Genomic DNA, 53,531 nt, shown 5'->3' on the forward strand with positions numbered 1-53,531 from the left:
GTCCGTACCGAAGGGGTGCGTGGCGCTCGGCGGCTGCAGGCGGTCGAGGAGGGTTCCGTTGACGGCGTCGTACGGCGTGAAGACGGACGGGATGATCGCCCAGGCGATGACCGTGGCGAGCACGACGAGCGCGAGGATGAGGGACGGGAGGCGCAGGAGGCCGCTGAAGCGTGCGAACGACGACGGCTTGACCGGCTCCGGCACCGGCTGCGGCGTCCGCTCGGCGGTCCCGTGCCCTCGCCCTTCCGGGTTGTCGCGGATATCCGGGTTGTCGAGGCCGCTGGGTGCGACGTAGCGTTCCGTGCGGCTGAGCGGGGTGACGCCCGGCACGGTCTCGAGAAGAGCCTGGCTCATGCTGGGACCCCCTTCTTGCTTGCCTCGGCTGGCTCGCTCGGGCCGAGCCCGGGTGTCAGCGTCGGCGTCGTGCGGCGCCTCGATGAGGGACGCTGCTGTCTGGTGGAATGCGTCAGGCGCGGGTCGATGAGCGGGTAGAGCGCGTCGACGATGAGGTTGGTCACGACGAACACGACCGCGGCGAAGACGACGGCGATCATGACGAGCGGGATATCGCGGTTCGCGACGGCGGTCACGATCATGCGGCCGACGCCGTCGCGGGAGAAGACGGTCTCGGTGACGACGGTGCCGGCGAGGAGCTGGCCCACGAGCACACCGCCGATCGTGAGGGTCGGAAGGGCCGCGTTGCGAAGAGCGTGGCGGACGAGGATGCGCGTGTCGCCCGCGCCCTTCGCCTTGGCCTGCTCGACGAACGGACGCGCGAGCGTCTCGTGGAGGCTGCGCGTCAGCACCTGCGCGAGGTAGGCCCCCGTCGGGATGGACAGCGTGAGCGCGGGCAGGATGAGCCCCACGAATCCGGTGCTCCCGAAGGCGGGCACCCAGCCGAGCTGGAAGGAGAAGACCTGCAGGAGGAGCAGGCCCAGCCAGAACGTCGGGACGGCGATGGCGAGCGACGGCAGCGATTGGAGGATGCCGCGCAGCCAGGTTGATCGGACGAGGTTGCTGACGAGGGCGAGGCCGACACCGCCGACGACGGAGAGGACAAGCGCCGCCCCGGCGAGCGTCGCCGTGGACGGGAGGGCACGGGCAAGCACCTCGGTCGCGGGGATGCCGTTCTGCACGGAGCTTCCGAAGTCGAGGACAAGCGCGCCGCCGAGGGCCGCGAGGTACTGCTCGTGGAACGGGGCGTCGAGCCCGAGCTCCGCTCGCAGCGCCTCGACGGCCGCAGGATCGGCCGCGCCCTCACCTCCGCCGGCCGCGGCCACTGCGGCCGCGTCACCGGGAAGCAGGTAGAGCAGGAGGAACGACAGCGTGAAGGCCGCCCAGAGGACCAGGATCCCCAGGGCGAGCCTGGCGGCGAAGTAGCGGACCATGAACTACTCCGCGGCCTTCCAGGCTGCCGAGAAGTCGAGTCGGCTGGAGGCTTCGAACTGCGTGCCCTGGACTCCGGGTGCCTGGACGAGGTTCGTCGAGAGCTGGATGACGGGAACCGCGTAGCCCTCCTCGAGCAGCTGCGTGACGGCGGCGTCGACCGAGGTCTGGCGCGCATCCGCGTCGATGACGGCTGCCTGCGAGTTGAGGACCTCGTCGATCGGGCCCACCTCGCGGTAGTTGTACTTGTTGCCGCCCTCGGCTGAGAAGAAGATGCGGAGCGCGTCTGGGTCGGCTCGCGTGATGTTGGCCCAGGTGAACGGCTGCGTGCCGTCGTTGATGGCGGTGACGTCGGCGATGGGCGCCTCGCGGAGCTGCAGGTCGATGCCGACGGCCGCCAGCTGCACCTGCACCTGCTCGAGCACGTTCGTCGTCGGCTGCCAGTAGGCGAGCTCGAAGCTCAGCTTCTGCCCGTCCTTCTCGCGCACGCCGTCTGCTCCTTCGGTCCAGCCCGCCTCGTCGAGCAGCTTGGCGGCTTCCTCGGTGTTGAACTCGAGGATGTCGCTCTTGTCGCTGTAGTACGGGGTCGACGTTGCGAGCACGCTGGTCGCGGGGCTGTCCTCCGGCGTCAGGAGCGCGAGGAGCTCCTCGCGGTTGATGCTCTTCTGCACGGCGAGACGCACCTTCTCGTCCGACAGGATCGGGTGAGATGCGTTCGGGATGAGGTTGTACACGACACCGGGGTTCGCGCGGTTCTCGACGCTTGCTCCTGCGCTCTTGAGCGGGTCGAGGTCGACGAAGGACACGTCGGTCGACACGTCGAGCTGGCCGGACTGGAGCGAGCCGGTGAGCGTCGATGCCTCGGGGATGACGGAGTACGTGATGGTGTCGAGGTACGGGCGCCCGGTGTTGCCCGTCGTGGATGCTCCCCAGGCGTAATCCTCACGCGCTGAGAGCACCGTCTCGGCGTTCGGCGTGTAGGACTCGACGGAGAAGGGGCCGGAGCCGACGAGGTCGCCGGCGCAGCGATCCTCCTGGCTGAACTTGCTGCTCTCCGTGGAGACGAGCCCGAGCGTGAAGGTCGAGGTCGCCTGCAGGAACTGCGCGGAGGGCTCGGCGAACGTGTAGGTGACGGTCTGCGGGTCGACGACCGTCACCGATTCGAGGCCGGCCAGGTAGAGATTGCCCAGCGGCGACTTCGCGCCGAGCGCCTGGATCCCCTCCGCGTTCGCCTTGACGGCCTCCGCGTCGATGGGGGTTCCGTCGGCGAAGGTCGGGCCTTCGGCGAGGGTGAAGGTGAACTCCTTGGCGTCGTCGGATATCTCCCACGACTCGGCGAGCCACGGAAGCACCTCACCGGTCTCGACGTCCTGCGTCGTGAGCGACGCGACGGTCTGGCGGGCGATGTTGACGTTGTTGTTGTTGCCGACCTGCGCCGGGTCGATGCATCCGATGTCGCTGAGGATGCCGACGCGGAGGTTGCCGCCCTGCACGGGGTCCGCATCCGGCGCCGGAGTCGCCCCAGACTGCCCGGCGCACGACGCCAGGGCCATCATGCCGACTGCAGCGAGGGCGGCAGCGGAGAGGGATCTGGTCGAGCGGGTCATCTGGACTCCTTCGTGGTGGGGATGTCCAGAGACTAGGAAGACGGCCGCCCGCGGAAGCGGGCGGCCGAAATCTCGAGTACCAGGGGGACACGCGGGGTCACATTCCGCGCGGCGGCCTTCAGGCGAGGAAGGCCGCGAGGTCCTGGAGTTCCTGCGGCGAGATGCCGTGCGCGAGCCCCGGGTAGACCTTCTCCGTCGGGGTGGCGTGGTCCGCGAGCCAGCCCGTGGTGCGCTCGAACGTCTCGTCGCTGATGATCTGGTCCCGGTCTCCGCGACCGAAGAACACCGGCGGGCGGAGGCGTGCGAGCTCAGCGTCACCGGGTTGCTCGCCCTGGAGGGAGAAGCCGGAGAGCACGGCGCCGCGCGCGAAGCGCTGCGGGTCGCGTCGAAGGAGTTGCGTCACCATGAGCCCGCCCTGGGAGAACCCGATGGGGATGATGCTCGCGGTGGGCGCGGTGTGCTCGTCGAGCCAGGCCGTCACCGCGTCGGTCGCGGCCGCGGCCTGCACCGGGTCCGGCAGTCCAGGACGATCGATGGGGACCCACGCGTAGGAGCCGACCTCGGCGGGCGTCTGCTGGCGGAGGACGAGCGGCGCGCGAAGCGAGGCCCAGGCGAAACGGTCGCCGAGCGACGGGAGCAGGCTGGTGAGGTCGTCCTCGTGTGAGCCGTAGCCGTGCATGAGCAGCAGGATCGGACGGTCGGCCGCATCGTCCTGGAGGCTTCCCCCGGCGGAGGTGAGGGCCGTCGTGATGGCGAGGTGGCTCACGCGGCGACCGCCTGGTCGCGTGTTCGGAGCACCACTTCGGAGCGCCACGGGTCCAGCACGGTGATGGAGGCGCCGTCGTCGGCGAACTGCAGGCCTGCGCCGCGCAGCCGCTCGGCGACCGCGTCGAGCTCATCCCGCGCTGGCACCTCGATGGTGAGCTGGCCGAGTCCGAGGGTTGCCGCGCGGGGGCTGGCCCCTGCGCTGTTCCACACGTTGAGAGCGACGTGGTGGTGGTAGCCGCCCGCGCTCACGAAGAGGGCGCCCGGATAGGTTGTGGTCGTCTCGAAGCCGAGGGTGTCGACGTAGAACCCCTTGGCGGTGTCGACGTCGCCGACCTGCAGGTGCACGTGGCCCACGTCGGCAGCCGCCGTGTGCGGCGCATCCGCGGTCGCCTCGACGAGGTTGGCGCGCAGGTAGGCGTTGGGGTCCAGGAACTCGGTCGACATGGCGATGCGGCCGGAGGCGTCGAGCCACGTGTCGCGGGGCCGGTCGGTGTAGAGCTCGATGCCGTTGCCCTCTGGATCGGTGAAGTAGAACGCTTCGCTCACGTGGTGGTCGGAGGAGCCGACGAACTGCGAGCGCTGGTGCTGCGCGGCTCGGTAGACGGTCGCGGCGAGGTCGCTCGGCGTCTCGAAGAGGAGCGCGGTGTGGAAGAGTCCCGCGGCACGGCGCGAAGGAATGGGGAGGCCTGGGGTGTGGCGCAGGCGCACGAGCGGCACTCGCCCACGGCCGAGCGTGATCTCGCCGTCGGCCTCGGCCATGGGCTCGAGCGCGAGGGCCGTTCGGTAGTACTCGGATTGCGCGGCGAGGTCGCCGACGTGGAGGGAGACGAGGCCCATGCCGGTGCCTGCGTCGAGCTTGTCGCCGTCTGTTGTCGTCATGCCTGGAACCGTAGCACTCAAAAACTTGCATCTACAAGTAAAAGTCGGGAGAATGGGGCCATGAGCGAACCGAGATGGCTGACCGCAGACGAGCAGCACTCGTGGCTGCACTTCATCGGGGTCGTCGAGCTCCTCCCAGGGGCACTCGACACTCAGCTCGGCAACGACGCCGGCGTCACGCACTACGAGTATCTCGTGATGGCCGTCCTCTCAGAGTCGCCCGGGCGCAGCCTGCGGATGACCGACCTCGCCACACGCACCAACGCGACGCTCCCCCGCCTGTCCAGGGTCGTCCTCGGCCTTGAGCAGCGAGGCTACGTCGAGCGCACGAGCCACCCAGACGATCGACGGGCGAAGATCGCCAAGCTCAGCGACGAGGGGATGTCGTTCCTCGAGGAGACCGCGCCAGGGCACGTCGCCAAGGTGCGCGAGCTCATCGTCGACGCGCTCACCCCGGAGGAGTTCAGCACGCTCGGCCGTCTCTCCCAGAAGCTGCTCGGCCGGATCGACCCAGAGGACCGTTTCGGCGTGCACCGGGTCCCGGCCGAGCCGTCGGCCGCCGACACGGAGCCGCTCGCGCGCCTCGGGATCGGCGCACCGGCAGCGCGCGCGCTGGCCGAGGCGGGTCAGACGATGCTCGGAGATGTCGCTGGCGCGAGCCGCGAGCACCTCCTGTCGCTGCACGGCGTGGGACCGAGGGCCGTCGGTCTCCTGGAGACCGCGCTCGACGCGCGAGGCCTCGCGCCGCTGCGGCGCTGACCTCCGGCTGCTCATCGCCGCACCCTGACCTTCAAGCCCCGACGGCTCCTCCAGCGCCGAGCAGCTGGCCGCTCGGGGCCTCTGCCGATGGCGGCTCGGATGGCAGGCCGAGGGTTTCCCGCAGGGTCGCACCCGGCGTGTACTCCTCGCGATAGACGCCGCGCTCCTGCAGCTCGGGAATGACCTCGTCCACGAACCGGTCGAGCCCGTTCGGGATGAGCGAGGGGACGATCACGAAGCCGTCGGCGGCACCACCCTGCACGTAGCGGGAGATCTCTTCGGCAATGTGCGCGCCGGTTCCGACGAACGTGTGGCGCGTGTTGAGCTTCAGCATGAGCTCTCGGACACTGAGCGACTCGCGCTCCGCGATCTCCCGGAACTTCGAGATCTGGGCGCGCTGCTTGGAGAGGTCGTTGGCCTGGCCTGCACGGATGAGCTCGTCACCCGGCTCGAGGTCGGGAAGCGGGCCGTCCGGGTCGACGCCTGACAGGTCCCTCCCCCAGACCTGCTCGAGCATCGCGATCGCCGTCTGCGGGCTGATCTGGGCGAGCGCTTCCGCGCGGGACCGCTCGCGTGCATCCGCCTCGGAGTCACCCACGACGAACGTGGCGGCGGGCATGATGAGGAGCGAGTCCTTCGACCGCCCGACGGCGGGGAGGCGAGACTTGACGTCGTCGAAGAAGCGCTTGCCGTCCTCGAAGGCCGCGTGCAGCGAGAAGATGATCTCGGCGTTCGCGGAGGCGAAGTCGCGCCCGGCCGGTGAGTCGCCGGCCTGCACGATGACCGGGTACCGCTGCGGGCTTCGCGGCACGTTCGAGATGGTCTCGATGTCGAAGTGCTTGCCGACGTGGTTGACGCGGTGCACGCCGTCCTGGCGCAGGTACTCCCCTCGGCCGGGGTTCGCGGAAATCGCGTCGGACTCCCAGGAGTCCCAGAGTCGCTTCGAGAGCCGCACGAACTCCTCGGCCCGCTCGTAGCGTTCCGCGTACTCGAGGAAGCCTCCGCGGCGGAAGTTCTGGCCGTGGAAGGCGTCGCTCGAGGTGACGACGTTCCAGCCCGCCCTCCCACCGGAGAGGTGGTCGAGCGTCGCGAGCTGCCGTGCGAGGTCCGCCGGCTCGTTGAAGGTGGAGGAGAGCGTGCCGACGAGGCCGATGTGCGTGGTGAGGCTCGCGAGGGCGGCGAGGATCACGAGCGTGTTGGGGCGACCGACGACGTCGAGCTCGTGGATGCGCCCCTTGTGCTCACGGAGTCGCAGCCCTTCCGCGAGGAAGAGGTAGTCGAATCGGCCGCGCTCCGCTGTCTCCGCGAACGCGCGGAAGGAGGCGAGGTCGATCTGGCTTCCGGCGTCCGGGTCGGTCCAGATGGTCGTGTTGTTGACGCCGGGGAAATGCGCGGCGAGGTGGACCTGCTTGAGCGCTGGGCTGGTCATGCGCGGTGTGCCTTTCGTGCGGATGCCGGCTGTGCGGAGCTCCTGGCATCGCGGGTCGATGCAGGGCCAGCGGTTCCGGGCCGCTCCGCGTGGGAGGCCGCGAACCGGTTGGCCGGGCGCGGGACGAGGCCGAACGTCTTGCGCAGACTCGGCGACTTCTCGCGCGGATTAGGAGGTGCGACGATGCCCCTCGCCTCGAGCATCGGCCGAACGCGGTCGACGAACTCGGCGACGTCGCCGTGGGTGAGCGGGCGGACGCGGACGCCGTCGAGGCCGGCATCCGCGTACTTGGCGATGAGCTCTGCCGTGATGACGTTCGAGCGCACGACGACCCTCGTGTCGCTGCGATACCCGGAGTCCGCGCGGACGCGCTCGTCGAGGGCGCGGAAGTGCTCTTCGGTGGAGCCGTCCTCGTCGCCGAGGAAGATCTCGAGGTCGGCGACGATGCGCAGCGGCTCCCCTGTGCGGCCCACACGCAGCTCGGCGTCCCGGATCGCCGCCACCAGCTCGGCGACCGTCGAGCGACCCGGGGTGATGAACACGACGTCTGCCTGCCGAGCCGCGAAGTCGAACGACTCCTCGGCCTGCGCGAGCGCGAAGACGGGAGGCTGGCCCTGCGGCGAGCGGGGCACGATCGACGGCCCCTTGACGCTGAAGTGCTCCCCCTCGAAGTCGGCGTAGTGCAGGCGATCGGCGTCGATGAAGCGGCCGGTGCTCGCGTCGCGGATGACGGCGTCGTCTTCCCAGCTGTCCCAGAGCCGGCGGATGGCCTCGATGGCATCGGTGCCCTCGGCGAAGATCGCGTCGAGACCGAGCGAGCTCTTGCGGCCGAAGCTCGCGGCCTCGGCCCCGCTCGCGCTCAGTTTCGCGCGCAGGCCGGCACGGCCGAGGGAGACGAAGTCGAGGGTCTGGATGCTCGTGGACGCGTGGAAGGGCTCCGCGTGCGTCAGACCGATGGTCGGGACCAGCCCGATGCGCTTCGTGAGCGGCGCGAGCGACGCTGCCAGGAGGGTCGCGTCGAGCGACACCTCGGCGAGGTCGCGGGGGGCCTCCCAGTCCGGTGCGCTCCCCTCGATCTGGTAGGCGTCCTCGAAGGTGACGTAGTCGATGCCGGCTCGCTCGGCGTGCTGCACGAGGTCGCGCCAGTAGCCGAGCTCGGTGAGCCTGGTGCCGTCGCCGCGCGGCAGGACCGTCCAGGCGGCGGGGTGCCAGCCCGCTCCCTGGAGGGCGAGTCCGACCGTGAATCGTCCGGGTCCTTGACGTCTCGACATGGTGCCTCTCTCACGGGATCGGGGTCCCACGCACGCCGGAGCAGCAGCGCTGACGGTGCGGGGAGTTGCCCGATCGTAGGTCCGCGCGCGGAGCCTGGGCGTCGGGTCGCGTCACCGACCGAAATGGAGTGCAACATTCCGACGCGCGTACCGGAGCGGCCCATCTCCCCCAGCCGATTAGTCTGCTGTTCCATGGAGCTCGAACTCGCAGTCTTCGGCGTCGCCGCGATCCTCATCATCGTCGCGGTCGCCGCGGTCGCCCCGAAGCTCGGGGTTGCCGCGCCCATCCTGCTGGTCATCGTGGGCATCGGCGTCGGCTATCTCCCCGGGGTCCCCGACTTCGAGTTCCCGCCGGAGATCATCCTCACGATCGTGCTGCCGCCGATCCTCTACTCGGCCGCCGTCAACGTTCCGCTGACCGACTTCCGCCGCAATCTGCGATCCATCACCGGCCTCTCGGTGCTGCTCGTCATCATCTCGGCGTTCGGCAGCGGCCTCCTCCTCTTCGCGCTGCTGCCCGACCTCAACTTCGCCGCAGCTGTCGCCCTCGGCGCTGTCATCAGTCCCCCGGATGCGGTGGCCGCGACCTCCATCGGCAAGCGCCTCGGGCTGCCGCCGCGCCTCGTCACGGTGCTCGAGGGCGAGGGGCTCGTCAACGACGCGACGGCGCTCGTCATGCTGCGCAGCGCAATCGCCGCGACGGCCGGTGCGCTCTCGTTCTGGGGTGCCGTCGGCGACTTCGTGCTCGCCGTGACGCTCGCCGTGGTGCTCGGGGCCCTCGTCGGGGCGGTCACGGTCTTCGTGCGCTCGAGGTTGGGCAGCCCCGTCCTGACGACCGCGATCTCGTTCACGGTTCCGTTCCTGGCGTATGTGCCCACCGAGGAGATCGGAGGCTCCGGCGTCCTGGCCGTCGTCGTCGCCGGCCTCGTCACGGGGCACGCGAGTGCCAGCCGCTTCAGTCCGCAGGACCGCATCAGCGAGCGTACGAACTGGCGCACGGCGCAGCTGCTCCTCGAGAACGGCGTCTTCCTCCTCATGGGATTCGAGCTCTCGGCGCTCATCGAGTCGGTCGACGGCGACGAGGACGGCATCGGCCTCCTGCACGCGGTCGGGATCGGGCTCCTCGCGACGGCCGTGCTCGTCCTCGTCAGGGTCGCGTTCGTGATTCCCCTAGTGCTGATGCTCCGAAGCGAACAGCGAAGGGCCACGCTCGTCGCTCCTCGCCTCGACCAGTTCCTGGAGCGGGTCGCCGGCAAGGACAACGTGCGGCCACGCCTGCTCGACCGGGCGAAGCGGGCCAGCGCGGACATGGCCTTCTACCGGGACGAGGGACTGGGCTGGCGCGGCGGAGCCGTGCTCGCCTGGTCGGGGATGCGGGGTGTCGTGACGCTCGCCGCCGCACAGTCGCTGCCCTCGGACTTCCCGTACCGCCCGCAGCTCGTCCTCATCGCGTTCACGGTCGCGATCGTCACGCTCGTGGTCCAGGGCGGCTCGCTCCCCTGGCTCATCAAGCGGCTCGGCGTGAACGGGACCGACGCGCAGGCAGACGCGCGGGAGCTCTCGAGCCTCGCCGACGAGGTCTTCGACGTCGCGCAGGAATCACTCGCGAACCCCGAGCTGCGGCGCGCGGACGGGCAGTCATACGACCCAGAGGTCCTCGAGCAGGTGCGCACGCTGGCGGCTCGCATGGGTGGTCTGCTCGCCAACCGCGCTGAGCTCGACGAGGATCTCGACGACGCGCACCTGCAGCGCCGCGAGCTCACGCGCATCCTGCTCGACAACGCCCAGCTCGCGCTGCTCGACGCAAGGTCATCCGGCACCTACTCGTCGCGGACGATCGAGCAGGCGCAGAACCGCCTCGACACCGAGGCACTCCGGTTCGGCGGCGCTTGAGGGGGCACACGGGAAAGGGTGGGGCGCCGACTCGGTCCGAGTCAGCGCCCCACCCCGTCGGGTCGCGGGTCTACGCCGTGGAGTCCAGCGGGTACCGCAGCGTCGCGGCCACTTCCGCGCCGTCGACCAGGTCGCCCCTGCGCACGGCCCTCACCTTCGCACCGTGCTTGAGGGCGCGCGCCGCGATCTCGTCGACGATCGCATAGGTGTGCGGGCCGGGCGTCTCGGCGCGCGTCAGCTTGCCGTGCTCGTCGAGCTCCCCCTCGAGCGTGGAGTCCATGTCGAAGTAGAGCTCAGCAACCGCGCCCTGCGACGCGGCCCTCGCCACCTCGTTGATCGAGGTCGTCGCGTGGCCATTGCTGCGCTTCGTCCCGAACTCCTCGCGCCAGGCGTTGATCTCGCTGCGGTAGTGGTCGTCGAGGATGCCGCGCGCCTTCGCGTCGAGCTCACCGGCCGCCAGCGACCCCGGATGCGCTCCGATGCGCTGCTCGAGGAGCCCTGGGTACTCGTTCACTGCTCGGTAGGCGGTGTCGAAGTCTCCCGTCGCCGCGAGGATGAGCGGTGCGCCCGACTCCCGGAGGATCGGGATGACCTGCTCCTGGACGATCCTCGCGAAACGCTCATGGCCGATGCGATCGCCCGTCGTGCCCTGCGCTCGCTGTCGGTCGAAGCGTCCGCCCGTCGTCGTGTGCTCGAGGACCAGGGGAAGGTCGTCTGGGAGCCCCTCGATGGGCAGCTGGCGCGGCTTCGCGTCGGCGAGCACCTCGAAGAGCGTCACCTCTCCTCGGGACAGCCCGAGCACGAACCCGCAGTTGGGGAAGGTGGTGGCACGCAGAAGCGCGCCCACGTCGAAGCGGTCGCCGACGGCCACGTGCTGGCCGAGGCGGTTGGCGAGGCGGAAGGTGCGGAAGCGATCGGGGGCCGCCAGGATGACGAGCGACCGGGACTGTGCCCGCCAGAACTCCGGATCGGACTCCAACTGCTTCGCGGGATCGAGGGTCTTCGCGATTCGCGCCCGGTCCAGGCCGAGCGCCTCGAGCTCCTTCGCCGCCTGGCTCACCGCCGCGCGCAGCTCGAGTCGCAGAGCCTCCGACTCGCTCGGCGCGCTCGATGCCGGGATGGCGATGCTCACGCTGCCCTCGCCCCGGTACTCGGTCAGTTCAAGCAGATCTTCATGGGTGGGAATATCACTTGGCAACATCTCTGCACGCTATTGATTCGGCCTGAGAGTTCGGTCACCGTCGAACACCTAGACTGACGTGGTTACGCCCCTCCACACCCCTCGTACGGCTCAGGACGCAAATCACATCTATGACAGGTAACGCGACTACTCGCTTCCACAACGTCTCGCTGCTGTCGGTCGCGAGCCGCCTTCCGTCGAAGGCCACCGCCTCCTCGGACATCGAAGGCCAGCTCGCCGCGGGCTTGAAGCGGTTGAAACTGCCCGGCAACCTCCTCGAGCGCGTCGCCGGGGTCACGGAACGGCGCAACTGGGCCGACGGCGAGTCCTTCACCGACGCGACCGTAGCCGCGGGACAGGAGGCACTGCGACGTGCCGGTGTCGACGCCAGCGACGTGGGCCTCCTCATCAACACCTCCGTCACCCGCACGCACCTCGAGCCCTCGGTCGCCGTCCGCATGCACCACGGGCTTGGGATGCCGAGCTCGGCCGTCAACTTCGACATCGCCAATGCGTGCCTGGGCTTCGTGAACGGCATGACGCTCGCCGCCCAGATGATCGAGGCCGGACAGATCCGCTACGCCATCATCGTCAACGGCGAGGACGCCGACGAGATCCAGGTCAACACCATCAACCGCCTGCTGCGCGACGACATCGGCCGCGAGGACTTCATGAGCGAGTTCGCGAGTCTCACGCTCGGCTCTGGGGCCGCCGCGGCCGTCCTCGGCCGCACCGACGAGCATCCGGAGGGCCACCAGATCCTCGGCGGCGTGACTCGAGCGGCGACCCAGTTCCACGAGCTCTGCGTCGGCAGCGTGCAGGGCATGTTCACCGACGCGAAGGCGCTCCTCAAGGGAGGACTCGACCTCGTCGTCTCCGCCTGGAAGGAAGCCCAGGCCGACTGGAACTGGTCGTCGATGGATCACTACATCACCCACCAGGTCTCCCGCGTGCACACGAACGCGATCGTCAAGGCCGTGGGGCTCGACAAGAAGCGAGTGCCAACGACGTACCCGACGCTCGGGAACGTCGGCCCCGCCTCCATCCCGATCACGCTCGACCTGCAGTCGAGCACGCTGAAGCGCGACGACCGAGTGCTGCTCATGGGCGTCGGCTCCGGACTCAACACGGCCATGATGGAGCTCAAGTGGTGAGGTCGGCCACACGCCCACCCGCCGGCCTGCCAGGCCTCCAAGACCGGTTCAGCCGCATCGTCGATACGCCGGGTGTCGGCGCGGACGCGGGCACCAGGCGGGGCTGGCACCTCCTCGACACCGGGCCAGCCCTCGCGCAGCTCGGCATCGAGCCGGCAGGCACGGTCCTCGCTGTGCACGGCAACCCGACGTGGTCCTACCTGTGGCGTGCGCTTGCCAACGAGTCGCTCGCAGCCGCCGAGTCCGGGGGCACCGCCTGGCGGGTCGTCGCGGTGGACCAGCTCGACATGGGCTTCTCGGAGCGAACCGACGTGCGACGCACGCTCGAGCAGCGCATCCTCGACCTCGGCGCCCTCACCGACGAACTCGCGCTCGACGGCCGCGTCGTCTCGCTCGGCCACGACTGGGGCGGCGTCGTCGCCCTCGGCTGGGCGGTCCGCCACCCCGAGCTGCTCACCGCCGTCGCCTCACTCAACACCGCCGTCGACCAGCCGAGCGACCTGGCCATCCCGGCGGCCCTCCGGCTCGCGCGCTTCGGGCCGGTGCTGCGCGCCTCCACGTCGACCAGCCCGGCGTTCCTGCAGACGACCCTCGCCCTTGCGAACCCCCCGCTGTCGGCCGAGGTGAAGGGCGCATACGCCGCGCCGTACACGGACCGCGCGTCGCGTCTCGGCATCGAGCAGTTCGTCGCCGACATCCCCGTCGACGAAGACACCGAGAGCCACGACGCGCTGCTGGGAGTCTCCTCCGGCGTCGCGAAGCTCGAGGTGCCCGCCCTGCTGCTCTGGGGCCCCCGCGACCCGATCTTCACCGACCTCTACCTCGGCGACCTCATGCGACGCCTCCCCCACGCCGAGGTGCACCGCTTCGAAGGCGCCGGCCACCTCATCGCCGAGGACGCCCCGTACGCGACGCATCTCCTCACCTGGCTCGACGACGTCGCCGCAGGTCGTGCGCGCCGGCGCGAGCAGCCGGCGAGCTCGCCCGCCGCAGGCAGCTCCCCCAGCTCCGCACCCATGTGGGCGGCCCTCGACCAGCACCGTGACGACCCGTCCGTCGCCGCGCTCGAGATGGGCCGCGGAACCGACGGGGCGCCGCTCGCCGTGTCCTGGCGCCAGCTCGCCGCCCGCGTCGACGAGCTGGCCGCGGGGCTGAGCGCCGTCGGCGTCCGCCGCGGCGACCGCGTCTCGCTGCTCGTGCAGCCTGGCGTGACCCTCACGGCCGTCGTCTACGCCTGCCTGCGCATCGGCGCAGTCGTCGTGGTCGCGGATGCTGGCCTCGGCGTCAAGGGCCTCTCGCGTGCCGTCCGAGGCGCATGGCCGGACGTCGTCATCGGACAGGTCCCCGGACTGACCGCGGCGAAGGTGCTCGGATGGCCCGGCCTGCGCATCAGCGCCACGAGCATCCCCGCCAGCAGCCGCGCGGCCCTCGGCGTCGCCCACTCGCTCGCCGAGGTCGCCGAGCTCGGGCGCGGCGCGGCCCTTCCCGAGGCCCCCGGCCCCGACGACCTCGCAGCGGTGCTCTTCACCTCAGGCTCCACGGGGCCCGCCAAGGGCGTCGTGTACACGCATCAGCAGCTGCAGGCCGTGCGAGACACGCTTCGAGAGACCTACGGCGTCACCGCCGACTCCGGCCTCGTCACCGGGTTCGCACCGTTCGCGCTGCTCGGCCCGGCCCTCGGGACACGGTCCGTGACCCCAGACATGGATGTCACCTCGCCCCGCACGCTGACCGCGACGGCTGTTGCCGATGCGGTCATCGCGGCGGACGCCCGCATCGTGTTCCTGTCGCCGGCGGCGATCCTCAACGTCGTCGCGACCCGCGACGGGTTGGACGCGGCGCAGCGTGCAGCGCTCGAACGCGTCCAGACGTTCCTGTCCACGGGTGCGCCCATCGGCGCCAGACTGCTCGACGATGCGTGCGCCCTCATGCCGAACGCCGAGGCGCACACGCCGTACGGCATGACGGAGTGCCTGCTCGTGACCGACATCGACCGTGACGGCATCTCGGCCGCGGCGCTCGCCCCCGACGACGGGGTCTGCGTGGGCGCGCCCATCGGCAGCAACGTGGTGCGCATCAGCGCCCTCGACTCCTCGGGAGCCGCGCGGGGCGAGCCCTCGGCCGAGCCCGGCGTGCTCGGTGAGATCGTCATCAGCGCCCCGCACCTCAAGGAGCGCTACGACCGGCTCGCGATGACGGACCGCGCCGCCGCTCGCGAGCTGCCCTCCGAAGGGCGCTGGCATCGCACGGGCGACGTCGGACACCTCGACGACGAAGGCCGCCTCTGGGTGGAGGGCCGACTCCCCCACGTGTTCGTGACGGCAGACGGGCCCCTCGCGCCCGTCGGAACCGAACAGGACCTCGAGACGCTGCCCTGGGTGCGGCGCGCAGCGGTCGTCGGCGTTGGCCCAGCCGGCACGGCGCAGGCGGTTGCCGTGCTCGAGACGCGGGAGCCGACCCGTCGGGTGCGTGTCGCCGAAGCGGAACTCGCCGACGCCCTGCGCGCATCCACGACGCATCCCATCGCGGCCGCGTTCATCGTTCCTGAGCTCCCCACCGACATCAGGCACAACTCGAAGATCGACCGGAGCGCGCTGGCCGCCTGGGCTGAGCGCGCGCTCTCCGGGGAACGGGTCTCGGCACCGTGAGAGTCCTCGTCACGGGCGCGAGCGGCATGCTGGGGCGTGCCGTCGCGACCGAGCTGCGCGACGGCGGCCACGAGGTCACGACGATGCAGCGAGGTCCGAGTGGCATCGCCGGGGTGACGGATGCGCTCGGATCGATCACGGACGAGGCGGCAGTCGAACGGGCCGTCGCCGGCGCCGAAGGCATCGTGCACCTCGCCGCCAAGGTGTCGCTGAGCGGCGCAGAGCACGAGTTCGAGGCCGTCAACGTCACGGGCACGAAGCATCTGCTCGCACACTCGAAGGCTGCGGGTGCCACCCGCTTCGTCATGGTGTCCTCCCCGTCGGTGGCGCATTTCGGCCCCGCCATCCACGGGGCGAGCGCCGACGAGGCGAGGCCCGATCTCGCGCACGGCAGCTACGCGCGCACGAAGGCGACGGCAGAGCTGCTCGCCCTCGCGGCAGACGCTCCCGAGTTCGCGGTGGTCGCCGTTCGCCCGCACCTCGTCTGGGGGCCGGGCGACACGCAGCTCATCGGGCGCATCCTCGAGCGTGCGACGAGAGGGATCCTCCCGCTCCTCGGACGCGGAGCGGCGCTCATCGACTCCTGCTACGTCGACAACGCCGCCACCGGGATCGCGGCGGCGCTCCGTCGAGCGCCCGCCGCGCACGGGAACAGCTACGTGATCACGAACGGCGAGCCGCGTACGGTCGCCGAGCTCATGGAGGGCATCTGCCTGGCCGGCGGTGCGCCGCCGCCGCGGCTGCGCGTCCCCGCCGGGGTGGCCCGTGCAGCGGGGTCGATCATCGAAGGCGTGTGGCGTATCCGACCTGGTGAGGATGAGCCGCCCATGACGCGCTTCCTCGCCGAGCAGCTCTCGACCGCGCATTGGTTCGACCAGCGCCGCACCCGCGCCGATCTCGACTGGTCGCCTGCGGTCTCCCTCGAAGAGGGACTGCAGCGTCTCGCCGATCACACCGCGGCGACGCGCAGCACGGTGCAGGCCCAGCCAAGCTAGTCGAGCAGCCCCCGCCGTTCCGCTGCCGCCACGGCCGAACGGCGATCGCTCGCGCCCAGCTTGCGGAACACGCTGCGCAACTGAGCGCGTACCGTGTGCACGGAGACGAAGCGCTGGGCCGCGATCTGCGCGTTGGTCCAGTTCCTCCCCACGAGGCGGAGCACTTCTATCTCGGCGCTCGAGAGCTCCTCGCCGACGGTGGAGTCGGAGAGCGGCCGCGAGTCGAGCGCGGAGACGACAAGCAGGTCGGCGATGCGCTTCGGCAGCTTGTCGCTGATGGAGGTCATGAGCGCGGCGTCGCTTGTTGTCGCGAAGCGCAACGCGAACCTCGCGTTTCGATCGTCGAGGCACTGCGTGGCCATCGTCGCGATGCGGTTGGCGGCCGCATCCAGGTTCCCGAGCCGCAGCATGCAGAGCGCCGCGAGCGTGCGCGCGATCGAGGCGAAGCGCGGGGCGATCTTGTCATCGGCGAGGGCGGCCTCGGCGTGCGCGAGCGCCTCCCCGGGGCGGCCGTTCGCGAGCTCGACGAGGGCGCGCGAAAGGCTCACGTAGCAGTCGCCTTCCGCACCGGAGTAGTCCGCCGCCTTCTGTGCGCGCACACTCTGCCCGCGCGTGAGGTAGAAGGTCGTCGCCGACAAGGTGAGCAGCGTGGATGGGAGCCCGTCGCGCCAGGACGCCGCGCTCAGCTCGAGGAGCTCATCGACCTCGGCGATCGGGTCCTCATCGCCCACGAGCGCCTCGAGGAGGATGCGCACGCTCGCCCCGGTGTCGTGTGGGAGGACGGAGCGCGGAAGGTCGCGGAGCTGACGCGCCAGGTCGCGGGCCTTTGCTTCCTCACCGTTGTCGAGTAGGTCGAAGCAGTCCGCGAACCCCGGCAGGGAGCGACCGGTGAGCTTGGCTGCGTCGGCCTGACGCACGCCGGAGATGACCCCGATGATCTCGATGTGCCGCAGCGCGTCGATGTCGGTGCGGTTGAAGCTCTGGCCGTGCTCGGCAGCGATGGTCGACAGTTCCAGAGCAAGCGGCATGTCCTCGAGGAGCGTTGCCGCCCAGACCAGCACGAGGCAGTCGGCCGCGAAGCGCCCTCGAGCGATGGCCGACGCGTAGAGGGCGGCGTGCAGTTTCCCGTCAGCATCACGGATGAGGGCCTTCGCGTCTCGAAGGCAGCGTTCGGCCGCGGCACGATCTCCCCCGAAGGAGGTGGCCAGGGAGTGCCTGGTGACCTGCGAGAACAAGCCGATCGGGTCGCTGGCGGCGATGCGAGTCGTGGCGATGCTGGACTCGCGCAGGCTGTGCAGCACGCTCCGCGTCGCGCCGAATCTGCGCCAGCGGAAGAGGGCGATGAGCAGGTTCGTGCTCACGAGGCGCGGGAGCACGCTTGCCGGGGCCTGGAGCATCTCCTCGACGGTCTCGCGCGGGGCGTACTCGTAGATGGTCCGGAAGTGGCGTTGCGCGATCGACTCGACCTCACCCCAGGCGCGGGCCCGGAGGGAGAGGAAGAGCCGCTGCATGACGTTGCCCTCGCCTGGGAAGGCCGCCACGGCGCGCGCGGCGAGCGCGCGGACCTCGTGGGGTGAGCGCTCAGCGCTGAGGCGGGCGAAGGTGTCGGCGTGCCAGACGAACTCGACGTCGAGGGAGACCGGGTTGATCTCCGTGACGCCGTACGGGGAGGACGCGAGCTGGTCGAACCAGTAGTCGCCGATGAGGTCCGGTGCGAGCAGGTGGAGGTCTTCTCTTGAGAGGCGCCGGAGGACGCTGGTGGCGCGCATCATCCGTATGGCGTCGACGCGCTCGAGCTCAGCGGGGTCGAATCGACGCAGCTCTTGCAGGGTCATGGCGGCACTCGAGCTGCCGCTGACGACGGACCAGCCCTCAGCGTGGGCGTTGGCGCGGAATCGCTCCAACGCGACGCGAGTCGTGACCGGATGACCCGAGAACGAGTCGAGGAGCTGCATCCGCAGTTCCTGAGGCGCGCCCGGCGCGTTGGCTGCGAGGACCGCATTCAGCTCCGACGCGTCGAAGGCGAGGTCACGAGGCCGGAGGACCACTCCGGCAGCTCCGTGCGCGGAGGCCCAATCCGGCATCGACAGCGACGCGATGAGGAATCGCGGGGCGCTCCCCTGGTCCGCAGCCCCATCGTCGTCTCCGGGCATGACCAGCCGTCTGATGCGGTCCCAGAGCTGGTCGTCCTGCGCGACGATGACGTCGTCGAGGAGCACCGCGAGACGCCCCGAGCGCTTGCCGGCTGCGAGGTCGTCCAGAACACGTTGCAATTCAGAACGTGACGAGCACCAGACGTGCGCCTCGCCGACGGTCTCGAGCTTCGCCTGCATCTGCCGGAGCAGCGTGGTGCGTCCGCTTCCCGGCATGCCGACGAGGAAGGTCAGGGTATGACCCTCGAGCGCAACGCCGGAGAGCCGGTCGCGTTCCGCGATCTGCCACGGCTCTCCCCCGCGTTGATCGCCGTTGAGCGTGGTGCTGGACATTCGTTTCTCTCCTGCTGATTCTCAGCGCCAGGCGCTGTGGACTCCCCCCAGAGTCCGGCACGGTCGCGGAATACTATCTCCGCTCCCACGCCTCGCTCCCACGATACGGTTTTGGGGACACGCGCGTTGTATACGTTCACTCGGCGCCCCGGGCCGCTTCGCCGGATTCGGAGATCAAGCGGGGGTTTTGCTGCCCCATTTCTCCTATTTGCGACGCGAAAGCGCGCGAACGACCATGAATTCACCGGGTCTCGGGCTGACGGAGCGCATTCTTGGATTGCGTTCGCTCGGGCGTGTCTCGGCTCAGATGCCCAGAACCGACTTGGCGATCGAGAAGTACACGATGAGTCCCGTCGCGTCGCAGAACGTGGAGATGAATGGCGTCGAGAACACGGCGGGGTCGACCCGGATGGACTTCGCGACGAGCGGCATGACGCCGCCGACGGTCGCCGAGATCGTGCAGACCGACAGCAGGGTGAGCCCGATGACCGTGCCGATGCCGGCACCGTAGAAGGTCGTCGCCACGGCGAAGGCGACTGCCCCGAGGGTGACACCGAGGACGACGCCGGTCCTCAGCTCCTTGAGGGCGACCGGCCAGGCGTTCCTGGGGCGCACCTCCCCCATCGCGAGGGCTCTCGTGACCGTGGTCGCCGCCTGGGAACCGGTGTTGCCGCCGATGCCGGTCAGGAGCGGGATGAACAGTGCGAGCGCCACCTGCTGCTCGAGGGTCGCCTCGAAGAGCTCGAGCACGCTCACCGTCAGGATCGCGGAAACCGCCAGCACGAACAGCCAGACGATCCGGGAGCGTACGACGGCGAAGACCGGTGTCGTCAGATACGGGCGCCGGAGGGGTTCGGCTGCGCCCGCGTGAGCCTCGTCCTCGTCTCGAGCGGCCTCGACCATCCGGTGGGCGTCGTCGCCCGTGAGCAGCCCGATGAGTCTGTTCTCGCGGTCGACGATCGGCATGGCCAGCACGCCCCGGTCGACCAGGGTGCGTGCGGTCACCTCAGCGTCGTCGTCGGCGTGCGCGTAGAGGGCCGTCGCCATGTGCTTCTCGACCGTGTCGTCAGGGCCGGCGAAGAACAGCTCCCGAAGGCTCACGACACCGAGGAGATGCCGCCCGTCGTCGATGACGGGGATCGTGTAGATGGTCTCCGCGCTGCCGCCACGCTGCTGGATGCGCTCGAGGGCGACCCTGACGAGCTCGTGCGGGTAGACGTGCACGTAGTCGGGAGTCATGCGCCGGCCTACGGAACCGACCGGGTAGCCCAGGATGATGGCCGTCTCGCCGCGCTCATCCGCCGGCAGCTCCTGGATGAGCCGCTTCGCGATCTTCGCCGGGAGCTCGTCCATGAGGGCGACCCGGTCGTCCGGGTCGAGCTCCGAGAACACCCTCGCGACATCGGTATCAGAGAGCTGCGTCACGACCTCGCGCTGCGCGGGTGCGTCCATGCGTTCGAAGACGGTCATGGCTTCGTCCTTCGGCAGGAGCCGGAACGCGACCCCGGCGTCGCCGGCAGGTAGCCGTTCGAGCAGCACAGCGACGTCGGGCATCGGCGCGTTCGCCAGCGCAGACGCGACAGCGCTGAGGTCTCCGCGGGCGAGTTCGGTGGTCACGAATTCGACGAGATCATCGAGAGAGTGGAACGGGGGCATATGGGGAATGCAAGCACACTGAGGCGTCGCGCCGGTCGCCCGCGCCGCATCCGGTCCATACCAAGGTCCGGCTGCTCGCTCCGATCCGCGTCCCGCTCGCTACGATCACTGCGTGTATGAAACCATCCGCGTTCGCGGTGCTCGCGAGAACAACCTCAAGGGAGTCGACGTCGACATCCCGAAGCTCAAGCTGACGGTCTTCACCGGCGTGTCAGGCTCGGGAAAGAGCTCGCTCGTCTTCGGCACGATCGCCGCCGAATCCCAGCGGCTCATCAACGAGACGTACACCGCGTTCGTGCAGTCGTTCATGCCGAGTCTGGCGAGGCCCGACGTCGAGGTGCTGGAGGGGCTGAGCGCGTCGATCGTCGTCGACCAGGAGCGGATGGGCTCGAACGCGCGCTCCACGGTGGGCACGGCCACCGACGCGCACACCATGCTGCGCATCATCTTCTCGAGGCTCGGGACGCCCTCGGCCGGGCCAGCCGGACACTTCAGCTTCAACCTCGCGGAGGGCATGTGCCCGCGCTGCGAGGGAATCGGCCGCGTCACCGACCTCGATCTGGACGAGGTCGTCGACCGCTCGAAGTCGCTCAACGAGGGTGCCATCACGATCCCCGGCTACAAGATCGACGGGTGGATGGTGCGCGGCTACTCCGAGGCGCCGTTCCTCGACGGCGACAAGAAGGTCGCCGAGTACTCCGACCAGGAGCTCCAGGACTTCCTCTACAAGGAGACGACGAAGGTCCATGTTCCCGCCCTCAACATGAACATGACGTACGAGGGGCTCGTCCCGCGCATCCAGAAGTCGATCCTGTCGAAAGACCCCGAGGCGGTCCAACCGGCGATCCGCGCGTTCATGGATCGGGCCGTCACCTTCACAGCCTGCCCAGACTGCGAGGGGACTCGCCTGAACCAGGCGGCCCTCGCCTGCCGCATCGACGGCACGAACATCGCCGACTGCTCGTCGATGCAGATCAGCGACCTGGCCGTCTTCATGGCGGGCGTGCAGGACCCGCAGGTGGCGCCCGCCATCGCGACGCTCCAGGAGACCCTCGACTCGCTCGTGACCATCGGGCTCGGCTACCTCAGCCTCGACCGCGAATCAGGCAGCCTCTCCGGCGGTGAGGCGCAGCGCGTGAAGATGGTGCGCCACCTCGGCTCCAGCCTCACCGACATCACCTACGTGTTCGACGAGCCGACGGTCGGGCTGCACCCGCACGACATCCAGCGCATGAACGAGCTGCTGCTGCGCCTGCGCGACAAGGGCAACACCGTGCTCGTCGTGGAGCACAAGCCGGAGACGATCGCGATCGCCGACCACGTCGTGGACCTCGGCCCGCGTGCAGGTTCGGGCGGCGGCGAGCTGATGTTCGAAGGCACGGTCGAGGGGCTGCGCGCCTCTGGCACGCTCACGGGCAAGCACCTCGACGACCGCGTCTCGCTGAAGGAGACGACGCGGACCTCGACGTCGAGCCTCGAGATCCGCGGCGCGACGCGCCACAACCTCAAGGACGTGGACGTCGACATCCCGCTCGGGGTGCTCACGGTCGTGACCGGAGTCGCCGGGTCAGGCAAGAGCTCCCTCATCCACGGGTCTATCCCGAAGTCGGCGAACGTCGTGGTCGTCGACCAGACGTCGATCCGCGGGTCTCGACGGAGCACGCCGGCCACGTACACGGGGGTGCTGGACGCGATCCGCACGGCCTTCGCGAAGGCCAACGGCGTCAAGCCCGGCCTGTTCAGCGCGAACTCGTCGGGGGCCTGCCCGAAGTGCAACGGCCTCGGGGTGATCTTCACCGACCTCGCGATGATGGCGGCCGTGTCGACCGTCTGCGAGGAGTGCGAAGGGAAGCGCTTCCAGGCTGAGGTGCTGCAGTACACGCTCGACGGGAAGAACATCAGCGAGGTGCTCTCGATGTCGATCGACGAGGCCCACGACTTCTTCGCCACGGGACCGGCCAACAAGGTGCTCGCGCGGCTCGTCGACGTCGGGCTCGGCTATCTCGGCCTCGGCCAGCCGCTCACGACGCTCTCGGGCGGCGAGCGCCAGCGCCTCAAGCTCGCCATCCACATGGCCGAGAAGGGCGGCGTCTACGTGCTCGACGAGCCGACCACGGGCCTGCACCTCGCGGATGTGCGGCAGCTGCTCTCGCTCCTCGACCGGCTCGTCGAGTCGGGGAAGTCGGTCATCGTCATCGAGCACCACCAGGCCGTCATGGCGCACGCCGACTGGATCATCGACATCGGGCCGGGTGCCGGGCACGACGGGGGCTCCGTCGTGTTCGAGGGAACCCCCGCGCAGCTCGTCGGCGACTCCTCGACCCTCACCGGGCAGCATCTGGCGCGCTACGTCGGCGCGTAGAGGCGCTGAGGCAGACGCTCGCGCGGCGCCTTGATGGGCCGACGCAGGCCAGCCGGCGCGGCCGGTCAGCTCGCGCTCGCCTCGAGACCCTTCAGCTCGCGCTCGAGGTTGCGTCGTGCTCGCGGCTCCCAGTCCTCGGGGGCCGCAGGCGAGACGAAGAGGTGTGCTGATCCGAGGAGCGCGCGAAGCACCGACGCTCGGCCGACGCGCCACTGCTCGTCGGTGACGTGCGCGTAGTCGCGCCGCACGAGGGCGACGTAGCGCGCATAGCCGTCCTCGGTCCTGGCGAGCACGGCGAGGTCCGCGTCCATGAGGATCTCCCCCGCCGCATCCCCTCGCTGGACCTCGTGGTCGATCGTCGCCAGCACGAGGCGCTCGACGTCGCCGACGAGCTCGGGTGCCAGGCCCAGGGCACCGAGCCGCTCCACGGCGAGGGCGGCGCTCGCTCGCTCGTCGTCACCCGCGGCGCCCTCGTAGACGGCGTCGTGGAACCAGGCGGCGAGTCGGGCCGTGAGCAGCTCCCGCTCGCTCAGCGAGGCGCCGAGCTCGGCGGCCCGGAGGCGCATGGTGTCGATGGCGTCGAGCACCGAGAGCAGGTGTGTGGCGTCGTGGTAGTGGCGGGCGGGGGCTGACCAGGCGTCGAGCAGGTCGTCACGGAGAGCATCCGTCGCCGACAGCTGATCGTCCCCCATTCCGAGCTCGTCCCAGCGGCGCATCAGGGTGAGGCGGGCTCGCTTCGGCCGGTCCCTGGCTGGCACCCGCACGCCACCGGCGACGAGGCGGCGCACGAGCGTGGAGCCCGAAACCGGCTCGGCCCCGAGCGCGACGAGGGCCTCGTACTGCTCGGCCGGCACGTCGTAGTGGTCGACGTCGAACGCCCGGTCTCGAATGCCGGCCCGCGCCGCGAACTCGTGCAGCTCTCCGAGGGCCGAGTCGGAGACGAGATGCGAGAAGGTCGTGCCGTGCGCGGGCCAGACGGGCGGATCGATCAGGATGACCATCCAGAGAGACTACGACTACCCTTGCCACATGGTCTCCCGTGTCAAAGGTGCAGTTGTCCGTGGCAAGAACGAACCGGTGTCGATCGAGACGGTGCTGGTCCCCGATCCGGGGCCAGGCGAAGCCGTGGTCGACATCATCACGAGCGGTGTCTGTCACACCGATCTCCACTATCAGCAGGGTGGGATCAGCGACGACTTCCCGTTCCTGCTCGGCCACGAGGCCACGGGTCGTGTGTCGGCGATCGGCGAGGGTGTGACCGAGATCGAGGTCGGCGACCGGGTCATCCTGAACTGGCGCGCCGTGTGCGGCGAGTGCCGCGCCTGCGCGAAGGGGCAGCCGCAGTACTGCTTCAACACGCACAACGCGACGCAGAAAATGACGCTCGAGGACGGGACCGAGCTCTCCCCCGCGCTGGGCATCGGCGCCTTCATCGAGAAGACGCTCGTCGCCGCCGGACAGTGCACGAAGGTCGACGAGGAGTCGGACGCGGCGGCGGTCGGCCTCCTCGGCTGCGGTGTCATGGCCGGCATCGGAGCCGCGATCAACACCGGTGAGGTGAAGCGCGGCGAGTCGGTCGCGGTCATCGGCTGCGGTGGCGTCGGCATGGCGGCCATCGCCGGTGCCGCCCTCGCAGGGGCCACCACGATCATCGCCGTCGACATCGACGCGGCGAAGCTCGAGCGTGCGGCGCACTTCGGCGCAACCCACACCATCAACTCCCGCGAAGAGGACGTCGTCGAGGGAGTCCGCGCCCTCACGGGCGGCTTCGGCGCCGACGTCGTCATCGAGGCCGTCGGGCGACCGGAGACGTACAAGCAGGCGTTCTACGCGCGCGACCTCGCTGGCCGGGTTGTCCTGGTCGGGGTGCCGACCCCCGAGATGAGCCTCGAGCTCCCGCTGCTCGACGTGTTCGGTCGAGGCGGTTCCCTGAAGTCGTCCTGGTACGGCGACTGCCTTCCGAGCCGCGACTTCCCGATGCTCGTCGAGCAGTATCGTCTCGGCAGGCTGGACCTCGACGCGTTCGTGTCGGAGCGCATCGGGATCGAGGACATCGAGGCGTCGTTCGAGCGGATGAAGGACGGCACCGTCCTCCGATCGGTGGTGGAGCTGTGAGCGGCCACGGGAAGGTGCGCATCGATCGCATCGTGACGAGCGGCACGTTCTCCCTCGACGGGGGGACGTGGGACGTCGACAACAACGTGTACCTCGTCGGCGACGACGACGACGTGGTGGTCATCGACCCTGCCCACGACGCGCAGGCGGTCCGGGACGCGGTGGGAGATCGGCGCGTGCGCCGGGTCCTCCTCACGCACGGGCACGACGACCACATCGCGGCGGCACGGGAGTTCGCTTCTCTCGTCGACGCGCCCATCGCGCTGCACGGCGGCGACCGGATGCTCTGGGACGCCGTCTACCCCGACACGGCACCCGACATCGAGCTCGCCGACGACGACCGCATCCTGATCGACGAGGTCGACCTGCAGGTGCTCCACACCCCAGGCCATTCGCCCGGGTCGGTGTGCTTCTACGCGCCGGCGCTCGGAACGCTCTTCAGCGGCGACACGCTCTTCAGCGGCGGCCCGGGCGCTACGGGACGCAGCTACAGCGACTTCGGGACGATCATCGCCTCGATCTCGGAGCGGCTGCTGACCCTGCCCCCGGAGACGACGGTGCTCACGGGACACGGCGACGCGACGTCGATCGGCGCGGAAGCTGGGCATCTCGAGGAATGGATCGCGCGTGGTCACTGACACACAGGCCGGGGCAGCCGACGCATCCGCCTACGACGTGATCGTGATCGGCGCGGGCCCAGTCGGCGAGAACGTCGCGGACCGCGCGGTGCGTGGCGGCCTCAAGGCGCTCATCGTCGAGAAGGAGCTCGTCGGCGGCGAGTGCTCGTATTGGGCATGCATCCCGTCGAAGGCACTCCTCCGCAGCGGTTCAGCGCTCCGCGCGGCGCGCGCAGTCCCCGGCGCTCGGGAAGCCGCGACCGGCGACCTCGACGTCTCGGCCGTTCTCGCCCGGCGCGACTCCTACGTCTCCGATTGGGACGACGAGGGTCAGGTGAAGTGGCTGTCTGGCGCAGGCATCGACCTGGTCCGCGGGCACGCGCGTCTGACGGGAGAACGTCAGGTCACCGTCGGCGACACCACGTACGCGGCGAGGGTTGCCGTGGTCATCGCGACCGGTTCGGCGGCGCTGCTGCCCGATATCCCCGGCCTCGCCGACGCGTCCCCGTGGACGAGCCGAGAGGCGACCGCCGTCAAGCGCATCCCCGAGTCGATCACGATCATCGGCGGTGGTGTCGTGGCGGTCGAGATCGCGACCGCGTACACGGACCTCGGTGCGAAGGTGACGCTGCTCGTCCGGAGCCGCGTGCTCGGCGGGTTCGAGGAGTTCGCCGGGAAGGCGGTGGCTGACGCCCTGCGCTCCCGGGGTGCGGAGGTCATCCTCGGCGCTTCGCCGTCGAGCGTGACCCGGGACGCTGCTGGCCGCGTCGCGGTGAGTGTTGACGATGGTCGCGTCCTCGAGAGCGATGAGCTGCTCGTCGCGACGGGCCGCGTCCCGCGCACCGACGACGTGGGCCTCGAGGTGGCCGGGCTCGAGCCTGGTTCGTGGATCGACGTGGACGACACGATGCTGGTGCGAGGCAGCGACTGGCTGTACGCGGCGGGCGACGTGAACCATCGCGCGCTCCTCACCCACCAGGGCAAGTATCAGGCTCGGGCTGCAGGCGACGCGATCGCGGCTCGGGCCGCGGGCCGTGCTCTCGACGACGCGCCGTGGGGCGCCCACGTGGCCACGGCCGACCACGTCGCGGTGCCGCAGCTGGTCTACTCGGACCCCGAGGTCGCGGCCGTCGGTCTCACGAGCACGGCCGCGGAGAAGCAGGGCCTTCGTGTGCGGTCGGTCGACGTCCCGATCGGCAAGGTCTCCGGGGCGTCGCTGCACGCCGAGGGATACGAGGGCACGGCCCGGATGGTCGTCGACGAGGACCGAGGCGTCATCGTCGGATTCACCATGGTCGGGCCCGACGTGGGCGAGCTGCTGCACGCGGCGACGATCGCAGTCGTCGGGGAGGTGCCGCTGTCGAGGCTCTGGCACGCGGTGCCGTCGTTCCCGACGATGAGCGAACTCTGGTTGCGTCTCCTCGAGGCCTACGGGCGCCCCGAGTAGCGGACGGCGCACGGGGGCAGCGCTGGGGCGGCCCGGGGGCGGGCGGCACGGGGGTGGGTGCTCGATGCACGCTCGCCTGCCCCCGGCCCCTATCCACGGGCGCCTGCCTCGGGAGCGTGTCCGCGCTCGCCTGTCCTCGGGCGCCTGCACTGAGGGCCTGCCCTGAGGGCCTGCCCTCCGACGACTGCACTCGGGCGCCTGCCCTGAGGGCCTGCCCTCAGACGACTGCCCACGGACGCTTGCACTGAGGGCCTGCCCTCCGAAGACTGCCCTCGGGCTCCCGCCCTGAGTGCCTGCCCTTGGACTCCTGCCCTGAGTGCCTGCCTTGGGCGCCTGCCTTGGGCGCCCGCCTTGGGCGCCTGCGTAGGTGCCTGTCCGTCGCGTTCCTGACGCGGGGCTCGGCTTCAGGCGCCAGCGCCGGCGAAGACCTCTCGCACGGTCGGCGCTCCGACGGCACCCGGAACGATCTCGATGGCGTCACCCGCGGCGACCCTGCCCGTCTTCGCGACGCGCAGGTACGCGCCAACACGGCCGGTCGAGCCGAATCGTCTGACCCAGCCACGTTCGTCGTGGCCGCCGACCCAGCGGGCGAAGGTCTGGCACGGAACGCGTGGGGCGGTGACGACGAGCTCGACGCTGCGGGACGAACTCGCCGAGGTCGGGTCGCCGATGCGGAGGGTGTCGCCGACACGGAGCTCGTTGACGTCGAGCCCGTCGATGCGGAGGTTCTCGCCGAAGAACCCCGGTGGGAGGTCTCGTCCGAGCTCTGCCGCCCAGTAGTCGGCGTCGGACTGAGAGTAGGCGTAGACGGCCTGGTCGAGGCCGCCGTGATGCTTGCGGTCCGCTTGCACGTCGCCGTAGACCCCGTAGCGGCCAACCTTGACGGCCCCATCGACGGGGCGCTTGTCGATGGCGGTCACGCCGATGGCGCCGGGGTCCCGGCGGAGCTGCGCGACGGCGCAGACGGCGAGCAGACTGGCCAAGGTCGGCTCAGTTGGCGCGCTTGGCGTGCAGCTTGGCGACGCGGGCGTCCTCGGCGCGGACCTTCGCCTGGACGCCGCGCTCGTGGGAGAGCCATGACGGGGCCTCTTCGAGGAGCGCCTGGATCTCGGCGGTCGTGAGTGCTTCGGTGACGCCGCCCCTGGCGAGGCCGGAGTTGGTGATGCCGAGTTTGCGGGCGACGACGTCGCGCGGGTGGGGGCCGGTGCGGCGCAGCTCTCGGAGCCACTCTGGCGGGGTCTCCTGCAGTTCGAGGAAGGCGCTGCGGGTGAGCGGGGTCTCCTGGAACGTCCCCGGGGTGGCCGGCAGGTAGATGCCGAGCTTCTTGGCTGCGGTGGCCGGTTTCATGGTCTGTTCGGAACCGCGCTCGGCTGCGGTCTGGTTCTCGTCCGTCGGCTGGTTGTCGGTCGAGGTGCCCTCTGATTCGCTCATCTGTGCATCGTACCCAGTAGCCTTGCGGGCATGGAGACTCCGACGCACCTCACGGTCGCTCTCGCCCCCGGCATCAATCCACGCAAGTGGTCTCGTGTGTGGGAGGAGCGACAAGCGGAGACGCCGCTGGAGTTCACGACCGTGCACGCGGCCGAGGCTCGCCAGCTTGTCCTCGACGATGCTGCGCAGGTCGCCTTCGTGCGCCATCCCTTCGACCGTGATGGCGTGAACGCCATCGACCTGTTCGCCGAGGATGTGGTGGCCGTGGTCGCCGTCGAGTCGGACCTCGATGTCGACGAGCCGCTGCGGCTCGAGGAGCTCGACGACTGGCAGCTGGTGCTGGCAGCTTGGACGCCGGATTGGGCGGAGGCCGCTGAGCGGCTCGGTCTCGACTCGGGCGCGTCGGCCATGACCACCGACGCCGCGGATGCGATGGAGCTGGTGGCTGGAGGCGCTGGAGTTGCCGTCGTCCCGCAGTCCGTCGCTCGGCAGCACGCGCGGAAGGACGTCACCTACCGGGTCATCAGCGATCTCCCCCGGGTTCCGGTGTCGATCATCTGGGCCGCTGAGGATGATCGCCTCGACACGGAGGAGTTCGTGGGCATCGTCCGGGGACGGACGGCCGGGAGCTCGCGAGGCCGCACGGGCGCGAAGTCGGCGGCGTTGCAGCGGGAGGAGCAGCAGGCGCTCGCCGAGGCTGAGCGCCGGGTGAAGGAGCAGCAGAAGAAGCGGGCGACCGCAAAGCGGATCGGCACGTCGTCCGGCACGAGCCGTGGCGCCCAGCTGGCTGCGAAGCGGGCCAAGGCTGGCGGCTCGGGCGGGAAGCGCAAACGCCGCTAAGCCCGGCAAAGATTCTGTACGCGTCTCGGACGCTGCCCGTCCTTCTCCGTCGGGTCTGCGCGCGCCAGGCGCCGAATCAGGGGCACACGGCGCATGTCGTGTCGCCTGGCCAACCGGTGTCCCCCGGCCAACCGCTGTCCCCCGGCCAACCGCTGTCCCCCGGCCAACCGCTGTCCCCCGGCCAACCGCTGTCCCCCGGCCAACCGCTGTCCCCCGGCCAACCGCTGTCCCCCGGCCAACCGCTGTCGCCTGGCCAGGCGGTGTCACCCGGCTGACCGAAGCGTGTCGCCAATCGGTAGCGCCTGTCCGCGCTGCCGGGCCGCGAACCCTGGGGCCTCGGTCAGAACGGAGCTTCATCTGCTGCTCTCGTTTCCGGGGGCTCGGCAGCGGGCGGACTCGTCCCGCGGTTTGCTGGCGATGACTCTCCCGGCGTGAGGTAGTCGTCGTTGGGGGTGAAGTAGACGTCGTGGTGCTCGGGTCTGTCTGTGCGCGCTTTGCCGCTTGGGGTGCGCCAGTCGAGGATGCCGCCGCCGAGTTGTTCGACACTCCAGGCGGTGGAGTGTTTCATGACGTGGTGGTGTTTGCAGAGCCCGCAGAGGTTCTCCAGGGTTGTGGTGCCGCCGTGTTCCCAGGCGTGGGTGTGGTCGAGGTCGCATCTCGCGGCGGGTTGTCGGCAACCGGGCCAGCGACAGTGGATGTCGCGCGCGGCCAGGAAGTTCCGCATGGCCGCCGTAGGGCGATAGCTGTCGACGGCTTCGACGGTGCCCGTGATCGGGTCGGTGAGGATCCGGAGGAACGACGGCGCATTCGCGGCGAGACGCATCGCCTCTTCGAGCGGAACCGGGACCATGCCGTCGAGCAGAGCTGGAGCCGGGGTGAGGCGGGCAGCGCCTGACGCGCGGCTGGCGCCGGCAACGACGCCGCCCGTACCATCAGGGCCGCTCACGCCGGCACCGGCAACAGCACTGGCATCACGGGCCGCGCCGCTTCTTCCCGGCGCGGTGAGGGCAGAGAGGATCGGGATCGTGAAGGCGACGTTCGCCTGAATGCCCGCCGCAGTGGCGCAGGACATCGGGTCGGACGTGAGCAGCATATCCGCGAACAGGTCGGCCTTGACCTCGCCGATGGTGCGCTCATCAGGCGCACCCACGGCGGGGTCGGCAGCTGCGTCGATATCGGCGTGGGCGCCGGCATCGACATGGGCGTCGGCACGGGCGTCGACATCGGCGGCGACATCGGTGCGGGCGTCGACATTGACATGCGCCTCGGCGCGGGCGCCAGCAGCGGCATCGGCATCGGCATTTGCCCCTGCCCCGAACGGGCCTCGCCTCCCGGCTGTACCGGCGCTCGTCGCGCTCCTGGCGAATTTCGCGTTCGCGGGTTTCGGTCGCGCCTTGATGAGCGCCTTGCCCTGCTTCCGCAGCCGGTCGGCGATCGCCGTCCCCTCGATCAGCGGGAGCCTCGCCCGCAGAAGGCACATGCCGTTCTCCGTTGCCGTCACCGACACATAGCGGGTCTTCCGCGCCCGCTCGTGCCGCTCGGACACCGATTCCTCCGTCAGCGACTCCGCGACCCGAGCCGCGGCCATCCGCAGCGCCTTCGGCGGCAGCACACGCGAGCCCAACTCGGCGAGCATCACCCGCACGAACTCTCCCCGCCGCGCCCCCTGCTCGACCGAATCGACATGCGAGACCGACAACCCGGCACCCGTGAGCACCCGCAGCTGCTCTTCGCTGATGCTCCCCTCACCGAGCGCATCGACGAGACCAGGGAACTCGCGAACGGCGATGCCAGCATCCGACAGCGCGCCTTCGGCCGCCGACTGCCCGACCTGCTCGATCAATGCGACCTCCGCCGCGACCGACTGCACGTGCATGGCATGCTCCGCGGTGCCGTCGAGCGCATCGAGAACCGACGCCATCTCCGCCAACTTCGCGCGTACCCGCACCTGGTCGGCAGCCACGATGGCTGCCATGACAGCGAGGTCCGCATCCCAGTCCAGCAGGAACTTCCGCCACGCCTCGACCGAAGCCGGGTCGTGGGGGTCAAGCCCCAGGACCTTCAGCGGTTCACCGTCGTACGAGTACATACCTGCATGTTGGACCGGACCACCGACATTTAAGGCGGCCGCGGAAATCCAGCAGAAAAGCCCAGGTCCCGTGCGTGTCTCGCGCACCACTCGCACGCTTCGAGCGGCACCATTCGCCGGTGGTAGGTTCAGACCCTCGAACAAGGAGGTTCGCTCATGCGGAAGGTCACGTACTCACTCGCCCTCACGCTCGACGGCTACATCAAGGACGAGGACGGCAGCTTCGACTGGGGCGACCCCAGCGAGGAGGTGTTCCGCATGGCGACCGACGAGGTTCGTGGTGCCGACGCCCACCTGATGGGGCGTCGGCTCTACGAGACGATGGTCTACTGGGAGCCCACCGATGAGGAGCGAGACTACGGGCAGCTCGAGGAGGAGTTCGCGGAGCTCTGGCGTACCCTCCCGAAGATCGTCTTCTCGAACACGATCACCGCGGTCCGGGGCAAGACTCGGATCGCTGGCGGCACGCTCGCCGAGGAGATCGCCCAGCTGAAGAACGAGCCAGGTGATGGCGCGATCGCCATCGGTGGCGCGGAACTCGCACACCAGGTCGCCGACCTCGACCTGATCGACGAATACCTGCTTCGCATCTGCCCGGTCCTCGTGGGAGGCGGAACCCCGTTCTTCTCCCGGAACAACCGCCGCACAGCGCTCGAGCTGCTGGACTCGCGCACCTTCGAATCAGGGGTCGTGCACCTCCGCTACCGCGTTATCCGGTGATCTGGGCCGCCGCGGCGATGACCTGAGCCATCATGCTTTCCGCGACCAGCCGATCGCGGGGGCGACGTGTTCGGCGATGGTCGCAAGCAGGCGCGTGTTGTAGGCGACTCCGAGCTGGTTCGGCACCGTGAGCAGGAGCGTGTCTGCGGACTGGACCGCCGCGTCCGCTGCCAGCTCTTCGGCGATGCGGTCAGGGGCACCCTGGTACGTGCGCCCGAACCGAGAGCGCATGCCCTCCAGCATGCCGACCTGGTCGCCTTCGCTGCCGCCGCGTCCCCCGAAGTAGGTGACGTCTTCATCGGTCGTGATGGGAATGACGCTGCGGCTGACGGAGACGCGCGGCTCGCGCGCGTGTCCTGCAGCCGCCCACGCGTCACGGAAGCCCTGAATCTGCTCGGCCTGCAATTCGTCGAACGGCACACCGGTGTCTTCGGTGAGCAAGGTCGAGCTCATGAGGTTCATGCCCTGCTCGGCGACCCAGACCGCGCTCGCACGGCTCCCGGAACCCCACCAGATGCGGTCGTCGAGGCCCGCCGAGCGCGGCTGGATGGGCAGTGGGGCGTTGGATCCCGTCATCTGCGGGTTGCCCTCGACAAGACCTGCACCCGTGATGGCCGCGCGGAACAGCTCGGTCTTCGCGCGGGCCAGATCGTCGTCGGTCTTCCCTTCCGGCGGGGTGAAGCCGAACGCGTGCGCGCCGTTCTGGGCAGGCTCCGGTGAGCCACGGCTCAGCCCGAGCTGCAGTCGGCCTTCTCCGCCGGAGTGGGCGCTGATGAGATCGGCCGCGGCGGCCTCCTCCGCCATGTAGAGGGGGTTCTCGTAGCGCATGTCGATGACGCCCGTGCCGATCTCGATCCGGCTCGTGCGCGCCCCGACGGCTGCGAGCAGCGGAAACGGCGCGGCCAGCTGCCGCGCGAAGTGGTGGACCCGGTAGTACGCGCCGTCGATGCCGAGCTCCTCGGCGGCGACGGCGAGCTCGATCGACTGGACGAGCGCATCACCGCCGGTCCGTGTTCCCGACTGGGGTGACGGGTGCCAGTGTCCGAATGAGAGGAAGCCGATGTTCTTGCGCATGCAGGACACAGCGTTCGGGCCCTGCGTGGCATTCCCGGTCCGTCCTCCACCGGATTTGTCGGTGGCCGCGGGTACCGTGCCGACATGACGAACGTGATCTACAACACCGCGACAACGCTTTCCGGATTCATCGCAGACGACGACAACTCGCTCGACTGGCTGTTCGTGGTCGAGCAGCCTGAGGACAACAGCTTCGGCCCGTTCCTCAAGGGCGTCGGTGCCCTCGTCATGGGCTCGACGACCTACGAGTGGGTCTACAACCATGAGGGGCTCGACGAGCATCCCGAGAAGTGGCGAGACTCCTACGCCGAGCGTCCGGCGTTCGTGTTCACGACACGTGAGCTCCCGGTCCCGGACGGGCTCGACATCCGCCTGGTCCGAGGCGCCGTCAGCGACCACTTCGGCGAGATCGCAGAGGCGGCCGGCGATGGTGATGTGCGGGTGGTCGGTGGCGGCGACCTGGCTGGTCAGTTCTATGAGGCCGGGCAGCTCGACGAGATTCGACTCTCCATCGCCCCCGTCACCCTCGAGTCAGGGGCACCGGTGCTCCCCCGTCGCATCGAGGCGGATGCGCTCCACCTGAAGTCGGCGCACGTCGAAGGCCAGTTCGTGCACGCGCACTACGAGGTCCGCTACCCACGCCCCTGACGTAGCCTCGCCGACGTCGCGAGGGCGAGCAGCAGCGTCGCGACCGTGAGAGTCGCAACCGAGAGCGCCGGCGCACCTGCCAGCCACGGCAGCGCGAGGCCGAGACCGAGGGCAACGGAGAGGAGCACGCCATCGAACTGCCAGGCGAGACGCGCGATCACCGACAGGTCACCGACCTCGCTCGGCATCGGCGTCAGCAAGAGGGGAGGGAGGTGACCCCGCGCGGCATCGAACGCTCGGACGGCGACCAGGGCCAGGGCCACGAGGAGTGGTACCGGACCACCCCCTGACACCGCGACGACCGCGCCGACGACGAGCACGACGAGGGCCACTGGGAACACCGCGTGCAGGAGAAACTGCTCTCCGACCGGGGTTCCGAAGACGGCGGCGCCGACCGCAGCGTCGGCGGCATGCCGGAAGCCGTCTGCGAAGCTCCCCAGCGCGAGATACATGAGCACGGATGCGACGGCGGCGATGCCACCGATCGCACCGGTCGACGTGGCCGCGCCCGCAAGCTCGGGAGTACCCGAGGGCCCCGTGGCCAACCCGAGCAGCACGGCTCCGACCACGAGCCCGAGAATGCCGAGCACCGTGCGCTGGGGCGTCCGCATCGCGCCGACCGCGTCGCGGACCAGCATCCGGAGGACACGTGGTCCACCGACCACAGCGCTGAGCCTTCTTCCTGTCGTGGGGCGCTCTCGGTACGTCGCCGCAGCTCCCGCCAGCTCGCCGGTGGCAATCGCGACAGACGCCGACTCGCGGCGCCCCGCCTGCAGTAGCAGAGCGTCACCGCGCAGACGATTGAGGAGGCAAGGCACACCGGCGAGTGCGACAACCGCCGAGGCGACCAGCAGAACTGTGCCGGTGATCCCGGCACTGGCGTCGCCGACAAGACCGGCCCAAGCCGCCGCGAACCAGTGACCCGCACCGAAGGGAGACGCACCCCAGACCGCCAGGAGCAGGGCGCCAGCCCACACCCGCGGGCCGACGAGCAGCTGACCGAACAACGCCGACACGACGCCGAGCGAGGCCACCGCCACGGCTGCGACAGCACAGGCCACCACGGCCAGAGGCCGAGCGCCGAGGCCCACCACCAGCGCGGCTCCAGGCAGACACACGACAGCGGCGGAGACCGCGGCCGCGACGATCAGGCTCTTCACGAACGGGCGCCGCAGCGTGAGCATCCTAGGGAGATGGTTCGAGCCGAGCGTCACCGTCGCGAACGGGGCAAGGAGGGCCGGCCCTCGCACAGTACCCACGAGCATGCCGACGGGGCCGACTGCGGCCGCGAGGAGACGAAGCTGCTCGAGGAAGTCCGCAGAGGTCAGCCAGCCGATCGACGCAGGTTGCAGGAGCGCGTGGAAGAGCATCCGCACGATGGGAGCAACGGCGATGAGCCCAACGGTGACAGCGAGGTAGACCCGGTAGGCGCCCTCACGCCGCCGCGCGGTCATCGTCACCACCAGTCCTGCGACCGTCATCCGGGGTGCCGCCTCGGGCACCGGGGCTGCCCCCGAGACGCAGCTCGGCTGCACCAAGCTCATCGATGAGGGGACGACTGTGGGTCGCCACGACGATCGCAGCTCCCCGCTCGCGCTCCTCGGTCAGGATGCGGGCGAGCAGCTCGCGCCTGTGCTCGTCGAGGCGCTGCTCCGGCTCATCGAGCACCAGCACCTCGAACGGTCGTGCAAGTGCGGTGGCCAGCGAGAGGAGCTGGAACTGGCCGGACGACAGCTCGTGCGGGAAGCGATCGGCAAGGTCCAGGATGCCGAGACGCGCGAGCACCGCATCGGCGCTGGCATTGGCGTCGCGGACCGAGGCACCCCAGGAGGCGGCCACCGCGGTGAGATGCTCCCGCGCGGTCATCGTCATGGAGAAGGGGACCGACCCGAGCAGCGCCGCGAGCCTTCGCCGGAACTTCGGGCTCCGTTCATCGACGGGTTCCCCACCGACGAGGACGCGGCCGGAACTCGGTGAGACCTGTCCCGTGAGCGTGCGCAGCACCGTGGTCTTTCCAGAACCGTTCTCGCCGGTCAGGCACAAAATGGAGCCCGCAGCCACCTCGAACTCGACTGAGGCGAGCACAAGGGCGCCGCCGCGTCTCACGGACGCTCCTTCGACGCGGACCGCTGGCATGCGACCATCCTCCCGTGCCCGCAGACCCTGAGCAAGTCACGTCGCCAGCAGCTGGCCGACGGCGTTCGTCTGCACTTCGACGTCACGAACGCGGCGCCGCCCGCGATCAGGGGCGAAGCGTCTCCAGGAAATGCCCGAGGCGCTCCAGACCCTCCACCAGTTCAGTCGTGGAGGCGGCGTAGGAGAGCCGAACGTGCGTCTCCCCCGTCGCCGCCCCGAAATCGCGTCCCGGCGTGAGGGCGACGTGTGCCTCCTCGAGCGCTCGGTCACAGAACTCCCACGCGGAGAGACGGGTGGCTGAAACGTCGAAGTACACGTAGAACGCCCCATCTGGGAGAACCGGTACAGGCAGCCCGATACGGGCGAGCCCATCCAGAACGAGGTCGCGTCGCGCACGCAGCTCCGCGCGCCGCGCTTCGCAGAGGTCGAGCGACTCGGGCGTGAACGCGGCGAGCGCCGCTAGCTGCGCGGGTGCCGACGCCGAGAGGAAGTAGTTGGTTGCCAGCTTCTCGACGGCGGGCACGAGGACCTCCGGCAGCACCGCCCAGCCGAGCCGCCACCCCGTCATGCCGAAGTACTTCGAGAAGCTGTTGATGACGATCGCGTCCGGGTCGACGCTGAGGACGCTCCGCGGAGGCGTGCCGTCAGCACCGGGGTCGGAGAGGTTCAGGTAGATCTCGTCGACGATGCGCCACGCGCCGCGTTCGCGGGCGAGCGCGCAGATCGCCTCGAGTTCATCGAACGGTATCGACGTTCCGGTCGGGTTCGATGGTGTCGCGACCATGAGCGCGTTCGTGTGCTCGCTCCAGGCGGCCCGCACGCTGGCGAGGTCGAGCTGGTAGCGAGACCCGACGGTCGACGGCGCGCTGACGACTCGGCCGCCGAAGCTCTCGACCAGCTGACGATTGCACGGGTAGGAGGGGTCGGCCATGAGGACGTCGTCGCCGTTGTCGGTGGTCGCGGCGACAACCAGCAGCAGCGCTGCGGATGCTCCTGAGGTCACGATGATGCGCGCCGGGCCCACGTCGACACCGTGGCGGAGCTGGTAGAAGCCGCTGATCGCCTGGCGGAGGGCGGGGAGCCCGAGCGCGACCGTGTAGGGCAGCGGACGACCGTCCATGGCTTCGCGCATGGCGTCGCGCACGGCTGGCGGTGCCCCGAAGTCAGGTTCGCCGAGCGAGAGCTTCACGATCCGGTGACCAGCGGCCTCGAGAACCGCCGCCCGCTGCCCGAAGGCCATGGCGTGGAACGGCTCGACGGTCTGGGCGCGATGCGAGAGCTTCATGGTCCAAGGATGCCAGGAGCTGCACCGCGGCCGTCACTGCGCGCGGTGCCGTCGGTGGTGCCGGCTACGCTCATCGGAACGGTTCAGAGCTGGGGGCGGCATGGAGATTCTTCTGACGGGGGCGACGGGATTCGTGGGCACGGCCGTGCTCGCTCGGCTGCGCACGATGCCGGACGTCACTCGTATCCGAGTGCTGGCGAGAGGACCTGATCGTGCCCCGCGAGGCGTGGATGTCGTGCGCGGCGATCTCGCCGAGACCAGGACGATCGTCGGTGCCGCCGAGGGGGCAGATGTCGTGATCCACGCAGCCGGCTACGTCGGGAACGACCCGCGCATGGCCACCTCCGTCAACGACGCGGGAACCCGTGCTCTCGCTGGCGAGTGCACGCGGTCGGGGGCGCGACTGATCGCCGTCAGCACGACCGCCGTCTACGGCCCCGGCCCGCACCGCCTCGCCCGTGAAGGCGAGGTCGCGATGCATCCGGTTTCCGCGGCGAGCGTGTCGCGGAGCGCCGGCGAGGCCCAGTGCTGTCGGCTGGCGGCAAGGTCGTCAGGGCCGCCCTGACGTATGGGGGCGGCGACCGCTGGTTCATCCCGACTGCGCTTGCGGGCGTTCGCGCCCTGGGTGGATGGGTGGGCGGTGGGAACGCGCGCCTCTCGACCGTCCATGTCAGCTCGCTGGCGGCGCAGATCGTCCTCCTGGCCACTGACTCCGGGGAGCTTCCTGACGCGATCTTCCATGCCGCAGACCCCGAACCCGCGACATTCCGGGAGATGCTCACGAGCGTGGCGCGTCGGCTCGGCCTCGACCTCCCCGAGGTAGACATCCCGGTCGACGACCCGCGCCTCGCTGGGGTGCCTCCGCAGCTGCTGCAGCGAGCCTTCGTCGAGCACACCTACGACGGCGAGCTCCTGCGTCGACGAACCGGCTGGCGTGGACATCCCGACCGCGACCTCAGATTCTCTCGCGCAGACCTGGACTGGTATGCCTCCGTCACACGGTGATGACGGCACGCAGGCGAGGGGTCGCCCCCTCGATCACGTGCAGCCACATGCCGGTTGGGATCGCCCTGATGACCGCGCGCCCGCGGCCTCCGTCAGATGCTGCGTCCGACCGGAAGACCGCAGCGAGAAGCGTCCTGTCGTCGCTCGCGAAGACCATCGACCCAACGTCGACCCACGCTGCCCGCCGGCCGCCGGCTCGCGGCCCCTCAACGCGAACCGCGCCCTGCGCGTCCTTCGCGATGATGACTGCATCGCCCGAGAGGAGCGAGGGAAGGTCGGCCAGCTCGTCCAGGGAACGCCGCCCTTGAGCCAGGAGCACAACTGCCGTAGCCGTCTCCCCCTCGAGGCGACTGAGGATGACCAGGTCGAGGTGTCTGGTCCGGACTTCCGTGAGCGCGTGGTCACCGGGCCGCGCAAGCAGCCACGGGTTGCCACCGCGATGCTCGGCGACCACCCGAAGACGTCCATCTGCAACGGCCGACCGCACGGCGAGGTGCATCTGACGGTCTGGATGCACGAGCACTCCCATGTGTCCCCTCTCGGATCGTGAGCAGTTGGTTTCCCGATCGGCCCAGGGCAAGCTAACATACAGAACACTCTGTTTTGCACGTCACTCCTCGTGGGCCCCTCTGCCAACTGGCGCAGATGACGCCGCGCCGTGACGTCTGCTCACCGAGATCACGGGCGTCGTGGCGCAGAGCGACGCCGAAGGGGGCACCGATGCGGGTCAGCCGAGAACTCGTCCACAAGGACAGCGAAGAGTCGATGCTCATCGCCACGATGGATGAGGTGAGTCCGGATGCGTACCTCGCTCGTCTGCGCACGATCCCGACTGTCGTGCAGGCGGCTGGCGCCCGGTCGACCGCGGTCTCATCACCGACCCTCCTCGGGCTCGAGATCACCAGGTAGCTGGGCCTCCTCATGGGGCACCGAGCGGGCGGCCTCCCGCTCGATTGGGCCTTCCTCCTCAATGAGCTGACCTTCCAGGGGTCGGATGCGTTCGGTCTCGGCATCGCGACGAACGCGGCGGCGATGACGGCCTCGGTTCGCATCAGCACCGCGCGCGTCCGCGCTGGGCGCTGCGACGAGATGACGGCGTTCGCGGTCTTCGAGATCGATCACGACGTCGTCGCGGAGGGCTCGGGCTCGTTCCGGTGCGTGCCCAGGCGCACCTACTCGGCGCTGCGCCGACGTCAGCTGCAGTCCCCCCGCCAACCCCGCCCCAGCAGCAGCGGAGCCCTCGCCGAGGTCTCCGTGCACGGTCAGGACCTGCAGGCGCGCCTCGGCTGGCCATCCGCCAACCGGCTCATCTTCGACCACGAGGTCGACCACGTGCCCGGCCTGCTCTTCGCCCAGGCAGGGATCGAGGCGCACGAGCACCTCACGGGGACAGCACCCCACGAGGTGGCGCTTGTCTGCCCCCGGTTCGCCGAGATCGGAGAGGTCGTCTCCATCAGTGCCAGGCGTTCGGGCCACCAGGTCTCGACGGCAGCAGATCAGGCGCACGAGCGTGTCGCCCAGGTTCGATGCGCGTGAGGCCCTGACGAATTCGGCCCCTCCCGCTCGCCCTCCCTCGGCGGCGGGGTCTTCGTCACTACACTCACTGGCTATGACCGCCCTCCCCCGACCGTCCAACGCGCCCCAGCAGCAGCGGAGCGTCGAGACGCGGAGTCGGCTGGTGCTCGCGGCCGCCACGACCTTCGTGGAGTTCGGCTTCGCGGGGTCGACGCTGGCGCGGATCCGCGAGCACTCCGGGGTGACCAACGGTGCGTTCTATCACCACTTCGCGACGCGCGAGGCGGTCGCCGAGGCGGTCCTCGCCGAGTACGCGGAACGCGCGACGCGCTCGGTGACGGATGCGACGACCTCCGCGACGAGTGGAATCGAGGCTCTTCTCAAGGTTTCGCTCGCGTTCGCCCAGCTCCTGCGCAGCGACGTCGTGGTGCTTGCTGGGGTCCTGGTCACGACGGAGATCGGGTCGAACTTCCTCGCTCACGGCCCGTATCTCGACTGGCTCGCCCGCCTGAAGCCGCTCATCCAGCTCTGCCAACGCGAGGGAAGCATCCGCCGCGATGTGGCGGCGGCGGACCTGAGCTCGCTCCTCGTGTCGACGTTCACGGGGACCCAGCTCCTCTCGGGCGCCGTGAGCAGCCGACAAGACCTTGTGACCCGGGTCGCCACGCACTGGCGGATCATCCTGCCCAGTCTGACGACGCCCGAGGAGGCTGCGCGCGTCACTGACCTCCTCGACTCGGTGTTCGATGACGACGTTGCTGCCCGCTGACCGACCAGCCGAGCCCGACAGCCCCGACAATCCCGACAATCCCGACAATCCCGTGACGACCCCAACCGAGCTGGCGTCCGGCTGAGAGGAGATGACGCATGCCGTTCGCAGACGAACTGCTCGGACGACAGCAGGCCTCCGCCATGACGGACCTGCTCGAAGCGGCGGCCGGCGTTCGCCTCACCGAGACACGCAGCGCGGCCCTCCAGCTCGATGACCTCGCGCTGGGTGCTCGGAGCGCGCACCTCGCCGCCTCGCTTGCCGTCGACCTCCCTGTGCCGTACCCGGCCTTCGCCGCGATCGTGCGCCGGGCGCTGGAGTCCGCATCCCTCACCGGATGGATGATCTGGCCCGTCTCGGTCGCCGTCTCCGCTGCAGCGATCGCCGACGGAGGTGAGGAGGCGTTCGACGACGGCATGCAGCTGCTCGCCGAGCTGACCCATCGGCTCACGTGCGAGTGGGCGGTTCGGGCGATGCTTCGTGCGCGCCTCGAACGGACCCTCGGGATCATGCACGCGTGGACCGGCAGCCGTGATGAGCACGTGCGTCGCCTCGCGTCCGAGGGGACGCGCCCATACCTTCCGTGGGGAACGAGGGTGGCTGGGATCACTCGCGACGCTCGCCTGACCGCACCGATCCTGAATGCGCTCTACAGGGACGAGAGCGAGTACGTCCGCCGCTCGGTCGCGAACCACCTCAACGACATCAGTCGGCATGATGCGGGACTCGTCTGCGAACTGGCGACGGCGTGGCTCGCGGAGGGCGACGAGAACACGCCGAAGCTCGTACGGCACGCCCTCAGGACGCTCGTGAAGCGCGGCGACCAGGAGGCGCTGGGCATCCTCGGCTTCGTCGCGGCCGACGTGATCGTCGACGGGCCGACGCTCGACCGCAGCAGCATCGTGCTCGGCGAGGAGCTGCTCATCTGCGGAGCGATCCGGAACAGCGGTCAGGAGCCCGCGAAGCTGGTCGTCGACTACGTGGTGCACCATGTCAAGGCGGATGGGAGCAGGACCCCGAAGACCTTCAAGATCTCGACGATCACGCTCGCTCCGGGCGAGACGCTCGAGATCGCGAAGCGTCACAAGATCGTGCCGATCACCACACGCCGGTACCACCCTGGAGTCCACGCCATCGAGCTGCAGGTCAACGGCGTCCGATTCGGCTTCGCCGAGTTCGAGCTGCTTCCCGACGTCGTGTGCTGAGATACGGACATGTCCGAGACACCAGCCGACGATGTCGGCACCCAGACCATTCGCATCGAGCGCGTCGTCGCCGCTCCCCGGGAGGAACTGTGGCTGTGGTTCACGGATAGCGACCGGACTGCGCAGTGGATCGGCCCCTGGCACTACACCGATGAGGATGCCAGGCAGATCGGACTCCAGCTGGTGGCTGAGGAGGGCACCCCGGCGAGCAGCGCGACGATCGGTCGCTGTGAGGCGCCGGGAGTGCTGGAGGTCACGACCGAGGATGCTGCAGGCGTGTGGCATCTGCAGGTCTCGCTGGAGCCTGAAGGCCCCGGTGGAGCATCGACGCGGCTCATCTTCGAGCATTTCGATGTGCCCGTCGGCATGCTGACGGACATCCGTGCCGGTTGGAACTTCTACCTCGACACGATGCTGGCGGCGAAGGATGGGCTCGAGAAGCCCGTATTCGAGGACTACCTCGAGCCGCCAACCCCCGGTGCAGACTGAGACGGGACCCCAGCAGCCACCCGCCGAGGAATGTCATTCCCGGTCATGATGGATGGCGTGTCACATTGTCGAGACACAGCCTCGGTAGCCTGTGCTCATGCTCGAAGCCCCTACGAACTCCCCCGCCAGCCGAACTGAGGCTGGCGCAGAACTGCCGGACGAACTGCGCTCGGATGTGCACCTCCTCGGCACCCTGCTCGGTCAGGTCATCAGCGAGACGGGAGGCCCGGAGCTCCTCGACGACGTCGAGCGGCTGCGCCGCCTCACGATCGCGGCGTACGAGCACGGGGCCGAGGTGGCAGACGACTCGTTCGCATCAGCCGAGGAGCTGGTGGATGCGCTCTCACCGGCACGTGCGGACGAGGTCGCTCGCGCGTTCACCTGCTACTTCCACCTTGTGAACCTCGCCGAGGAGCACCACCGGGTTCGCGTGCTCCGGTCCCGCGGCGCCTCCCCAGCGAAGCAGCAGGAGGACACGATCTCGCAGGCCTTCGCGCGACTCAGCGCGGAGATCGGTGAGGAGGAGGCGGCCGAGCGCGTGCGCGGCCTCCGCTTCCACCCGGTGTTCACGGCGCATCCCACTGAGGCCCGCCGCCGGGCGGTGTCGTCCGCGATCCGCCGCATCAGCGACCTTCTCGAGGAGCGCGACGAACTGCGCTTCCTCGGCTCCGATTCCGACGGCAGCGCGGCAGCGCAGGAACTCACGCGTCGGCTGCTCGAGGAGATCGACCTCCTCTGGCGCACGTCACCGCTGCGCAGCGACAAGCCGACTCCCGTCGACGAGGTGCGCACCGTCATGGCGGTCTTCGACGAGACGCTCTTCACGACCGTCCCCCGCGTGTATCGCCGGGTCGACGAGGCACTGCAGGGTGGCATCTCCGGCACGGTCGCTCCGCTCGCGAACCCGTTCGTGCGAGTTGGCTCCTGGATCGGCGGCGACCGCGACGGCAATCCGTTCGTGACCGCCAAGGTCAGCCGACAGGCGGCCGTCATCGCCTCCGAGCACGTGCTGCTCGGCCTTGAACGTGCCTCCGCCCGAATCGGCCGCACGCTCACGCTCGGCTCCGACACGACCCCGCTCGATGCGGCCGCGGCGACCCTGCTCGCACGCCTCGGGAGCGCCGACGAGTCGGCCGCTGCTGAGATCGCGCAGCGCTCGCCCGGTGAGCCGCACCGCAGAGTGCTGCTGCTCATCGCGCGTCGCATCGAGGCCACGCGGCGACGCGACGCCGACCTTGCCTACACGGTGCCGGACGAGCTGCTGCGCGAGCTGCGCATCCTGCAGGCCTCGCTCGTCGCAGCGGGCGCGGGCCGGCACGCGTACGGCGAGCTGCAGCACCTGATCTGGCAGGTGGAGACGTTCGGCTTCCACCTCACGGAGCTCGAGGTGCGCCAGCACTCCCAGGTGCACCGCAAGGTGCTCGCCGAGCTCGCTGAGCTGGAAGCCGGGGACGAGCCGAGCGAGCTCGCCGCCGAGGTCCTGGACGTGTTCCGCTCGGTCGCGTTCATCCAGGAGCGTCACGGGCCTCGCGCCGCTGGACGCTACATCGTCTCCTTCACGCAGTCATCCGAGGACATCGCCAACGTCTTCAAGCTCGCCCTGGCGGCGACGGGTCCGGGCGCGACGCCACCCGCGCTCAACGTGATCCCGCTCTTCGAGACGTTCGCCGACCTGCAGGCGGCTCCCCGTATCCTCGCCGAGATGCTCGAGCAGCCGGAGGTCGTCGAGCTGCTCGCCGGCAACGGCCGCAGGCTCGAGGTCATGCTCGGCTACTCCGATTCCTCGAAGGACGTCGGCCCCGTTGCCGCGACCCTCGCCCTCTACGAGGCGCAGAGCCAGATCGCGGCGTGGGCGCAGGAGAACGGCATCGAGCTGACGCTCTTCCACGGCCGCGGTGGCGCTCTCGGGCGTGGCGGCGGCCCCGCGAACGTCGCGATTCTCGCCCAGCCGCCGCACTCGGTGGACGGCCGCTTCAAGCTGACCGAGCAGGGCGAGGTCATCTTCGCCAGGTACGGCGACCCGGACATCGCGGCCCGCCACATCGACCAGGTCATCTCCGCGACGCTGCTCGCCTCCGCACCCTCAACGGAGTCGCGCAACGCGGACGCCGCCGAGAAGTACGCCGGCGTCGCGGCCACGATGGATGCAGCCTCGCGTGAGCGCTTCTTCGCGCTCGTCAAGGCGCCCGGCTTCGCGCCCTGGTTCGCCCGCGTCACGCCCATGGAGGAAGTCGGGATGCTCGCACTCGGCTCGCGACCGGCCCGCAGAGGGCTGTCGGTCGAGTCGCTCGAGGACCTGCGCGCCATCCCCTGGGTCTTCGCGTGGACGCAGGCTCGCATCAACCTCACCGGGTGGTTCGGTCTGGGCACCGCCCTGGAGGCGGTCGGGAACCTCGAGCAGCTGCAGGCCGCCTACGCCGAGTGGCCCCTCTTCCGTTCGATGATCGACAACGTCGCGATGAGCCTCGCGAAGACGGATGCGCGTATCGCGCGCCGCTACCTCGAGCTCGGCGATCGGCCGGAGCTCGCGGGGCTCGTGACGGACGAGCTTGACCTCACGGCCAGCTGGGTCACCCGCATCACGGGCGGTGCCGAGCTGCTTGAGCGCAAGCCGGTGCTGCAGCGTGCCGTGAAGATGCGCAGCCCGTACGTGGACGCGCTCTCGCTGCTGCAGCTCCGCGCACTGCGCCGACTGCGCGACGACGCGAGGAAGCCCGACAGCGACGAGGCGGCGGAGCTCCAGCGCCTGCTGCTGCTCTCGGTCAACGGCGTCGCAGCCGGACTGCAGAACACCGGCTGACGCTCCGCGGGGGCGCGACGTCGTCGCGCGAAGCCGGCAGAGCATGGCCGTCACCCGTCTGGGTGGCGGCCATGCTGTCGATTCAGCTCCCGCGGATCTGCCCGTCGAGGTAGACCCAGCGGCCGTCGGCGCGGATGAAGCGGGCGCGCTCGTGGAGGAGGCCCGCGCCGTCGGGGTCCCGGTACGCGGCCCGGAACTCGACGACCCCGGATTCGTCCTCCGGCCCTCCGTCGAGGGTGTCGACGATCTGCAGGCGTCGCCAGACGGTGCCGTCGTCGAGGTCGATCTCGTCGGGCCTGGTCGCCTCCGCCCACGTCTCCACGAGGTAGCTGGGCAGGCCGAGCGCGAACGCCGAGTAGCGGGAGCGCATGAGCGCTTCGGCTGTCGGCGCGGGACGACCGGCATGGAAGGCTCCGCAGCACGACTCGTATGCGAGGCGGCTGCCGCAGGGGCAGACGTCAGCAGCAGGCGGGGCGGTGTTCCCGGGGCGTTCGGCAGCACCTCGCGAAGAGCCTGGGGGCGACCCCTCCGGTGCGCTCACTCCCCCGCCGCTGGCTTCGTCGCCACACCGTCGAGCCAGAGCGTGTCGGACTCGTCGCCGTGTGCCCCGGCCTTGCCGACGTGCTTGGCGCTGATCTGCGGGCCGTTCTTGATGACGTGCACCAGCGCCATGCCGTGCCCGCGACCGAGGTCGTAGTCCTCCTTCAGCCAGGCCAGGATGTCGCCCGCCTTCGTGTCCGGCGCGTCGAGGCCCTTCTCCTGCGCGATGGCGATGAACTGACGCGGCGTGAGGCCCGTCTTGCCCTCGATGTTGTCGAGGTACGACTGGAACGACATGGATGCTCCCTCCCTGGGCTCGCCGCTGATCGGCGACCGTGCTGGCATCCTAGCGACCGGTGCTTCCTCCCAACTCCCTGCGGATCGGACCGGGCCGGTGGCGACAGGAGGATGATGTGGCTATGTCGCACCATCCAGCACTGTCGCGGCCGTTGTTCCACGACGCAGACCAGAATTTCGAAGCCAAGATCGTTCTCGGATCCGTCGGCGCAGGCGCTGGCGACCTCGGGGAGATCTTCGCCACGCTCGCCGCTGTCGAAGACGGCAAGCGGGAGTCGTGGGTCAGGGCCTGGTTCGCGAGAGCGCAGGCCACGCAGCAGCTCGCGCAGGTCTCCGAGAGCAACGGGCGGACCGCCACCGCGGCCGCGCAGTGGCTGAGAGCATCCGCCTACTACGGCCACGCGCTCAACGCGATCGCGGCCATCGGCGACACCGACGGGTACGCCAACGCGTTTGCCATGCACCGCGCGGCCTGGGACCGCTTCGCGTCGCTCAGGCGTGTCCCTCTCGAGGGACTTTCAATTCGCTACGGAAAGGGCTCCCTTCCCGGGTACCTGCAGCGCCCGGATGTGCCGCCGCGGGACGGACGGTCACCCCTGCTCGTGCTGGTCAACGGCAGCGACGGGACGCTCACGGATCTGTACTCGACGATCGGTGCGGCCGCGGCGGCCCACGGGTACGCCGTGCTGTACTTCGACGGGCCGGGTCAGCAGAGCCAGCTCGTCGCCGGCACCCACTTCAGACCGGACTTCGAAGCAGTCCTGACACCGGTGATCGACCACGCGCTGGGCCTGCCCGGCATCGACGGGTCCCGCATCGCCGTCTACGGGGTCAGCCAGGCGGGGTACTGGGTGCCGCGGGCGCTGGCCTTCGAGCACCGCGTGGCAGCGGCGATCGTCGACCCCGGGGTGACGGACGTGTCGACCTCATGGGTCGGACACCTGCCGTCACCGCTGCGCCACGAGCTGGAGAAGGGCGACTCGAAGCACTTCGACCAGTACATGAAGCTGGGCCTCGGCCACAGCGCCGCCGAACGAGCCGTGTGGAACTTCCGCGCCAAGCCCTACGCGAGCACCGGCTACTTCGCCGTCTATCGAGAGGTCGGGAAGTACCGGCTCAGTCCGGAGACCGCCGGCTCGATCACCACGCCGCTGCTCATCACGGCGCCGGAGAACGAGCAGTTCTGGCCGGGACAGTCCGACGAGCTCGCCAGCTTCGTGCCCGACGCCGACCTGGTTCGGTTCACGGCCATCAACGGTGCCGATTCGCACTGCGAGCCCCTAGCCCGAACCGCCGTCAACGAGGTGCTGCTCGACTGGCTCGACGCGCGCCTCGACGCGCGCTCGGAAGCAGCACCCGCAGACGCGCGCCTCACGACGCCGGAGGGCACCCGCGAGGCCGTCGCTACGGGGTCGGCGCACCGGTGATGCACCTGAGCGGCGGCAGTCGCGGGCCGTGCGGGATCCAGGCCGCGGGACGCTACTCGCTGCGCTTGGCGACGAGTCGGTCCCGGACCTGACGACGGAGGACCTTGCCGATGAGCGACTTCGGAAGCTCCTCGACCTGCACGACCCGCTTGGGCACCTTGTAGGACGCGAGTCGTGAGCGGCAGAAGTCGCGGAGCGCGTCGCCGTCGAACGTGGCACCGTCGCGGAGCACGACCGCGGCGGTCACGTCCTCACCCCCGGAGCTGCGCGGCAGGCCGACGACGGCGGCGCCCTCGACGTCCGGGTGCGCCGTGAGGGCTTCCTCGACCTCGGAGGGGCTCACGTTGAAGCCGCCCGTGATGATGAGCTCCTTCTTCCGGTCGACGACCGTCACGAAGCCGTCGTCGGACACGGTGACGATGTCGCCCGTGCGAAGCCAGCCTCCGGCGAGGAGCACCTCGCGGGTCTCATCCGGCCGCTTCCAGTAGCCCTGGAAGACCTGCGGCCCGCGGATGAGGAGCTCGCCCGATTCGCCGGCGGCGCGCTCGATGCTCGGGTCGTCCGGGTCGACGACGCGGATGTGCGTGCTCGGGAACGGCACCCCGACCGTTCCGGGGCGCCTGGTCGGGCCGACCGGGTTGCCGAGCGCGACCGGCGAGGTCTCGGTCATGCCGTACCCCTCGACCAGGAGCCCTCCGGTGACCTCTTCCCAGCGTTCGACGGTCTTGACGGGCAGGCTCATGGCTCCGGAGATCGCGAAGCGGATGCCCGTGAAGCTGACCCCCTTGCGGGAGGCTGCCCTCGACATGGCGTCGTAGATGGGAGGGACCGCGGGCAGGAAGGTCGGCGGGGAGCTCTTGGCCGCTGCGACCACGAGGTCGACGTCGAACTTCGGGAAGAGGACGAGCCGCGCGCCGATGCTCATGGCGAACGTGAGGCACAGCGTCATCCCATACGCGTGGAACAGCGGGAGCACACCGTAGAAGACTTCTCGCCCCTCGGTGAGCCCCGGCACCCAGGCGCGGCCCTGCGCGGCGTTCGCGCGCAGGTTGCGGTGGGTGAGGATGGCACCCTTGGGACTGCCGGTGGTTCCACTCGTGTACTGCAGCAGGGCGACGTCATCCAGTGCGGGCTTGGGCACTCGCTTCGAGATGCGCTTCGCATTCGCGACGCGCTCCCACTTGAGCACGCGGCGATCCGAGGGGGTCGACGTCATGGCCTCGCGGGATTCGCGGGCCTTCGCGACGGGGAGGCGCAGAGCGAGCCGCTTCACGAATGGCAGCGCGCTCGTCATGTCGACCGCGACGATCGTGTCCGGGACCACGTCGCTCGGCAGCTCCGAGATGAGATCGGCGACCTTGTCCCACACGATCGCGATCTTCGCGCCGTGGTCCTCGAACTGATGCCGCAGCTCGCGTGCCGTGTAGAGCGGGTTGTGCTCGATGACGATCGCGCCGAGGCGGAGCGCAGCGTAGAAGGCGATGACGTGCTGTGGGCAGTTGGGGAGCACCAACGCGACGCGGTCGCCCGCTGCGACCCCGAGCTTGCGGAGGCCCTCGGCCGCACGAGCCACCTGCTCCCCGAGCTCGCCGTAGCTGGTCTCGGCCCCGAAGAACTCGAGCGCCGGCCGAGAGCCGAAGTGCTTCACCGAGTTCTCGAGGAGGTCGACGAGCGACTCCCGCACGTCGGCGATGTCGTGGGGCACGTCATCGGCATACGCGGCCAGCCATGGCCTGGACGCGAGGTCGGACGTGCTGCTGGTCTCGTTGGCGTCGTTCACCGGGATCCTTTCGACGAGCACGGCTGCGCGCACAGCGGTGCGCTCGAAGCCTAAGTCGCCCCGCTTGTGCTGAAGCCGTGTGTGCCGGAGTCTCTTCGGCTCCCCCCCTCAGCGCGCATCCGCTTCCTCACGCGATCGACGAAGAACTCATAGTCCAGCCATAGGAAAGTGCTTCAAGCTACAACTATGAAGAAGCCATCGAAGAAAGCCACCATCGGTATCGTCATCGCGGCCGTTGTCGTGGTGATCGGCATCGCCGCCGCAGTGTTCGGCCCCATGATCTACCGTGACGTGATCGCCGAGCCCGCAGCCGAGGCGCCGGCCCTCGAGATCGAGTCGACGACCCCGAGCGCGGCCGACGCCAGCACGCTCGCCGGCTCGTGGACCGTCGCCTCCGGCTCCTACGCCGGCTACCGGGTGGATGAGGTGCTCAACGGCACGGACGTGACCGTCACCGGTCGCACCGAAACCGTCTCCGGCACGCTCACGACCACCGAGACTGAGCTCACGGCCGCCGACATCACGGTCGACGTCGCATCCATCGCCACCGACGAGGAGCGTCGCGACGAGTACTTCCGCAGCGAGGCGCTCGACACCGCCGCGAACCCCGAGGCGACCTTCACGCTGGACGAGCCAGTCGCCGCGCTCGACGGACTCGCGGATGGCACGCAGGCGACGATCCCTGCCACCGGAACGCTCACGCTCAACGGCGTCAGCCAGCAGGTGACCATCGACCTCACGGCGGGCCTTGACGGTGACAACGTGCAGGTCGCCGGCAGCATCCCCGTGACTTTCGCCGACTACGGGGTCGAAGCCCCGAACCTTGGCTTCGTCTCAGTCGAGCCCACCGGGTCGGTCGAGTTCCTGCTCGTCCTCGGGCGCGCGTAGGGGCGCGCCGAGCCTGGACCGCCTGCCGGCTGGCCGAATCCCCCGCTGCGCGCATCCGCTGACCAACGTGCGTGACAAATCCGGCTCCTCCGGGCCAGACCCAGCCCAAAGGCCAAGATCGTCACGCAAGTTGGTCATCGCGCTACGTGGTCCGGGAGTCTGATCGTCCGGCCGCGCTGCCCCGTGGGGCTCCCAGCCCGACGCGGGTGACGGCGTCGGGACTTGGCCGACGACGCTCGTCAGGTGCCTGCTTCGAGGGCGTCGAGCTTGCCCTGCAGCACGCGACGCTGCTGCTCGTTTGCGGTGAGCCCCACCGGGACGCTCAGCTCGGACCTCGCTTCGTCGATCCTCCCGAGCTGCGAGAGCAGCTCCCCGCGCACGCTCGCGAGCAGCGGGCCACGGGCCAGGGCACCGGATGCGCCGAGCCGGTCGACGATGGCGAGTGCGGATGCCGGTCCGGTCGCCATGGAGACGGCGACGGCCCGGTTGAGTTCGACGATGGGACTCGGGGCCAGGCGTCCGAGCACCTCGTAGAGCAGGACGATCTGCGCCCAGTCGGTGTGTTGCACGGACGGGGCCACGGCGTGCCGCTCGGCGATGGCGGCCTGCAGGCAGTACGTGCCGCGCCCCTTGCCGAGGGCGTCGGCTCTGGACAGAAGGGCGCGACCGCGGAGGATCGCCGAGTGGTCCCAGCGTCGCCTGTCCTGGTCGGCGAGGAGGATGGGGGTGCCGTCGGCCGACTCTCGCGCCGCGAAGCGCGAGCTCTGGAACTCCATGAGCGCGACGAGTCCGAGCACCTCAGGCTCTCTGGGGAGCATGCTGGTGAGCGCTCGGCCGAGGCGGAGGGCTTCCGCGGCGAGGTCGGATCGCAGCCAGCGGTCTCCGGAACTGGCGGCGTAGCCCTCGGTGAAGATCAGGTAGATGACGGCGAGGACGCCGCCGAGGCGCGGCGTCCACTCGCTCGGGTCGGGCGTCTCGAAGGGCACTTTGGCGGCGGCGAGGCACTTCTTGGCCCGTACGATGCGCTGCTGCACGGTCGCGACCGGGATGAGGAAGAGGCGCGCGATCTCGTCGGTCGTGAGTCCGCCCACGATGCGCAGCGTGAGTGCGACCTGCGCCTCTCGGGAGAGCGCGGGGTGGCAGGCGACGAAGATGAGGCGGAGGACGTCGTCGCCGATGGGCGCCCAGGGGTCGCTGGCGGTCGCATCCGCGTCGCGCAGGTCGCGTGCGATGGCGCTGTAGCGGTCGTCGAGTCGCTCGCGGCGCCGCCACCCGTCGATGGCCTTGCGTTTGGCGATGGCGGTGAGCCAGGCGCCCGGGTTGACCGGGACGCCTGACTGTGGCCACTGGGCGAGCGCGTCGGCGACGGCTTCCTGCGCGAGGTCTTCGGCAAGGCCGACGTCGCCGACCATTCTCGTGAGGGTCGCGACGATGCGGGCGCTCTCGATACGCCAGACGGCGTCGACGGCGGCGGCGGTCGCGGGCTGGCCCGGCGCGCGAGCGGCGACGTCGTCGCTGTCCGCTCCGTGGCCGCCGCCGGGCTCTGCCGAGATCATCGCCGAGGCCTCTGCCCGCGTCCGTGTCCGCGTGTGCTCAGGCGCCGGCCTGCTGCTCGCGCCAGCCCTCTTCCTTCTGGATGAACTCGTTGTCCTCGTGACCGGCGAAGTCGCTCATGTCGGTGACTCGGCGTACTTCGAGCTTCGACCCCGGTCCCTGGAGCGGGGCTCGGGAGGCCCACTGGATGGCTTCGTCGCGGGTGGCGGTCTCGATGATCCAGAAGCCGTTGAAGAGCTCGTGGGTCTCGCCGTACGGGCCGTCGGTGACGACGGGCTGCTCGCCAGAGAAGTCGATGACGAAGGCGGTGCTGAGGTCGTCGGCGAGGCCCTCGCCTGCGAGGAGGACGCCGGCTTCCATCATGGACTCGTTGTACTTGCCCATGGCGTTGATGATCTCGGTGAAGTCGGTGTTCTCGTAGGCGGCCTTGGCTTCGTCGGTGGCAGGCATGATGAGCATGAACTTCATGATGATTCTCCTTGTCTGCAGCCCCGCAGGGCCGGTTGCAGGGTGCTGATCTGCACCCGTCTACTATTGCGTCGAACGGCGAGCGGGGAAATCGACACGTGCCGTGAAAGTTCTTGAGAATCTTTTCTGGGGGCCGGTCGGTGCATCTTCAAGTCGGCTTGCTAGCTTCCGGGCATGACGAGCGATTTCGAACCACGGGTCGACCGAGTCTCGCGAGTGCTGCCGGCGAGCGCATCCAAGGTCTACGGGGCGCTCCTCGATCAGCGGGCGCTGGAGACCTGGTTGCCGCCGGCGGGGATGACGGGCAGGTACACGCGTTTCGAGCCGCGGGTGGGTGGGCGCAGTGTGCTGGAGCTCACGTATACGGAGGTTCCGGTCGGTGGTGGCAAGACTGCTGAGTCGCGGGATGTTTCGGAGTCGGTGTTCGTGGAGCTGGTCGAGGGTGAGCGCGTTGCGCAGCAGGTCGTGTTCGAGTCGGATGATGCGCGGTTTGCGGGCACCATGACGATGGTGTGGGAGTTGGCGGAGTTTCCGGGTGGCACGCTCGTGACCGTCTCGGCGTATGACGTGCCGAGCGGCATCAGTCAGGCGGATCACGTGGAGGGCATTTCGTCGTCGTTGGAGAACCTTTCGGCGTTTGTGGGTCGCTCGTGAAGCAGCAGGTGAACTTCGTGACGTTCGCGACTCGCGATCTCGACGATGCGCGACGCTTCTACGTTGATGCGCTCGGTTGGGAACCGCTGCTCGATGTGGAGGGCGAGATCGTGTTCTTCCAGCTTGGGGCGGGGCAGGTGCTCGGGTTCTTCGATGCGGAGAAGTTCAACCGCGATCTGGGGACCGGTGAGGATCGTTCGCAGGTGTCCGGTGTGACGTTGGCGCACAACGTGGGGAGCCGCGAGGAGGTCGTGGCGGTGGTGTCGGCGATGGCGGCCGGCGGTGGGGTGACGTTGAAGGTGCCGCAGGAGGGTGACTTCGGCGGTGTGTTCCACGGCTTGGTCGAGGACCCGAACGGTGTCGTCTGGGAGGTGGCGCACAACCCTGGGTGGAGTGTGCTTCCCGATGGTTCGGTCGTGTTCGGGGAGGGCGAGTAAGGATCCGGGGTACCGGTACGCGGCCGATGCGGTCTCCGTGAGCGGGGTCGCTGCGTCGGCGACGGGGTCAGCGACGGCGGGGGTGGTTGCGCGGGTCAACAGCGGGGCTGCTGGGGGTGCTCGTTGCAGTCGCCGACGGTGATGACGGTGTCGGCGGTGAAGAGTTCCAGCGTGACGGTGGTCGAGGCTCGGTTGAGGGTTCCGGTGACGGGGATGTTCGTGCCGTTGGCGAGGGTCACGACGGCGGTGTAGACGACGGTGACGGATGCCTGCACCGTCGTCTTCTCGGTGTAGACGTGGCTCGTCTCGGTCGCGGTGAAGTCTTCCTGACCGAGTGCTTGCCAGGGTGAGCCGGCTGTTGTTGTGTCCTGCGTCGTGCCGTCGCCGTAGTCCCACCGGTACGTGGTGGGGGTGAAGGTCACGGTGATCGGGTGGCCGAGGACGCTCCCGGCCGCGGTGTGCTGGGCGGCGGCAGTGTAGAAGTTCGTGTGGGTCCCGACGATGCTCCACGTGGAGGGCTCGGCCGTCAGAGTCACGGATGCGGGCGCGAGGGTGAGCACGTCGCTGATCGTGAAACTCGTGGGTGGCCTCGGCGCGGTCGTGGTGGTGCCGCCTCCCCCGCCGCCGCACTCCCTGCACTGCACTGTCGCTGGCGCGACGAGGGAGCTCACGGGGGATGCGAGCGCGTTCGCGTTCGGTATTGATGGCGCTCATCGAAATTCCCCAGAGTTGCTCATCGGAATTCCTCAGGTCGCGTGGTCAGGTTAGCGCAGGTTCGTGCCGGTCGTGACGCGGCGGAGTTCGTCTGCGGCGGTGGCGTGGTGGCGG

Annotated in this window: 49 protein-coding genes (1 of these 49 only partly in view); 24 read left to right on the forward strand and 25 right to left on the reverse strand. The window is 69.6% G+C overall.

Annotation, left to right across the window (positions count from 1 at the left end; genetic code table 11):
- From ABVF28_RS10770 to ABVF28_RS10790, 5 genes are all read right to left on the reverse strand, one after another.
- On the reverse strand, positions 1-354 hold the start of the coding sequence (locus tag ABVF28_RS10770; protein WP_211890533.1) for an ABC transporter permease. The gene continues 642 nt to the left of window position 1, outside the view; the window shows 354 of its 996 coding nt (coding positions 1-354); its start codon is at positions 352-354; its stop codon lies beyond the left edge, outside the window.
- Positions 351-1,388: an ABC transporter permease gene (locus ABVF28_RS10775; RefSeq protein ID WP_371030451.1), complete on the reverse strand. Its 1,038-nt coding sequence runs from the start codon at positions 1,386-1,388 to the stop codon at positions 351-353. Before ABVF28_RS10775 ends, ABVF28_RS10770 begins: the two co-directional genes overlap by 4 nt.
- A 3-nt stretch (positions 1,389-1,391) precedes the next feature.
- Entirely contained in the window at positions 1,392-2,993 is a 1,602-nt protein-coding gene (locus ABVF28_RS10780; RefSeq protein ID WP_371030452.1) for an ABC transporter substrate-binding protein, read from the reverse strand.
- Between the two features lie 118 nt (positions 2,994-3,111).
- Positions 3,112-3,759 (reverse strand): alpha/beta hydrolase, encoded by a 648-nt coding sequence (locus ABVF28_RS10785; RefSeq protein ID WP_104311817.1) that lies wholly within the window; start codon positions 3,757-3,759, stop codon positions 3,112-3,114.
- Positions 3,756-4,640, reverse strand: coding sequence for a VOC family protein (locus ABVF28_RS10790; RefSeq protein ID WP_371030453.1), 885 nt, complete (start codon positions 4,638-4,640; stop codon positions 3,756-3,758). The genes ABVF28_RS10785 and ABVF28_RS10790 overlap by 4 nt, the downstream gene beginning before the upstream one ends.
- A gap of 60 nt (positions 4,641-4,700) precedes the next feature.
- Here ABVF28_RS10790 and ABVF28_RS10795 point away from each other — a divergent pair, with 60 nt between their 5' ends.
- Positions 4,701-5,399, forward strand: a complete 699-nt coding sequence (locus tag ABVF28_RS10795) for a MarR family winged helix-turn-helix transcriptional regulator (RefSeq protein ID WP_104311815.1) — start codon at positions 4,701-4,703, stop codon at positions 5,397-5,399.
- A gap of 31 nt (positions 5,400-5,430) precedes the next feature.
- Here the strand turns inward: ABVF28_RS10795 and ABVF28_RS10800 are convergent, their stop codons facing one another.
- Positions 5,431-6,828 (reverse strand): NtaA/DmoA family FMN-dependent monooxygenase, encoded by a 1,398-nt coding sequence (locus ABVF28_RS10800; protein ID WP_371030454.1) that lies wholly within the window; start codon positions 6,826-6,828, stop codon positions 5,431-5,433.
- Positions 6,825-8,099, reverse strand: a complete 1,275-nt coding sequence (locus ABVF28_RS10805) for an LLM class flavin-dependent oxidoreductase (RefSeq protein ID WP_371030455.1) — start codon at positions 8,097-8,099, stop codon at positions 6,825-6,827. The genes ABVF28_RS10800 and ABVF28_RS10805 overlap by 4 nt, the downstream gene beginning before the upstream one ends.
- A 192-nt stretch (positions 8,100-8,291) precedes the next feature.
- Between ABVF28_RS10805 and ABVF28_RS10810 the strand changes: the two genes are divergently transcribed.
- Positions 8,292-9,992, forward strand: coding sequence for a cation:proton antiporter (locus ABVF28_RS10810; protein ID WP_371030456.1), 1,701 nt, complete (start codon positions 8,292-8,294; stop codon positions 9,990-9,992).
- Between the two features lie 70 nt (positions 9,993-10,062).
- Here the strand turns inward: ABVF28_RS10810 and ABVF28_RS10815 are convergent, their stop codons facing one another.
- Positions 10,063-11,193: a hypothetical protein gene (locus tag ABVF28_RS10815; RefSeq protein WP_146080779.1), complete on the reverse strand. Its 1,131-nt coding sequence runs from the start codon at positions 11,191-11,193 to the stop codon at positions 10,063-10,065.
- A gap of 110 nt (positions 11,194-11,303) precedes the next feature.
- Between ABVF28_RS10815 and ABVF28_RS10820 the strand changes: the two genes are divergently transcribed.
- The 3 genes from ABVF28_RS10820 to ABVF28_RS10830 are packed head-to-tail and all read left to right on the forward strand — an operon-like array spanning position 11,304 to position 15,969.
- A complete protein-coding gene (locus tag ABVF28_RS10820; protein ID WP_104311810.1) occupies positions 11,304-12,326 on the forward strand; it encodes a 3-oxoacyl-ACP synthase III in 1,023 nt (340 codons plus the stop codon).
- A complete protein-coding gene (locus ABVF28_RS10825) occupies positions 12,323-14,974 on the forward strand; it encodes an alpha/beta fold hydrolase (protein ID WP_371030457.1) in 2,652 nt (883 codons plus the stop codon). Before ABVF28_RS10820 ends, ABVF28_RS10825 begins: the two co-directional genes overlap by 4 nt.
- The gene (locus ABVF28_RS10830; RefSeq protein ID WP_371030458.1) at positions 14,971-15,969 is read left to right on the forward strand and encodes an NAD-dependent epimerase/dehydratase family protein; all 999 of its coding nucleotides are present in this window, start codon (positions 14,971-14,973) and stop codon (positions 15,967-15,969) included. The genes ABVF28_RS10825 and ABVF28_RS10830 overlap by 4 nt, the downstream gene beginning before the upstream one ends.
- On the opposite strand, the gene ABVF28_RS10835 is transcribed toward ABVF28_RS10830, so the two are convergent.
- Both ABVF28_RS10835 and mgtE read right to left on the reverse strand, forming a co-directional pair.
- Positions 15,966-18,455, reverse strand: a complete 2,490-nt coding sequence (locus ABVF28_RS10835) for a LuxR C-terminal-related transcriptional regulator (protein ID WP_371030459.1) — start codon at positions 18,453-18,455, stop codon at positions 15,966-15,968. The two genes, ABVF28_RS10830 and ABVF28_RS10835, sit on opposite strands and share 4 nt — an antisense overlap.
- A 303-nt stretch (positions 18,456-18,758) precedes the next feature.
- Positions 18,759-20,111 carry a magnesium transporter gene (mgtE, locus tag ABVF28_RS10840; protein ID WP_104311806.1) on the reverse strand — a complete coding sequence of 451 codons (1,353 nt, stop codon included), beginning with the start codon at positions 20,109-20,111 and terminating at the stop codon, positions 18,759-18,761.
- A gap of 112 nt (positions 20,112-20,223) precedes the next feature.
- Here mgtE and ABVF28_RS10845 point away from each other — a divergent pair, with 112 nt between their 5' ends.
- Entirely contained in the window at positions 20,224-22,473 is a 2,250-nt protein-coding gene (locus ABVF28_RS10845) for an ATP-binding cassette domain-containing protein (RefSeq protein WP_371030460.1), read from the forward strand.
- Positions 22,474-22,538: 65 nt separating this feature from the next.
- Here the strand turns inward: ABVF28_RS10845 and ABVF28_RS10850 are convergent, their stop codons facing one another.
- Positions 22,539-23,474 (reverse strand): DUF4031 domain-containing protein, encoded by a 936-nt coding sequence (locus ABVF28_RS10850; RefSeq protein ID WP_371030461.1) that lies wholly within the window; start codon positions 23,472-23,474, stop codon positions 22,539-22,541.
- A gap of 28 nt (positions 23,475-23,502) precedes the next feature.
- On the opposite strand from ABVF28_RS10850, the gene ABVF28_RS10855 reads away from it, so the two are divergent.
- Genes ABVF28_RS10855 through ABVF28_RS10865 form a run of 3 tightly spaced genes read left to right on the forward strand, consistent with a single transcriptional unit; the run spans position 23,503 to position 26,652 of the window.
- Positions 23,503-24,588, forward strand: coding sequence for an S-(hydroxymethyl)mycothiol dehydrogenase (locus tag ABVF28_RS10855; protein ID WP_104311803.1), 1,086 nt, complete (start codon positions 23,503-23,505; stop codon positions 24,586-24,588).
- Positions 24,585-25,226 carry an MBL fold metallo-hydrolase gene (locus ABVF28_RS10860; RefSeq protein ID WP_371030462.1) on the forward strand — a complete coding sequence of 214 codons (642 nt, stop codon included), beginning with the start codon at positions 24,585-24,587 and terminating at the stop codon, positions 25,224-25,226. Before ABVF28_RS10855 ends, ABVF28_RS10860 begins: the two co-directional genes overlap by 4 nt.
- A complete protein-coding gene (locus tag ABVF28_RS10865) occupies positions 25,216-26,652 on the forward strand; it encodes an NAD(P)/FAD-dependent oxidoreductase (RefSeq protein WP_371030463.1) in 1,437 nt (478 codons plus the stop codon). Before ABVF28_RS10860 ends, ABVF28_RS10865 begins: the two co-directional genes overlap by 11 nt.
- A 404-nt stretch (positions 26,653-27,056) precedes the next feature.
- Here ABVF28_RS10865 and ABVF28_RS10870 read toward each other — a convergent pair whose 3' ends face one another.
- The gene (locus tag ABVF28_RS10870; protein WP_104311801.1) at positions 27,057-27,635 is read right to left on the reverse strand and encodes an MOSC domain-containing protein; all 579 of its coding nucleotides are present in this window, start codon (positions 27,633-27,635) and stop codon (positions 27,057-27,059) included.
- Between the two features lie 7 nt (positions 27,636-27,642).
- The gene (locus tag ABVF28_RS10875; protein ID WP_371030489.1) at positions 27,643-27,999 is read right to left on the reverse strand and encodes a DUF5997 family protein; all 357 of its coding nucleotides are present in this window, start codon (positions 27,997-27,999) and stop codon (positions 27,643-27,645) included.
- A 114-nt stretch (positions 28,000-28,113) separates the two neighbouring features.
- Between ABVF28_RS10875 and ABVF28_RS10880 the strand changes: the two genes are divergently transcribed.
- A complete protein-coding gene (locus ABVF28_RS10880; RefSeq protein ID WP_371030464.1) occupies positions 28,114-28,923 on the forward strand; it encodes a LysR substrate-binding domain-containing protein in 810 nt (269 codons plus the stop codon).
- Between the two features lie 340 nt (positions 28,924-29,263).
- On the opposite strand, the gene ABVF28_RS10885 is transcribed toward ABVF28_RS10880, so the two are convergent.
- Positions 29,264-30,886, reverse strand: coding sequence for a hypothetical protein (locus tag ABVF28_RS10885; protein WP_371030465.1), 1,623 nt, complete (start codon positions 30,884-30,886; stop codon positions 29,264-29,266).
- A gap of 282 nt (positions 30,887-31,168) precedes the next feature.
- Here ABVF28_RS10885 and ABVF28_RS10890 point away from each other — a divergent pair, with 282 nt between their 5' ends.
- The gene (locus ABVF28_RS10890; RefSeq protein WP_371030466.1) at positions 31,169-31,732 is read left to right on the forward strand and encodes a dihydrofolate reductase family protein; all 564 of its coding nucleotides are present in this window, start codon (positions 31,169-31,171) and stop codon (positions 31,730-31,732) included.
- Positions 31,733-31,762: 30 nt separating this feature from the next.
- On the opposite strand, the gene ABVF28_RS10895 is transcribed toward ABVF28_RS10890, so the two are convergent.
- Entirely contained in the window at positions 31,763-32,806 is a 1,044-nt protein-coding gene (locus ABVF28_RS10895) for an LLM class flavin-dependent oxidoreductase (protein WP_371030467.1), read from the reverse strand.
- 84 nt (positions 32,807-32,890) lie between these two features.
- Here ABVF28_RS10895 and ABVF28_RS10900 point away from each other — a divergent pair, with 84 nt between their 5' ends.
- Positions 32,891-33,454, forward strand: coding sequence for a dihydrofolate reductase family protein (locus tag ABVF28_RS10900; RefSeq protein WP_371030468.1), 564 nt, complete (start codon positions 32,891-32,893; stop codon positions 33,452-33,454).
- Here ABVF28_RS10900 and ABVF28_RS10905 read toward each other — a convergent pair.
- The 3 genes from ABVF28_RS10905 to ABVF28_RS10915 all read right to left on the reverse strand — a co-directional run bounded on the left by ABVF28_RS10905 (position 33,439) and on the right by ABVF28_RS10915 (position 36,875).
- Positions 33,439-34,935 carry a hypothetical protein gene (locus ABVF28_RS10905; RefSeq protein WP_371030469.1) on the reverse strand — a complete coding sequence of 499 codons (1,497 nt, stop codon included), beginning with the start codon at positions 34,933-34,935 and terminating at the stop codon, positions 33,439-33,441. The genes ABVF28_RS10900 and ABVF28_RS10905 overlap by 16 nt on opposite strands.
- Entirely contained in the window at positions 34,889-35,590 is a 702-nt protein-coding gene (locus tag ABVF28_RS10910) for an ATP-binding cassette domain-containing protein (RefSeq protein WP_371030470.1), read from the reverse strand. Before ABVF28_RS10910 ends, ABVF28_RS10905 begins: the two co-directional genes overlap by 47 nt.
- A 106-nt stretch (positions 35,591-35,696) precedes the next feature.
- Positions 35,697-36,875, reverse strand: a complete 1,179-nt coding sequence (locus ABVF28_RS10915) for an aminotransferase class I/II-fold pyridoxal phosphate-dependent enzyme (RefSeq protein ID WP_371030471.1) — start codon at positions 36,873-36,875, stop codon at positions 35,697-35,699.
- Positions 36,876-36,975: 100 nt separating this feature from the next.
- Here ABVF28_RS10915 and ABVF28_RS10920 point away from each other — a divergent pair, with 100 nt between their 5' ends.
- Complete coding sequence (locus tag ABVF28_RS10920) at positions 36,976-37,440, forward strand: NAD-dependent epimerase/dehydratase family protein (protein WP_371030472.1); 465 nt, start codon at positions 36,976-36,978, stop codon at positions 37,438-37,440.
- On the forward strand, positions 37,401-37,880 hold the full coding sequence (locus ABVF28_RS10925) for an NAD-dependent epimerase/dehydratase family protein (RefSeq protein ID WP_371030473.1): 480 nt from the start codon (positions 37,401-37,403) through the stop codon (positions 37,878-37,880). Before ABVF28_RS10920 ends, ABVF28_RS10925 begins: the two co-directional genes overlap by 40 nt.
- On the opposite strand, the gene ABVF28_RS10930 is transcribed toward ABVF28_RS10925, so the two are convergent.
- Entirely contained in the window at positions 37,870-38,409 is a 540-nt protein-coding gene (locus tag ABVF28_RS10930) for a hypothetical protein (protein ID WP_371030474.1), read from the reverse strand. The genes ABVF28_RS10925 and ABVF28_RS10930 overlap by 11 nt on opposite strands.
- Before the next feature lie 191 nt (positions 38,410-38,600).
- On the opposite strand from ABVF28_RS10930, the gene ABVF28_RS10935 reads away from it, so the two are divergent.
- The 6 genes from ABVF28_RS10935 (at position 38,601) to ABVF28_RS10960 (ending at position 44,658) form a co-directional block, all read left to right on the forward strand.
- Positions 38,601-38,789: a hypothetical protein gene (locus ABVF28_RS10935; protein ID WP_371030475.1), complete on the forward strand. Its 189-nt coding sequence runs from the start codon at positions 38,601-38,603 to the stop codon at positions 38,787-38,789.
- 12 nt (positions 38,790-38,801) lie between these two features.
- Complete coding sequence (locus ABVF28_RS10940; protein ID WP_371030476.1) at positions 38,802-39,416, forward strand: AfsA-related hotdog domain-containing protein; 615 nt, start codon at positions 38,802-38,804, stop codon at positions 39,414-39,416.
- Between the two features lie 73 nt (positions 39,417-39,489).
- Positions 39,490-40,164 carry a ScbR family autoregulator-binding transcription factor gene (locus ABVF28_RS10945; RefSeq protein ID WP_104311789.1) on the forward strand — a complete coding sequence of 225 codons (675 nt, stop codon included), beginning with the start codon at positions 39,490-39,492 and terminating at the stop codon, positions 40,162-40,164.
- Between the two features lie 98 nt (positions 40,165-40,262).
- A complete protein-coding gene (locus tag ABVF28_RS10950; RefSeq protein ID WP_371030477.1) occupies positions 40,263-41,369 on the forward strand; it encodes a DNA alkylation repair protein in 1,107 nt (368 codons plus the stop codon).
- Positions 41,370-41,378: 9 nt separating this feature from the next.
- On the forward strand, positions 41,379-41,858 hold the full coding sequence (locus ABVF28_RS10955; RefSeq protein ID WP_179556852.1) for an SRPBCC domain-containing protein: 480 nt from the start codon (positions 41,379-41,381) through the stop codon (positions 41,856-41,858).
- Between the two features lie 97 nt (positions 41,859-41,955).
- Entirely contained in the window at positions 41,956-44,658 is a 2,703-nt protein-coding gene (locus tag ABVF28_RS10960; protein ID WP_371030478.1) for a phosphoenolpyruvate carboxylase, read from the forward strand.
- A gap of 82 nt (positions 44,659-44,740) precedes the next feature.
- Here the strand turns inward: ABVF28_RS10960 and ABVF28_RS10965 are convergent, their stop codons facing one another.
- Together ABVF28_RS10965 and ABVF28_RS10970 are read right to left on the reverse strand one after the other, a co-directional pair.
- Complete coding sequence (locus ABVF28_RS10965; RefSeq protein ID WP_371030479.1) at positions 44,741-45,199, reverse strand: YchJ family protein; 459 nt, start codon at positions 45,197-45,199, stop codon at positions 44,741-44,743.
- On the reverse strand, positions 45,196-45,495 hold the full coding sequence (locus ABVF28_RS10970; protein ID WP_104312558.1) for a DUF4287 domain-containing protein: 300 nt from the start codon (positions 45,493-45,495) through the stop codon (positions 45,196-45,198). Before ABVF28_RS10970 ends, ABVF28_RS10965 begins: the two co-directional genes overlap by 4 nt.
- A 122-nt stretch (positions 45,496-45,617) precedes the next feature.
- On the opposite strand from ABVF28_RS10970, the gene ABVF28_RS10975 reads away from it, so the two are divergent.
- Positions 45,618-46,922, forward strand: coding sequence for an alpha/beta hydrolase family protein (locus ABVF28_RS10975; RefSeq protein ID WP_371030480.1), 1,305 nt, complete (start codon positions 45,618-45,620; stop codon positions 46,920-46,922).
- 52 nt (positions 46,923-46,974) lie between these two features.
- Here ABVF28_RS10975 and ABVF28_RS10980 read toward each other — a convergent pair whose 3' ends face one another.
- Complete coding sequence (locus ABVF28_RS10980) at positions 46,975-48,702, reverse strand: long-chain-fatty-acid--CoA ligase (protein WP_371030481.1); 1,728 nt, start codon at positions 48,700-48,702, stop codon at positions 46,975-46,977.
- Positions 48,703-48,888: 186 nt separating this feature from the next.
- Here ABVF28_RS10980 and ABVF28_RS10985 point away from each other — a divergent pair, with 186 nt between their 5' ends.
- Entirely contained in the window at positions 48,889-49,590 is a 702-nt protein-coding gene (locus ABVF28_RS10985; RefSeq protein ID WP_371030482.1) for a YceI family protein, read from the forward strand.
- 239 nt (positions 49,591-49,829) lie between these two features.
- Here the strand turns inward: ABVF28_RS10985 and ABVF28_RS10990 are convergent, their stop codons facing one another.
- Together ABVF28_RS10990 and ABVF28_RS10995 are read right to left on the reverse strand one after the other, a co-directional pair.
- The gene (locus ABVF28_RS10990) at positions 49,830-51,146 is read right to left on the reverse strand and encodes an RNA polymerase sigma factor (RefSeq protein WP_371030483.1); all 1,317 of its coding nucleotides are present in this window, start codon (positions 51,144-51,146) and stop codon (positions 49,830-49,832) included.
- A gap of 37 nt (positions 51,147-51,183) precedes the next feature.
- On the reverse strand, positions 51,184-51,612 hold the full coding sequence (locus ABVF28_RS10995) for a YciI family protein (RefSeq protein ID WP_371030484.1): 429 nt from the start codon (positions 51,610-51,612) through the stop codon (positions 51,184-51,186).
- Positions 51,613-51,786: 174 nt separating this feature from the next.
- On the opposite strand from ABVF28_RS10995, the gene ABVF28_RS11000 reads away from it, so the two are divergent.
- Both ABVF28_RS11000 and ABVF28_RS11005 read left to right on the forward strand, forming a co-directional pair.
- Positions 51,787-52,266: an SRPBCC domain-containing protein gene (locus ABVF28_RS11000; protein WP_371030485.1), complete on the forward strand. Its 480-nt coding sequence runs from the start codon at positions 51,787-51,789 to the stop codon at positions 52,264-52,266.
- Positions 52,263-52,703 (forward strand): VOC family protein, encoded by a 441-nt coding sequence (locus tag ABVF28_RS11005; protein WP_151423333.1) that lies wholly within the window; start codon positions 52,263-52,265, stop codon positions 52,701-52,703. Before ABVF28_RS11000 ends, ABVF28_RS11005 begins: the two co-directional genes overlap by 4 nt.
- A 95-nt stretch (positions 52,704-52,798) precedes the next feature.
- Here the strand turns inward: ABVF28_RS11005 and ABVF28_RS11010 are convergent, their stop codons facing one another.
- Positions 52,799-53,374: a hypothetical protein gene (locus tag ABVF28_RS11010; protein ID WP_371030486.1), complete on the reverse strand. Its 576-nt coding sequence runs from the start codon at positions 53,372-53,374 to the stop codon at positions 52,799-52,801.
- Positions 53,375-53,531: the final 157 nt, after the last annotated feature.

Source organism: Pseudoclavibacter sp. JSM 162008, from assembly GCF_041366455.1.
In the GTDB taxonomy this organism is placed as follows: Bacteria; Actinomycetota; Actinomycetes; order Actinomycetales; family Microbacteriaceae; genus Pseudoclavibacter.

Coding starts and splice junctions, on each gene's coding strand:
- ABVF28_RS10775 (WP_371030451.1), bottom strand. CDS start 1,388: ATGGTCCGCTACTTCGCCGCCAGGCTCGCCCTGGGGATCCTGGTCCTC.
- ABVF28_RS10780 (WP_371030452.1), bottom strand. CDS start 2,993: ATGACCCGCTCGACCAGATCCCTCTCCGCTGCCGCCCTCGCTGCAGTC.
- ABVF28_RS10790 (WP_371030453.1), bottom strand. CDS start 4,640: ATGACGACAACAGACGGCGACAAGCTCGACGCAGGCACCGGCATGGGC.
- ABVF28_RS10795 (WP_104311815.1), top strand. CDS start 4,701: ATGAGCGAACCGAGATGGCTGACCGCAGACGAGCAGCACTCGTGGCTG.
- ABVF28_RS10800 (WP_371030454.1), bottom strand. CDS start 6,828: ATGACCAGCCCAGCGCTCAAGCAGGTCCACCTCGCCGCGCATTTCCCC.
- ABVF28_RS10805 (WP_371030455.1), bottom strand. CDS start 8,099: ATGTCGAGACGTCAAGGACCCGGACGATTCACGGTCGGACTCGCCCTC.
- ABVF28_RS10810 (WP_371030456.1), top strand. CDS start 8,292: ATGGAGCTCGAACTCGCAGTCTTCGGCGTCGCCGCGATCCTCATCATC.
- ABVF28_RS10815 (WP_146080779.1), bottom strand. CDS start 11,193: ATGTTGCCAAGTGATATTCCCACCCATGAAGATCTGCTTGAACTGACC.
- ABVF28_RS10820 (WP_104311810.1), top strand. CDS start 11,304: ATGACAGGTAACGCGACTACTCGCTTCCACAACGTCTCGCTGCTGTCG.
- ABVF28_RS10835 (WP_371030459.1), bottom strand. CDS start 18,455: ATGTCCAGCACCACGCTCAACGGCGATCAACGCGGGGGAGAGCCGTGG.
- mgtE (WP_104311806.1), bottom strand. CDS start 20,111: ATGCCCCCGTTCCACTCTCTCGATGATCTCGTCGAATTCGTGACCACC.
- ABVF28_RS10850 (WP_371030461.1), bottom strand. CDS start 23,474: ATGGTCATCCTGATCGATCCGCCCGTCTGGCCCGCGCACGGCACGACC.
- ABVF28_RS10855 (WP_104311803.1), top strand. CDS start 23,503: ATGGTCTCCCGTGTCAAAGGTGCAGTTGTCCGTGGCAAGAACGAACCG.
- ABVF28_RS10875 (WP_371030489.1), bottom strand. CDS start 27,999: ATGAAACCGGCCACCGCAGCCAAGAAGCTCGGCATCTACCTGCCGGCC.
- ABVF28_RS10880 (WP_371030464.1), top strand. CDS start 28,114: ATGGAGACTCCGACGCACCTCACGGTCGCTCTCGCCCCCGGCATCAAT.
- ABVF28_RS10890 (WP_371030466.1), top strand. CDS start 31,169: ATGCGGAAGGTCACGTACTCACTCGCCCTCACGCTCGACGGCTACATC.
- ABVF28_RS10895 (WP_371030467.1), bottom strand. CDS start 32,806: ATGCGCAAGAACATCGGCTTCCTCTCATTCGGACACTGGCACCCGTCA.
- ABVF28_RS10900 (WP_371030468.1), top strand. CDS start 32,891: ATGACGAACGTGATCTACAACACCGCGACAACGCTTTCCGGATTCATC.
- ABVF28_RS10905 (WP_371030469.1), bottom strand. CDS start 34,935: ATGACGGTCGCAGGACTGGTGGTGACGATGACCGCGCGGCGGCGTGAG.
- ABVF28_RS10910 (WP_371030470.1), bottom strand. CDS start 35,590: ATGCCAGCGGTCCGCGTCGAAGGAGCGTCCGTGAGACGCGGCGGCGCC.
- ABVF28_RS10915 (WP_371030471.1), bottom strand. CDS start 36,875: ATGAAGCTCTCGCATCGCGCCCAGACCGTCGAGCCGTTCCACGCCATG.
- ABVF28_RS10920 (WP_371030472.1), top strand. CDS start 36,976: ATGGAGATTCTTCTGACGGGGGCGACGGGATTCGTGGGCACGGCCGTG.
- ABVF28_RS10930 (WP_371030474.1), bottom strand. CDS start 38,409: ATGGGAGTGCTCGTGCATCCAGACCGTCAGATGCACCTCGCCGTGCGG.
- ABVF28_RS10935 (WP_371030475.1), top strand. CDS start 38,601: ATGCGGGTCAGCCGAGAACTCGTCCACAAGGACAGCGAAGAGTCGATG.
- ABVF28_RS10940 (WP_371030476.1), top strand. CDS start 38,802: ATGGGGCACCGAGCGGGCGGCCTCCCGCTCGATTGGGCCTTCCTCCTC.
- ABVF28_RS10945 (WP_104311789.1), top strand. CDS start 39,490: ATGACCGCCCTCCCCCGACCGTCCAACGCGCCCCAGCAGCAGCGGAGC.
- ABVF28_RS10950 (WP_371030477.1), top strand. CDS start 40,263: ATGCCGTTCGCAGACGAACTGCTCGGACGACAGCAGGCCTCCGCCATG.
- ABVF28_RS10955 (WP_179556852.1), top strand. CDS start 41,379: ATGTCCGAGACACCAGCCGACGATGTCGGCACCCAGACCATTCGCATC.
- ABVF28_RS10960 (WP_371030478.1), top strand. CDS start 41,956: ATGCTCGAAGCCCCTACGAACTCCCCCGCCAGCCGAACTGAGGCTGGC.
- ABVF28_RS10970 (WP_104312558.1), bottom strand. CDS start 45,495: ATGTCGTTCCAGTCGTACCTCGACAACATCGAGGGCAAGACGGGCCTC.
- ABVF28_RS10975 (WP_371030480.1), top strand. CDS start 45,618: ATGTCGCACCATCCAGCACTGTCGCGGCCGTTGTTCCACGACGCAGAC.
- ABVF28_RS10985 (WP_371030482.1), top strand. CDS start 48,889: ATGAAGAAGCCATCGAAGAAAGCCACCATCGGTATCGTCATCGCGGCC.
- ABVF28_RS10990 (WP_371030483.1), bottom strand. CDS start 51,146: ATGATCTCGGCAGAGCCCGGCGGCGGCCACGGAGCGGACAGCGACGAC.
- ABVF28_RS10995 (WP_371030484.1), bottom strand. CDS start 51,612: ATGAAGTTCATGCTCATCATGCCTGCCACCGACGAAGCCAAGGCCGCC.
- ABVF28_RS11000 (WP_371030485.1), top strand. CDS start 51,787: ATGACGAGCGATTTCGAACCACGGGTCGACCGAGTCTCGCGAGTGCTG.